Origin of the sequence: Myxococcus sp. CA051A (assembly GCF_013336705.1) — a bacterium.
Lineage (GTDB): Bacteria > Myxococcota > Myxococcia > Myxococcales > Myxococcaceae > Myxococcus > Myxococcus llanfairpwllgwyngyllgogerychwyrndrobwllllantysiliogogogochensis.
On the sequence record NZ_JABUMS010000004.1, the window covers coordinates 1 to 56380 of the forward strand.

A 56380-nucleotide genomic window follows, 5' to 3' on the forward strand; every position below is an offset into this window, starting at 1 on the left:
GGCTCGCGTTCGCCATGTCGCGAGACTTGCGTCGCACCCGCGTCACCGCGCTCGCCGTGACGCCCGGCTTCCTGCGCTCCGAGGAGATGCTGGAGGGCTTCGGCGTCACCGAGGCGAACTGGCGCGACGGCGCGAAAGTGGAGCCGGACTTCATCGCCTCCGAGTCACCGTCCTACGTCGGCCGCGCCGTCGCCGCGCTCGCCGCGGACCCGAACGTCGCCACCAAGGCCGGCACCGTCCATAGCTCCTGGGCCCTGGCCCGCGAGTACGGCTTCACCGACCTGGACGGCTCCCAGCCCCACTGGGACGAGTACTTCGAGCGCACCTATCGCACGCCCTACCGCGTCGCCGACGCCACCGCCTACGCGTCCTGGCACAACAGCCCCATCGAGATCGCCCGCCCCAACTGGCCCGTCGACTGAATCCGTCCTTTCGCCCGCACCCGGGCCGGGCCCACCCGGGCCTACATGGTCTGGGAGTCCTGGGCCGCTCGCACCGAGCGGGCGACCGACCAGGGGCCTCGGGCGACGGTTGGGCCACGCGCTCGTGGACGTGGCCCCTCTGCGCCGGTAGGGTGCGCGGCTCGAATGGAACGCCCCCTAGTGGTTTCCGCCCTCGAAAATCAGGTCAAGGCCCGGCCCGTGCCGCGCCACGTGGGCATCATCATGGATGGCAACGGTCGGTGGGCGGAGTCGCGGGGTCTGGACCGACTTGAGGGCCACCGCGAAGGGAGCTCCAGTGTGCGGGAGGTGACCCGCACCGCCCGCCGCGTGGGCATCCAGGCCCTGACCCTCTACGCCTTTTCCTCACAGAACTGGGCCCGCCCCGCGGAGGAGGTCGCCGGGCTGATGGACCTGCTGCGCGACTACCTGGAGCGCGAGCGGGCCGAAATCCTCGACAACGGCATCCGCCTGAACGCGGTGGGTGACGTGGGGCGCCTGCCCCGCTTCGTGCGGGAGCCGTTGGACCGGCTCATCGCCGACTCGGCGCACAACACCGGCATGGTGCTGTCGCTGGCGCTGTCCTACGGCGGCCGGGAGGAAATCCTCCACGCCGCCAGTCGGATGGCGGAGGCCATCTCCCGGGGCGAGCTGTTGGCGGGCCGGGTGGAAGAAGCCGACTTCGAGTCCTTCCTGTGGACGAACGGGCTGCCCCCGCTGGACCTGGTGGTGCGCACCAGCGGCGAGCAGCGCGTGTCCAACTTCCTGCTCTGGCAGATGGCGTACGCGGAACTGTGCTTCACCGACGCCCTCTGGCCGGACTTCCGCACCGATGAGTTTCTCCGCTGCGTGTCTCAGTACCAGCAGCGAGAGCGGCGCTTCGGTCTCACTTCCGCCCAAGTCAAGCGGGAGGACACCCCCCAGCGGGCCAAGGCGTGAACGACAAGAACAAGAACCTCGTCGTGCGCATCGTGACGGCGCTGACGCTCCTGCCGCTCGTGGTGTTGCTGCTCTTCCTCGGCGGCGTGTGGAGCGCGGGCCTGTTGGGCCTCGCCGCCGCCGCGTGCGTGGGTGAGTACTATCTCATCGTCCAGAAGCGGCTGAACGCGGCTGCCTGGGTGGGCATGGCCTTCGCCGCGGTGATGCCGTTCCTGCCGCTCAAGGACGCGGCGCGCACGGGAGAGACGGCCTTCTGGCTCACCGTCGTCTTCTCGTTCTTCGCGTGGATATTCCACCTGTTCAAGGGCCCGCTCGCGGAGGCCCCCACGCGCACGGCGCACCTGGTCAACGGCTTCCTGTACGGCGCCGTGGGCCTCACCGCCCTGTCCGCGCTGCGGCTGCTGCCGGACCATGGTCTGGCGTGGGTCATCTGCGCGCTGACGATTACGTGGGCCAACGACACCGCCGCGTACTTCTTCGGCCGCTTCCTGGGGCGCCACAAGCTGTACCCCGAGGTGAGCCCCAACAAGACGTGGGAGGGCTTCTTCGGCGGCATGCTCGGCTCGGTGGGCGGCATGTTCATCGCCCGGGGCTTCTTCTTCCCTGTGTTCACCGTGTGGGACTGCGTGCTGCTGGGCATCGCCGGCGGCCTGTTGGGTCCCGTGGGTGACTTGTGCGAGTCCATGCTGAAGCGCGCGTACGGGGTGAAGGACTCGGGTTTCCTCATCCCCGGGCACGGTGGGGTGCTGGACCGCATCGACGCTTTGCTCTTCAACGCCCCCCTGGTGTTCGTCTACGTGCAGTTCGTGCGCGGCCTGCTTCCGTAGAATCGTGAGATTTCGCTCGCCCGCCTGGCTGGCGGGCCCGGATGTGCGTTGTCCGTCCGGGGGCTCACGATTACTGTTGCCGCCATGCCCTCACTTCAGAACCTGGGGTTCTTCATCCTCCTGCTTGGCGTGCTCGTGACAGTGCACGAGCTTGGCCATTTCCTCGTGGCGAAAGCCTGCGGGGTGAAGGTCCTCAAGTTCTCCATCGGCTTCGGGCCCAAGCTCATCGGCTTCGTGAAGGGCGAGACGGAGTATCAAATCGCCATCCTGCCCCTGGGCGGCTTCGTGAAGATGGCGGGCGACCTGCCCCATGAAGAACTGAGCCCCGAGGAAGCCAAGCGCGGCTTCCTGGCGCAGCCCCCCTGGAAGCGCGGCCTCATCGTCCTGGCGGGGCCGGCCTTCAACCTCATCTTTCCCGTCATCGTCTATTTCTTCGTGTTCCTCGGCCCGCACCAGGCCACGTCCACCCTGGTGGGGTACGTGGAGCCCGGAATGCCCGCAGCCGCCGCTGGCATGCGCCCCGGAGACCGGGTGCTGTCCGTGGAGGGCGAGTCAGTGCGCACCTTCGACGACATGCGGGACACCTTCGTCGGGCGCTTCGAGCGGCCGATTCCCATCGTCGTGGAGCGCGATGGCCAGCCGGTGACGTTGACGGTGAAGCCCATCAAGAACACGGAGACGTCGCCCATCGACACGGTGGAGCGGGGCCTCATCGGCGTGCTGCCGCTGGCCAAGCCGCCCCTGGTGGGTGTGCCTCCGGGGTCCGTGGCGGAGGCCGCGGGGCTGCGGACGTTCGACCGGGTGCTGAGCGTCAACGGGACGAACGTTCCGGACGAGGCGCGGCTGTATCAGGAGCTGGGCCGGCACCCGGAAGGGGAGCCGCTCAAGGTCGTCGTGCGGCGCATGGACACCGTGGCGGCGGGCGTGGTGCAGGGGCAGGTGGCCCGCGTGGCGGAGGTGACGGTGCCCCGTCAGCCCGGTGCGGGCCTGGCGGCGCTGGGCGCGGAGCCGGCGGACCAATATGTCGCGACGGTGGTGCCCGGCAGCGCGGCGGAGAAGGCCGGGCTCAAGCAGGGTGACCGCATCGTCTCGCTGGACGGCGAGGTCCTCCCGTCCTTCCGGATGCTGGAGGTGAAGCTCAGCGGGGCGGAGGCGAAGCCCTTCACGCTGACGTGGCGGAGCACGGACGGCGAGCACACCGAGAATCTCTCGCAGGCCCCGCTGATGGCGGAGGACGGGATGGGGCAGCAGCTCACGAAGCTCTCCCTGGGCGCGCGCGGGTGGACGCTCGTGGACGCGGACGTGGCCCGGGCGGACGAGGTGACGGTGCACCTGGGCCCGGCCGCGGCGCTGAAGCAGGCGGCCATCGTGGTGCCGAAAATCGTGGGGCAGATGGTGAAGGTGCTCGGGGGGCTGGTCACCCGCGACGTGCCGCTGAGCACGGTGGGCGGCCCCATCATGATGTACCAGCTGGCGGCCCGGAGCGCCGAGCAGGGGCTCGACTCCTTCCTCAACCTGATGGCCATCATCTCCATCAACCTGGGCGTGATGAACCTGCTGCCCATCCCCGTGCTGGATGGCTTCGCGTTGCTGTCCGCCGCGTGGGAGGGCATCCGCCGTCGCCCCATCCCCGTGCGCGTGCGCGAGGCCGCCAACATGGTGGGTCTGGCGCTGCTCATCCTGCTGATGCTCCTGGTCTTCACCAACGACATCACCCGCTAGAGGTCCCATGCGCGCGAGCACCTTCGTCATCTTGCTGGCGCTGGGCATCTCCACCGGGTGCGCGTCGCGCGCCGCGAAGCCAGACTCGCGGGAGGACTCCAGCCCGGAGCCGTCCTCGCCCCGGGTAACGAAGCGCGAGCAGATGCCTCGCTCCTACGTGGGCGAGGGGCTGGCCTCGTTCTACGGCCCGGGGCTGCACGGCCGTCCCACCGCGAGCGGGGAGCGCTTCAACCAGAACGAGTTCACCGCCGCGCACCGCAAGGAGCGCTTTGGCGCGTGCCTGCGCGTGGTGAACATGGAGAACGGCCGCGCCGTGCAGGTGCGCGTGAATGACCGGGGGCCATACGTGGATGGACGCATCATCGACGTCTCGAAGGCCGCCGCCTCCAAGCTGGGCATGCTGGACAAGGGCGTGGTGCGCGTGCGGCTGTACCGCTGCAAGGACGCCGTGTCGGAGATTCCCCGCGCAATGTGGGCCGTGCCGGTGTAGGGAGCGCCCATGTTCCTCGCGCTGGACACCTCCACGCTGACGATGTCGCTCGCCCTGGTGGAGCGCGGGCCGGAGGGGGCCGTGCGCGCGGTGGAGCACTCCGTGGTGCGTCCTCCCGTGAAGCAGAGCGAGGCGCTGCCTGGTGTCGTCGGTGAGCTGCTGGACCGCCATGGCGTCAAGCTCGGGGATTTGGAGGGCCTCATCGTGGGCCTGGGCCCGGGCTCCTTCACGGGGTTGCGCATCGGCCTGGCCACGGTGAAGTCGTTGGCGTACGCGGCGAACCTCAAGGTCGCGGGCGCGTCCTCGTTGGCGGCCGTGGCGCTGGAGGGCCCGGAGGACGTGCCGCTCTACTGCCTGGCCGTGGCGCGCAAGGACGACCTGTACCTGGGCGCGTATGTTCGGCGCGGCGCGACGGTGGAGGCGCTGGAGCCGGAGACGGCCATGTCGCCCAAGGACGTGGCCGCGCGCATGGCCGCGGAGCCGCGCGCGGTGGCGCTGGGGCCTGCGCTGGTGGACTACCGCGCGGCGCTGGTGTCGCACGGTGTGGCGGCGGAGCGACTGTTGACGGGGCCGGACTTTCCCTCGGCGGTGGAGCTGACGCGGCTGGCACGCATGCCAGAGACGTTCTCGCTCGAGGCCCTCTTCGCCATGGAGCCGCACTACGTGCGGGCCTCCGAGCCGGAGCGAAACCCCAAGTTCCCTCCGCTGCCGGGGCCTGCGCCCACGGCGCGGTTGAAGGACGACTGAAGCGTCCAGCGCTCACGCGCTCGGGCGATGCAAAGGACGCGCGATGAACGAGAATCTCAAGATTGCCGTGGTGGGCGCCACGGGTGTGGTGGGCCGTGAGGTGTTGGCCGCGCTGTACGCGCGCGACGTGCCCGCGGAGCAGGTGCGCGCCTTCGGCTCCGAGCGCTCGAAGGGGCTGGAGGTGGAGTACGGCGAGGACTCGCTGGAGGTGGAGCGCGCCGTTCCGGAGGCCTTCAAGGGCATGGGGCTGGTGTTGCTGGCCACGCCGGCGGAGGCGTCGCGCACGCTGGCTCCGGCCGCTCAGGCCGCGGGCGCGTGGGTGGTGGATGTCAGCTCCGCCTTCCGGTCCGACGGCAACGTCCCGCTGGTGCTGCCGGGCTTCAACACGGAACTCTTGGGCGCGACGATGAAGGGGCGCCTGGTGTGCCTGCCGAGCGCGGTGACGACGGCGTCGGTGCATGTGATGGAGCCCCTGCGCCGGGCCTTCGGCGTGGTGCGCGCGCAGGTGACGGCGATGATGAGCGTGTCCAGCGCGGGCGTGCGTGGCGTGGCGGAGCTGGAGAAGCAGACCGCGGATTTGATGTCCGGGCGCGAGCCGGACCCGAGCGCCTTCCCGCACCGCGTGGGCTTCAACCTGGTGCCCCAGGTGGGCGGCTTCATGGTGGGCTCCCCGTGGACGGAGGAGGAGGGCGGCTGGACGCTGGAGGCCGCGCGGCTGTTCGCGACGCGAGGCGACGCGCCCGTGCTCGCTGGCACCGCGGTGCAGGTGCCCAGCTTCTACGGCCACGGCCTCACCCTCAACGTGCAGCTGAAGAAGGCGGGCCCGGTGGAGCAGGTGCGCGCGGCCCTGAAGACGTCACCCGCCCTCAAGGTGCTGGACACCCCCGGTGAGCGCATCTACCCCATGCCCATGCTCGTCACGTCGGACCCCACGGTGCACGTGGGCCGGGTGCGCGCCTTCCCCCAGGCCCCCGAGTGGGTGACGCTCTTCGCCGCCGTGGACAACGCCACCCGGGGCGCCGCCCTCAACCTGGTGGAGGCCGGCCTGAAGCTGGCTGAACGCCCCGTCTGACAAATTGGCACGCCGGCCGCGGTCGCCCTGCCTGTTTGGCTCGCCGGAGCGGCCCGCGAGGGCCAGAAGTAGGCCTGCGGGAACGATTTCAACGTGGCCTCCCGCTTGCTAGCTTCCGGCTACCCATGCGCCTCACATTCGCCGTGCTCCTGCTCTTCGCGTCGACCGCCCTGGGGCAGACCGTGACGTTCTCCGGCTCGGTCATCGTCGACAACGACATCGTCGTCTCCAAGGCCAACTGCGCCGATCGCAGGTCCGTCTCCTGGTCGCGGACGGGGACCCTCGCGTGCAGTCCGCTCGTCTTCTGGTTGTCGGACGGCAACTGTTCGGGGGAACCGGGCGAGGGGGACAAGGAAATCTTGGAAATCGCCGAGGGGAACACCGCCACTACGTCCGGCACACTCGAGCTGCGCATGAGTGATGCGCTCGCCGCGGGTGGCCTCACGTGTGAAACCCAGACGGCGGACAAGACCTACAGGCTCTGTGCGACGGTGGAGAAGCAGGACTCGCTTGGGGCCTGCGACAGTACGACCTCCAGCGTGGGCTCGCCGAGCGTCAACTTCATCCTGGACCCGACCTCTCCCCTGGCGCCGGCACTGCCGGGCGTGACGGGCCTGGACAGCGCGCTGAGTGTCAGCGTGACGGTGCCCAGCGACACGACGAGCATGCTGGTGGAGGTGGTGGAGCTGGTGCCAGGGGATGGGGATGGCGGGACGGCCACCGCGGGCGAGGTGGTGCGCTCGAAGACGCAGACGTCCGACAACACGGTGTTCCGGATGGATGAGCTGGAGAACGAGAAGGAGTACGGCGTGCGTGCCTTCGCCTTCGACAAGGCGGGCAATCAGAGCCCGGCGTCGCCTCTGGCGACTGGCTCGCCGATTCCGAGCGATGGTTTCTTCGCGGCGTATCACGCGGCGGGTGGTGCGGAGACGGGCGGGTGTGGGGCGGGCGGGGGTGGCCTCGCGCTGGGCGCCGTGGTGGCGGCCCTGGGGTTCTGGATGACGTCGAGGAGGAAGCTGTCATGAGTCGGGCATGGGCCGTGAGTGTGGCCATGATGGTTGCCGCGCTGCCGGCGTGGGCGCAGGACGTCGGAGTGGTTTCGACCGAGCAGATGGAGTCGTCGCGCAGCGGCGGCATCATCATCCGGGTGGGCGGCTACAAGCCGCTCTTGGATGACGAGAAGGCGCTCAACGGGAATACGCCCTACGAGGACACGTTCGGTGACGCATCGCTGCTGCTCGTCGAGCTGGAGCTGCAGCGCTACTTCTACCAGGGCATCGGCACCGCGGGCGTGGGTGTGTCGGCGGGCTACGGGGAGAAGTACGCGGCCGCGAAGCTCGCGGGCGGAGGCAACGCGGCGGAGCAGACGGCGCTGAAGGTGGTGCCGCTGGCGTTCAACCTCTTCTACAAGTTCGACTACGCGGCCTTCGAGTGGGGAGTCCCCCTGGTGCCGTACGGCAAGCTGGGGCTCATCTACACGCCGTGGTGGGTGACGAAGGGCAGCGACACCGAGACGGCGGACGGCATCACCGCCAGCGGTGGCAAGTGGGGTTGGGGCGCGACGGGCGGGGTGGCCTTCCTGCTGGACGTGCTGCAGCCGCGCTTCGCGCGCGACTTCGACTCGGGGCTGGGCATCAACCACAGCTACCTGTTCGCCGAGTACACCTACGCGGATGTGGACAATTTCGGCAAGCCGGGCTTCGTGCTCTCCAGCCGGCGCTGGATGTTCGGACTCGCGCTGGACTATTAGCGGCGGATGCCGCTTTTTCCGCGCTCCTCCCGCTCGTTCGTCGCGCACTTTCTCTTGATGGTCGCCGTGGGGCCCTGGGCCTCCGGCTGCCGGCGCGTCGTCCGGGCGGACCTGGGCGCGGACCGCACGGTGGAGGCGGGCGTTCCCGTGGAGCTGGGCTCGGGCGAGGCGGGGGCGCAGGCCCTCACCTGGGAGCCTGGCGACGGGACGCCTTCACGGACGGGCTCCCGGCTGTCGCATGCCTTCGCCCGCGCGGGCACGTTCACCGTTCGCGCGCTGCATGAGGGCCAGGAGGTCGGCAGCGTGCGACTCACGGTGGTGCCGCGCCCGTTGCCGCGCGCGGTGCCCTCGGATGCGCGGTCGCTGCTGTGGGTGCCCAGGCTTCAGGGCAACGTGGAGCCGCTGGTGGACTTCTACGAGCGGCTCGTCGGTCCCGATGAGGCCGAGCAGGTGCTGCGGGAGGCTCCGCTGGTGTCGCTCGTGCTGAACAGCCTGACGAGTGGCGCGAGTGTCGTGGACCCGGAAGAGGGCTTTGGACTGTTCCTGCTGCCCGGGTTCGACGGCGTGGTGGCGCTGCTGGGCGTGACGGAGCCCGACGCGGCGCTCGCGGCGGTGGCGAAGGAGTTGGAGGCGGTGGGCCACGAGGTGACCGCCACGGAGGATGGCACCATGCGCGTGACGCCCCTGGACTCCGGCGAGCCGATGCTGCTGTTCGTCGACCGGGGCTATCTGTACCTCGCGATTCCGGACGCGGCGGACGAGGACGTGGTGCCCGGGGAGGGCGAGCCCGTGGAGGTGCTGGCTCAGGAGGAGGCGCCGGCGGTGGTGGGCGACGTCGAGGTGGCGCGCCGCGCGGTGCTGGGGCTGTCCGGTGAGGGTCTCTCCGAGTCCGCGCTGCTGACGGAGCTGCGGCCGAAGGTGGCCGAAGGCAATGTCTACCTGTACTCGGGCGCGTTGCAGCGGGCCGAGGACGCGGAGGAGGCGGGGCCGGTTCGCGGGTTCTTCGCGTCGCTGACGGTGCAGCCGGAGCGGCTGGTGTTGGATGGCTTCCTGTCGTCCACTCGGCCGCTGCTGCAGGGGGCGGATGCTCCCGCGTCGGCGTTGCTGGCGGACAGCGCGCTGGGGCCGGTGGCGGCCGCGCAGCTCTCCGTGCCGCCCGAGGAGCTGGCGAAGCTGGCGTTCGGTGCTCCGGGCTCACCGCACCGGGAGCGCACCGTGGAGCGCTGGCGCGCGCGGGGGCTGGACGCGGAGGCGCTGCTGAAGGCGCTGCGCGGCGACGTGGCCATGCTGGTGTACTTCGATGCGCCCGGGTTCCTGCGGGGCTTCGTGCAGAAGCAGCGGCCGGAGCCCAAGGGCACGGTGCTGATCGACGCGGGGCTTACGTCCGCGGAGCCGGTGCTGAGGCTGCTCGATGCGCGGCTGCAGGGCACGTCGCTGCGCTTCAGCGCGGAGAAAGTCCCGGGAGGCAAGCTCTACCGGACCCTGATGTGGGGCTATCCGGTGCAGCTCAAGGTGGGGCCGGAGCGGGCCACGCTCGTCGCGGGAGAGTCGCTGGACGGCCGGCCGCGCGGCGACGTGGGGCGCGCGCTGCGCGAGCGCTTCGGGGGCGAGACGTTTGGTGCCGGGCACATGTCGGTGATGGCGGACCTGGGCCAGCTGCGCGCGGACCTGGAGGCGCAGGAGTCGGTGCCTGGGGTGTCGGCGGAGCGGCTCGCGTCGGCCCAGGCGCTCGTCAAGGCGGTGATGGAGGGTGTCACGCCGCTGGACTCGGCCTTCCTGGACTTCTCGCTCGCCGAAGGGGGCGCCCGACTCAAGGGGAGCCTGCGGCTTCGCGAGGACGCGCGGACGGGACGAGGTTGGCAGTGAGCGCGGGTGGCGCCGTCACCGTGCTGTACTTCGCCGCCGCTCGTGAGCGGACGGGACGGGCGCGCGAGTCGCTCGACGTGCCCGAGGGCGCGACGGTGCGAGACGTGCTCCGGTTGCTCGCGACGGCGCATCCGGGGCTGGAGCCGTTGCTGCCGCACCTGCGGGTGGCGGTGGACCAGGAGTTCGTGAGCGCCGAGGCACCGGTGCGACAGGGCGCGGAGGTCGCGTTGATTCCTCCGGTGGCGGGTGGCTCGCCTGGGTTGTTCCAGGTGGTGGACCGTCCGCTGCGGTTGGAGGACGTGGTGGAGGCGGTGGGCGGCGAGGCGTACGGCGGGCTGGTGACGTTCAGCGGCTCGGTGCGCAACCAGACGAAGGGACGTCGCGTGCTGCGGCTGGAGTACGAGGCCTACGCGCCCATGGCGGAGAAGAAGCTGGCGGAGATTGGGGCCGAGGCCACGGCGCTGTGGCCGGGCGTGCGGCTGGCAATTGTCCACCGCGTGGGCACGCTGGTGCCCGGAGAGCTGGCGGTGGTCATCGCCGCCGCGGCCCCGCATCGCAAGGAGGCGTTCCGGGGTTGCGAGCACGCCATCGAACGACTCAAGCAGGACGTGCCCATCTGGAAGAAGGAGTTCTTCGAGGACGGCGAGGTCTGGGTCGGGCTGGGGCCGTGACGCCGCACAGGTCCCAGATGAGTCCCAGCTGCTCGAGCCCGCGCAGCACGAGGTACACCAGGTCCACTTCCCACCACGCGACGCCCTGACGGACCCGGCCCGCGCGGTGGTGATGGTTGTTGTGGAACTCTCCCAGCGAGAGCACCGCGTAGAGCAGGTTGTTGCGGCTGTTGTCTCGGGTGTCGAAGCGGCGGGGTCCTCGACTCAGGCTCGGGCCGCGCGGGGGCCCGGGCCCGTCCGCGCGCATGGAGGCCTCAGCGCGAGCGGAAGGTCGCGGGGATGTGGACCTCCTCCGGGCCTCCATCGGTCTGCTGCTGCGAGCGCTCCGCATCGGTGATGGGCCGCATGGGCGTGTCCAGGCCCATCTGCTTGCGACGCGCGGCTTCCTTGTCGGCCGCCAGTTGCAGCGCGCGTGCGTTGGATTCGGCCGCGCGTTGTGGCGTGGGGCCCGCGAGCAGGAAGCCCACCGGAAGGCTCAAGAAGAGCAGGCCGACGATGAGCAGCCAGCCCATGTCCTTCCACTGGAGGGGGCCGACGCGCTCCTTCACGACGGAGCCCTGGACGAGCAGCGAGAGCTGACCTTCCGTCAGCCGCAGCGTCATTCCATCCGCGAGGGCCACGGAGGTCCGGCCCTGGTCCTTCACGAGCTGATTGGCTGGGACGGAGGTGAAGGCGTCGCCGCGTGCCTTGTGCTCCACGTGGACGTTGGGCGGCAGGTGGATGCGCCAGCCGCGTCCGGTGCGTTCTGCCATGAGGAAGGGCTCCTCTGGCAGCGTGAAGCCGTAGAGGGGCAGGGGCGCCTTTTCATCGGGCGCGGCATGCACCTTCGCCTGCTCGGGCCCGTAGCTCCAGGCATCCGCGAGGTTCTCGCCCCAGTACAGCTCGAAATACAGCCCGCCGTCCGCCTTGGTGCTCATCTCGCGTACAAGCATATGCGTCCTGCTGCCTCTCGGCCGCGTCATCGGGCGCGGAAGCCCACCGGTGGACACGAAACGTCCGCCCGCCTACCCGACAACCAAGGGAGGTCAGGGGTTCCCCGGGCGAATCACCTCGAGGGCGTACTCGGCCCACCTGGCGAGGTGGGGCTCGGTGTGTTCGGCCCGTTCTTCGCGGGTTCGGTGGGTCCGCCGGGGACAGCAGGTGGCACGGGCCCACCGGTTCCCGCGACAGCAGGCGGTGCTGAACCACTCGCTCCTGTGGCGGCAGGCGGAACCGTTCCACTCGCTCCGGTGCCAACAGGCGCTGCGGTTCCGTTGCTTCCATTGGCAGCAGGCGGTGCTGAACCACTCGCTCCTGTGGCGGCAGGCGGAACCGTTCCACTCGCTCCGGTGCCAACAGGCGCCACGGGCCCACCGTTTCCATTGACAGCAGGCGGTGCTGAACCACTCTTTCCCGCTGCGGCAGGCGGAATCGTTCCACTCGCTCCGGTGCCAACAGGCGCCACGGGCCCACCGTTTCCAGTGACAGCAGGAGCACCTGCTCCACCCGCACCAGTACCAGCGGGCGTCACAGTGCCACCGGCTCCCGAGATAGCAGGTGCAGTTGTTCCGGCTGTCCCGGTACCCGCAGGCGCCGCAGTCACACCGGTTCCAGCGACAGCAGGCGCAATCGCTCCACCTGTCCCGGTACCAGCAGGCGCCACAGTCCCACCGTTGCCAGTGACAGCGGGAGCAATCGCTCCACCCGCACCGGTACCAGCAGGCGCCACGGTTCCACTGGCTCCCGCGATAGCAGGTGTAATCGCTCCACCTGTTCCAGTACCCGCAGGCGCCGCAGTCACACCGGCTCCCGCGACAGCAGGAGCAATCGCTCCACCTTCCCCGGTACCAGTGGGCGCCACAATCCCACCGGCTCCCGCGACAGCAGGAGCAATCGCCCCACCTGCACCAGCGACAGCCGGAGGCACGGGACCCGTCGCAGGCGCCACGGGCCCACTGGCTCCAGCAACAGGAGGAGCAGTCGGTCCACCTGGACCCGACGGAGGCGTCGAGCCGGCGACCGTGGGCATTCCCGTTCCAGGTGTCGCGGGAGTCCCCGTTGCCGTCTGCGTCCCCCACCTGAATCGCTCGGGAAGCGCGCCCCGAATCTCGGCCGCCGCCACCGCGACGATGACCACCGAAATCGCGAGGAAGCCCACCGTCTGCGCCACGGTCTCCACGCGCGGTGGCAGCTTGCGCCCGCTCGCCACTTCAATCATCAGCAACAACACCCGCCCACCATCCAACCCGGGAACCGGCAACAGCGTCAGCAACGCCAACGCCATCGACGCAGCCACCAAGGCCCGCAGCACCGAGTCCACACCCGAGGACGCCGCGTCCGACGACTCCTGCCGCACCAGCGCGCCGGGCCCCGTCGGTCCTCCATGGGGCTGGCCACCTCGCACCAGCCGCAGGAGCATCGTCCCACCCTCCGACGCGAGGTTCATCGTGTGGACGAACGCATGGCCCAGCGCCTCGCCCGGCGCATGCGAGCGGTAGACGTACTGCTGGCTCACGCCGATGCGGCCCTCGCCCCGCTCATCCGCGCGGGGACGCACGCTCACCACGCGCGTCTCGCCGTGTCGGTTCACCCGCAGCTCCAGCGTGCGGCCCACCCCCACCGCCACCTTCTCCACGAACTCCGTCCAGGTGCGCAGTGGCTGCCCATCCACCGTGTCGATGCGGTCTCCCGGAAGCAGTTGTGCCCGCGCCGCCTCCGAACCGGGCCGCACCGTGCCCACCGTCAGCGGCACCACCACGTGCGTGCCCGACGTGTACAGCGCGAAGAGGACGCCCAATGCGAAGAGGTAGTTGGCCAGCGGCCCCGCCAGGATGATGAGCGCGCGCCGCACCGGCCCCATGGCCCGGAAACTGACGGCCTCCGCCGCGTCCGCGCGGTGCGGATTCATCCCCTGGATATGCACCGTGGCGCCCAGGGGCACCGCGCCCACGACGAACTGCGTCCCTCCCAACCGGAAGGACGCCATCGGAGGGCCGAACCCGAAGACGAAGCGAGGCACCCGCACGCCGAGCAGCCGCGCGGCGACGAGGTGCCCCAACTCGTGCAGGGCCAACAGCGCCCCAAGGGCGAGCAGGACGAGCGCGTAGTGCATCCCGGAAGGCCGCGCCCTACAGCTTCCGCCGCTGCCCGGTCCGCTTGTAGGCCAGGTAGTCGGAGAGGATGGTTCCGTGGTCGAAGCACAAGTCGGACGGCAGCGCGTCCAGCGCGAAGGTGCGCGCTTCCGCCGCGTCGTCCGAGCCCTGGGGAGCGCCCTCCGAGGTGCCGATGTACACCGTGGACAGCGTGTGTTGGCGAGGGTCCCTCTTCGGGTCCGAGTACGTGAAGAACTGCTCCACCAGCTTCACGTCGAGCCCCGTCTCCTCCTTCACCTCGCGAATGGCCGCCGCGTCCAGCGGCTCTCCCTCGTCCACGAACCCGCCCGGCAGCGCCCACCCGATGGGCGGATTCGCGCGGCGGATGAGGACGATGCGTCCGCCGGGAAGCTCGATGATGCAGTCCACGGTGGGCTTGGGGTTGCGGTATTCGGGCATGGCCCCCAGTCTACCCCGACCGTCACGTCCGCACTGCACTCGATGCGTCCGTGGAGTATGGTGCGCACCGTGTCCACCGTGAGACGCTTCCGCCTGCTTGTCCCCGCCCTCCTCGTGAGCGCCATGTCGGGCTGTCTGCCCTTCAACCAGGACCCGGGTGACTACCAGTTCACTCCCGTGGAGGTCTTCCGCGACGAGTGCGGTCTCTACCCCGCCAACCAGGACCAGTTCCACGGCACCCTCCAGGTCACCGGGCGCGTCGTCCGCCTGGACTTCGGGCTGCTCGACACGCAGCTCATCGGCTACTTCCTCGCCGAGGGAGACGACTTCTCCATCGACGGCACCATCGTGAACGCCTCGGCCACGGTGCGAGGGCAGGAGTGTCTGCTCGACGAGGCCAACATCCACATCGACGCCACGACGCAGTGCGGGACGCGCTTCGATGGGGTGATGCGGGTGCGCTACCAGACCGATCAGCGTCCGACGGACTGCGCCTGCGAGCTGTGGATGCGTTTTGAAGCCGTCAAGGAAGCGAAGCGCTGCGAATAGCGCGCTTGAGCCTGGCCTCGCGGGTTCCTAGAACAGAGGGGTTGTCGCCCACTCCGTGGAGGAGCCCATGGCTGAAACGCACCAAGAGATTGTCTCGGTCCTGACCGAGGCCCGCGTCTTCCCACCGCCCCAGGCGTTCTCCCAACGCGCTCTCTTGAAGAGCATGGAGGACTACCAGCGCCTGTGGGACGAGGCCGCCAGGAACCCGGACAAGTACTGGGGAGACCGCGCCCGCGAGGAGCTGTACTGGAAGGAGCCCTTCCAGACGGTGCTCGAATGGAAGCCGCCGCACGCGCGGTGGTTCGTCGAGGGACGCACCAATCTGGCCTACAACTGCCTGGACCGGCACCTCGCCACGCGCCGCGACAAGCCGGCCATCCTCTTCGAGGGCGAGCCCGGAGACCGCCGCAGCATCACCTACGGTGAGCTGTCCACGCAGGTGAACCGGCTGGCGAACGGCCTCAAGTCGCTGGGCATCAAGAAGGGCGATCGCGTGGGCATCTATCTGCCCATGGTGCCCGAGGCCGCGGTGGCGATGCTGGCGTGCGCGCGCATCGGCGCGGTGCACTCGGTGGTGTTCGGCGGCTTCTCCACGGAAGCACTCCAGGAGCGCATGAACGACGCGGGCGCCAAGGTGGTGCTCACCGCGGACGGCGGCTGGCGCAAGGGCGCGGTGGTGCCGCTGCTCAAGAACGTGGAAGCCGCGCTGAAGACCATGACCACCGTGGAGAAGGTGGTGGTGCTGCGGCGCACGGGCGACTCGCTGGCGCTGAACGACTCGAAGCTCCTGGCGTGGGACGCGCTGGTGAAGGACCAGTCCGACACGTGCGAGCCGGAGTGGGTGGAGAGCGAGCACCCGCTGTTCATCCTCTACACCTCCGGCTCCACCGGAAAGCCCAAGGGCGTGCTGCACACCACCGCGGGCTACTCGGTGATGGCGTCGCTCACCACGCGCTGGGTGTTCGACTTGCGCGAGGACGACGTCTACTGGTGCACCGCCGACGTGGGCTGGGTGACGGGGCACAGCTACGTCGTCTACGGGCCGCTGATGAACGGCGCGACGACGGTCATCTACGAGGGCGCGCCCACACACCCGGCGCCGGACCGGTTCTGGGACATCATCGAGCGCTACAAGGCCACCATCCTCTACACCGCGCCCACCGCCATCCGCGCCTTCATGCGCCTGGGCGAGGAGCACCCGCGCAAGAAGGACCTGTCCTCGCTGCGCCTGCTGGGCAGCGTGGGGGAGCCCATCAATCCCGAGGCGTGGATGTGGTACCGCGAGGTCATTGGCGGCGGGCGCTGCCCCGTCGTGGACACCTGGTGGCAGACGGAGACGGGCTCCATCATGATTTCGCCGTTGCCCGGGGCCACGCCGACCAAGCCGGGCTCCGCCACGCTGCCCCTGCCCGGCATCCACGCGGAGATTTTGGACCGTCAGGGCAACGCGGTGCCGAAGGGGCAGGGCGGTCTGCTCTTCGTCACCCAGCCGTGGCCCTCCATGCTGCGCACCGTGTACGGCGACCCGGAGCGCTACGTGCGCACGTACTTCAGCGAGCTGCCCGGCAAGTACTTCACCGGCGACGGCGCGCGCACCGATGCGGACGGCTACTTCTGGTTGATGGGCCGCGTGGATGACGTCGTCAACGTGGCGGGCCACCGCCTGGGCACCGCCGAGGTGGAGAGCGCCCTCGTCTCGCACCCCCGTGTGTCCGAGGCCGCCGTGGTGGGTCGCCCCGACGACTTGAAGGGCACCGCGCTGGTGGCCTTCGTCACGCTCAAGCAGGGCCACGCCCCGTCCCCCGAGCTCAAGAAGGAGCTGGCCCAGCACGTCTCCAAGGAGATTGGCGCGATTGCCCGGCCGGATGAGATTCGCTTCGCGGAGGCCCTGCCCAAGACGCGCTCCGGAAAAATCATGCGCCGCCTGCTGCGCGACGTCGCCGCCGGAAAGCAGTCCTCGCAGGACACCACCACGCTGGAGGACCTCAACGTCCTCGCGGCGCTCCAGCAGAACGACGAATAGCCATACCCCGAGGCAGGGCAGGGGAGCGTCGAATCAGGCCCCCTGCCTTCGCCCCTGTGGGACGTGGTGGCTCGGGTGCCCTACGTGAAACCACTCAGGTCGGAACTGCAACTGGGTTTCACCCTACGTGTGACGGTCGGTCTGCGCTAACAATCCGAAATATTCAGGTGTTGAGGAGTTGTTGACACTGGAAGATTACAGGGGCATTAGAGGCCGCGCTCACCCCCCCGAGCGCGACGCCCCAGGTCTTGTTTCCAGCGTCGTTTACCCTCCCCCTCGGATGTGTTCATGAATCTCCGCGATCAGCTCGACTCGCCGCTGTTCACCCATTTCATCGCCAACTACACGAACCCCACGGGGCCTGACTTGCTGGGCCGCACGGAGGCGTTCTTCGAGTGGCAGGAGTCGCGGCGGCAGACCGGGTTGTGGCCGTATTCGCGGAGCCTGGACGGAGCGCCCATGGCCGAGTGCGCCGTGCGCAGCGAGACGGGAGTGGCGCGGCAGGGTTTGAACTTCGGTTCGCAGGACTACCTGGCGCTGTCCACGCATCCGTCCGTGGTGGAGGCGGCGCACCGGGCCATTCGTGACTTCGGCGTGCACAGCGCGGGCTCCGGGATGTTCGGGGGGAACACGGCGCCGTCGCTCAAGTTGGAGCAGGCGCTCGCCGAGCACCTGGAGATGCCGTACGTGGCGCTGTTCGCGACGGGGTGGGGCGCGGGCTTCGGTGCCATTGCCGGGCTGGTACGTCCCGAGGACCACGTGGTGCTGGACGCGCTGTCCCACGCGAGCCTTCAGCAAGGCGCGAACGCGGCGACTCAGAAGGTGAGCCGCGTGCCGCACCTGAACAACCGCGCGATGCGCCGCAAGCTCCAGGAGCTGCGCGCGAGCGACGCGGCCAACGGCATCCTCGTCGTCACCGAGGGCCTGTTCTCCATGGACTCGGACATTCCTCGCATCGAGGAGCTACAGACCATCTGTCACGAGTTCGGCGCGACGCTGCTGGTCGACGTGGCGCACGACCTGGGCGCGCTGGGGCCCAAGGGCACGGGCAGCCTGGGGGCGCAGAACCTGCTGGGGAAGGTGGACCTGGTGGTGGGTTCCTTCTCGAAGACGTTCTCGTCCAATGGCGGCTTCGTGGCGACGCGCTCGGCGGCGGTGCGCCAGTTCGTCCGCGTCATGGGCGGGCCGCACATCTTCTCCAATGCGCTGGTGCCCGTGCAGGCCGCGGTGGCGCTGGAGTCGCTGCGCATCGTCCGCTCGGAGGAGGGTGACGTGCTGCGCGCTCGGGCGATGGAGAACATCCTCGCGTTGCGCGCCGCGTTCGCCGAGCGCGGAGTGAAGTGTCTGGGGGAGCCGTCCAACGTGGTGCCGGTGCCGCTGGGGGACCCGAAGGTGGCGCGCGTGGCATCGAAGCTGGTGTTCGAGCGCGGCGTGTTCCCCAACCTGGTGGAGTACCCGGCGGTGCGCATCCGCGAGTCGCGCTTCCGCATGCAGGTGATGTCGTCGCACACGGTGGCGCAGATGAAGCAGGGCGCCGAGGTGGTGCTCAACGCCGTCGAAGAGGCCCGGACCATGCTCGAGTCCCCTCAGCCGAGCCCGTTACGGGTCGCTCGCGCCGAGTCAGGCAAGCGCGCCGAGGTCTGAGCCGCGCGCGTCGAGTCGGGCAAGCGCGCCGAGGTCTGAGCCGCGCGCGTCGAGTCGGGCAAGCGCGCCGAGGTCTGAGCCGCGCGCGTCGAGTCGGGCGCGCGCCGAAGTCTGATGCTCGCGCCGAGCCGGGCAAGTGCCAGGTCAGGTGCTCGCGCCGAGGCCTGAGCCTCGCGCTGTCGCCGCGGTTACTCCAATCGGCTTCGCGAATCCCGGCGAAGCCGGCTGTGCCGCTCAGGTGTCGTCGAGGCTGTCGTCGCGCAGGTGCGTGATGTCGCCCCACGTCACCAGCCGGAACGCGCCCTGGTGATAGTCGAACTGGTTCCAGCACGCGTTGAGCACCGAGAAGGCGCGCGGCGTGCTCGGCGGAATCCCCAGGCTGTGTCGGAAGAAGCTGCTCAGCACGCCCCCGTGGGTGACGACGACGACGCGCTCGCCGGGGTGGCGGCTGCCCACTTCACCCAGGCACTCCACCGCGTGCCCCAGTCGCTGGGACGTGCTCTCGCCTCCCGGGACGACGAAGTCCGGCGCGTTGGTGGCGTACTCGCCGAAAATCTCTGGATGCTGGCGACTCGCCTCCTCGCGGGTGAGTCCTTCGAGGATGCCCAGCCCGCGCTCCCTCAGCCGCGCGTCCGAGTGGACCGGGTGGCCCGTCCTCGCGGCGATGCGCTGGGCGGTCTGCATCGCCCGACCCAGGTCGCTGCTGTACAGCGCGCTGAAGGAGAGGGTGGACAGCCGCGCCGCGAGCGCGTCCGCCTGACGCAGCCCCTCGGCGCTCAAGGGGCTGTCCCGGTGGCCCTGGAGCAGCCCCAGGGCGTTCCACTCCGTCTCGCCGTGCCGCAGCAGGATGAGCTCGGTCTTCATGCCCGAAGCCTGACGACAGGCCTCGGGCGGGGCAAGGACTCCGTGCGTGACGTGTCAGCGGCTCAGCGTGCCCGCTCCATGTGCGTCATGCCTTCCTCCAGCAGCGCCGCCACGCCCCGGCGCACCACGTGGACGACCTTGCGGCTGTAGGCCGGGCCTCCATGGGTGTAGTGCCCGCTCACCTTGTGGTGCAGCTCCGTGGCGCCCCACACCAGCACCAGGTCCGCCCACTCCAAATCACTCCGGGCCCGGTCCGACGTGCGTCGCTCGGTGCCGTCCACCATGCGCAGGTCGATGTGGTGGCCCAGCTTCGACTCCAGCTCCTCGCGCACCGCTGGAGAGCCGCCCACCACCACGACCTTGCGCACGCCCAGGCGGTTGCACGTCTCCACGAAGGCGACCTCCGCCCGGTGGTTGGCCGAACCTCCGCAGCGCGCGCAGTGGCTGCGCGGCTCCACCCGCAGCGGCTCGCGGCCACTGGCCTGCGCCACCTTGAGGCACGCGCCATCCGCGCACACGGGGAAGAAGCGCCCCTCGAGCACCTCCGCCGCCTTGTGCAGCTTGGGCTCACTCATCCGCAGCTTGCCGGGACGCGTGAGGCCCGCATCCTCCAGCACCGCGCGAGCGCGCACCCGCGCGTCCGTCAGCGTGATTCCGCGGTCCGACAGCCAGCCGTCGATGTCTCGGTCCGTGCTCATGACTCTCTCCTCGTCGGAGACGGCACGGCGGAGAACAGCTCCGCCTGCACGGGGGAAGTTTCAGGAGAAGCCACCAGTCCCAACACCTCTCTCACCGGACCGAAGCTGCGCCGGTGGATGGGCAGGACCCCCTTCTCCTTGAGCGCCTGGACATGGCGCGCCGTCGGGTAACCCTTGTGGTCCGCCAGCCCATAGCCCGGGTAGCGCGCGTCCAGCTCCGCCATCAGCTTGTCGCGCGTCGTCTTGGCCAGGATGGAGGCCGCGGCGATGCTCATGGAGAGCGTGTCGCCCTTGATGATTCCGCGCTGGGGCGAGGGGCACTGCGGAATCGTCCGCGCGTCCACCAGCACGTAGTCCGGCTTGAGCCCCAGGCCCTCCACCGCGCGGCGCATCGCGAGCAACCCCGCGTGGTAGATGTTGAGGCGGTCGATTTCCTCCACCTCCGCGTGGCCCACCGCCCAGGCCACCGCGTCGCGCTTGATGGCGACCGCCAGCGCCTCGCGCTTCTGCGCGTCGAGCACCTTCTTCGAGTCGTCCAGTCCCTTGAGCCGGTAGCTCCTGGGCAGCACGGCCGCGGCCGCGACGACGGGGCCGGCCAGCGGTGCCATGCCCGCCTCGTCCACGCCCGCCACATGCGTGTGCCCCTGCTCCCACAGCTCCGTCTCGAAGCGCAGCAGGTGGCGCAGCCGCTGGCCCTCGGAGCGGTTCTTCTCCTGACGGGAGCGGATGCGCCGGGCGAGCGCCTGGGCGCCTCGTCGCGGATCCGCGTCGAGCGCTTCCAACAGACCGTTCGGGACGGGGTTCGCCTGGGTGACGAAGCGCTCGGTCAGCTCACCGAGGGCGCACTGAAGCCACTGTTCCCGGCTATCGATGGACATGCTTGCGGACCCGAGCGACTACCGGAACGGTAGGACTCCCCGATGAGGGAACGCGGTGCCCACCACAACACGTCCCCACCGCCGTACACACGGGAGCGCCCGACTGGTGGGTGGCTCCGAGGACGGGGATGTGACGCGAGGAGGCGGGCATGCGGGTCTGACGCATGCTGACAGCCGTACCGCAGGCGGCCGGCTCAATTCAACCTCCCTGGTGCATTCTCGCGAGGAAATCCTCGCGAACCCCGGAGAAGTTGGAGGCCAGATGAGTTCCTACGGACTCAACTCCAGCGTCAATTCGGCCGGCTCGGGTACGCAGTTGCAGGTGTCACACACCCATTCGACGCGGGAGGCAGGGGACACCTTGGCGCCGGCGGTGGCCACCACTCGCACCGGGCTGGGGGCGAGCCGCTCGTTGACGGCGGTGGTGACGCCGTCGCTGTCGGTGACGCCGGAGATGCTCTCGTTGGAGGTGAGGTTTGTGGCGGTGACGGTGGCACCGCGCACCCGGGCTCCCTCCGCCGAGACGACCTCCACGCGCAACGCCATCAGCGTCGCCTCACAGTCGTCGATGCCGCGCTCCATGCGAGGTGCGTCATCACATCCCGAAAGCAAGCCGAGGCCGATGAGCCAGCAGAGTCCGCGCACGCGAAGCATGTGCTCAAGGTGATGCTTGTCCCTCCGCGCGGCAATGCCTGACTCAGTCGGAAGTGAGTCTCGTGCGCTCGCCCGCGTAGCGCGCCGCGCTGGTGTCCGGGTAGCGGTGCAGCACGTACTGGTAGACTTCCTCCGCGCGGGCCATCTCGTTCATCCGTTCGCCCAGCACGCGCGCCAACAGCACCAGGGCCCGGGGCGCGGTGGGCGCATCCGGTGCCACATCCGCCGCGCGCTCCAGCGCCGCTACCGCCAGTGGGAAGTTTCCTTCCACGGCCGCTGCCTGCCCGATGAACAGGTGGTGCTCGGCGGGCACACGCGAGGCGGGGAGTTGCTCCAGCGCGGCATACAGCTCCAGGGCCCGGGGTACATCGCGCCCCCCCACGGCCGTCGCCAGGGCGGAGAGCTGCTCGGTGGCGCTCGCCTGGCTCGCCCCGGCTTCCCCTCCAGGAGACGCCGCTTCCGTGACGTGCTCCGTCAAGAGCCCTGTCGAGTGGAGCGACGGTGCATCCTTCAGCGGCCGGGTGTTTCCCAGCACCGGCTCCAGGTAGTCCCGTGCCTCGCCGTAGCCCACCTGGTCTCCCCGGACGTACAGGAGCAGGCCCAGCACGTGCGCCGCGAGGAAGGGCACCACCAGCGTGACGCACTCCGCCAGGACACGGGAGATGATGACCAGGTCCAGCGCGCGCAGCCCCGCGGCCACCCCGTGGGCCACGACCTGGAGGAGCACCAATAGCGCGAGCACGAAGGTGGTCAGCAGGTAGTCGGAGCCCAGGCCCCGGGCCAGCCGGAGCACGAGGCGCGGGTCGAGCATGCGCCACGGCGGCTGGCCCGTCGCGGCGAGCAGGAGCCCCATGGGCAGCCACAGGCCCCCCAGGAGCAGCAGGGCCCAGAGCACCGGGTCCTCGAGCAGGTCGGGCGGCAGCTCCCACTGGATGAACCAGGCGAAGGCGTCCAGCTTCGCGTGGGCGCCGGTATGGGTCAGATACCCGTAGGCGAGCGCCGGCAGGGCCGCGAGCACGAAGACCATCAGCCCGCGCAGGCCCGGGACGATGGCGTCGCGGAAGATGTCGCTAAAGTCCGGGATGTCCAGCGACGTGTCGCCGCGCGCGGACTCCTGGACGAGGCCGAAGAACGTCGCCCAGAACAGGCCGCCGTAGAGGGCGATGAGCGGGGCCCGCATCAACAGGAACGACATCTCCGCGAACCAGGCCACCGTCGCGAGGAACAGGCTCAGCGCCACCAGCAGTTGGAGTCCCTCGGCGGAGAAGGGGTAGCGCCAGGCCTTCTTCAGCCGGTGGGACAGCGGCACCGCGCCGCGGTGGATGCCGAGGACCTGGGCGTCGCCGCCGCACGGTCCGCAGGCGACCAGCTCCACCGTCTGGACCCGGCGCCCCAGGGCGCACTCGGGGCACAGCGCCGCGCCGCACGACTGGCAGCGCCAGCCGGCGAGGGCCTTGGGATGACGCTGACAGGCGGCCGCGGTGGTGGGAGGCATCTTCCCGGCAGCCTACGTCGTGCCAGGGGCCTCGTCCCAGGGGGCGCCGAGCCAGGCCTGATAGGCGGACTTCTGCGCCTCGCTGGGCTTGTCCACGCGCGAAAGCCACACGGCCTCCGTGGGCTTGGCGCCGAGCACCACGGGAACTTCCACCAGCCTGTCGCGGCGGAAGACCGTCACCCGCACCGTCTCCCCGGGCTTGCGGTCCTCACAGCGGCTCATCAGCGCGGCGCCGTCCGCCTTCCAGCCGTCGAGCGCCACCACGTCGTCCTCGGCGTACAGCCCCGCGTCCTGAGCCGGCGAGCCGTCCAGCACCGTGGCCACCGTGGCACTCCCCTTGAGGGTGACGCCCAGCCAGCCCTTCGGCTTGGACTCCTTGCCCTTGGGCGGCGTGCCTCCGCGGTCGCTCGCGGACTCCCGGATGCGGAAGTTCATCTCCAGGCCGACGTGCGCGAGGACCGAGAAGTCCAGCTCCTCGGTGGTGCGCAGCGCCCGGTCGAAGAAGGGCGTCAGGTCCACGCCCGCCACCTCGTTCGCCGCGGCCTCCACGCCGTCCTCATTCACGCCGGAGCCGTCCCCGTGGCGGCGCCACAACAGCCGCAGCACGTCATCCAGGCCGCGCGTGTCGCTGGTGGCCCGGCGGATCTCCAAATCCAGGAGCGCCGACACCACCTCGCCCTTCAGGTAGTAGGAGATGGCGCTGTTGGGCGAGTTCTCGTCCGGCCGGTAGTGCTTCACCCAGCTCACCAGCGACGCCTCCAGCAGCGTCTGCGTCCGCCGGCCCGGCGTCGAGTGCAGCGCGGTGAGCGTCTCGCCCATCCGCGTGAGGTAGCGCTGCGCGGACATCAGCCCCGCGCGCCGGACGATGAGGTTGTCGTAGTACGCGGTGGTTCCCTCGAAGGCCCACAAGAGGGAGGTGTAGTTCTCCTTCGAGTAGTCGAAGGGCACCAGCGCCCGGGGCTTCACCCGCTTGACGACCCACAGGTGGAAGTACTCGTGCGCGGCCAGCGTCAGCAAGTCCTCCCACCCCCGGCCCGTGGACAGCGCCGTGCGGGGGAAGAGCAGGGCGGTGCTGGCCTGGTGCTCCAGCCCGCCGCGTCCCTTGTCCGTCAGGTACAGGAGGAAGAGGTAGCGTTGAAGGGGAAGTCCGCCGAAGAGGCGGGCCTGCACCTCGCACAGGCGCTGGAAGTCCGCGCACAGCCGCTCGGGGTCCGCCGGTGTGTCACCCCAGACGATGATGTCGTGCGGCACGCCCGCCGCGGTGAAGCTCAGCGGCGTGTGGGGGCCCACCTCGAAGGGACTGTCCACCAGCGTGTCGTAGTCCGAGGCGATGAACGCCCCCGCTCGCTGCCCGAGCGCGCAGAAGGTGCTCCAGCTCGGCGGCGCGTCCACCGTGACCTGGTGCTCCAGGCCCCGCGTCGCCTCCGTGTAGAGGAACACGGTGGCGCCGTTGAGGTACGCGTGGGTGCCGTCCACGTGGCTGGTGCGCACCGTCAGCTCGTTGGCGTACACGCGGTAGCGCAGCGTGACGGCCTGGCCTCCGGCGCTCACGCGCCAGGTCTGCTTGTCCACGCGCCTCACCGTCAGCGGCGAGCCGTCCTGCGTCGTCGCGGTGAGGTCCTGGACGTGCCGGGCGAACTCGCGCACCAGGTAGCTGCCCGGCGTCCACACCGGCATCAGCGCGTCGAGCACGGTGGGGCCCGCCGGGAAGGTGACCTCCACTTCCACCAGATGCGAATGGGGCCGAGGCAGTGAGACGCGGTAGCGGACGGACGGGGACATGGCCGGGCCTTTCTTCCAGGCAGGCTACTTCGCTCGGACGAGGACGGCTCCGAAGAAGCCATCCGTGCCGTGGGTGTGCGGCGCAAGGCGCAGGAACGGGCCAGGGCCCACCTTCGCGCCCAGCTCCGGCCCCAGCAGCTCCGCCACCGGGCGCACCGTGTACTCGGGGTGGCGCGAGAGGAAGTCCTCGATGACGGCCTCGTTCTCCTCACGCAGCACGCTGCACGTGCCGTAGATGAGCCGGCCTCCGGGCTTCACCATCCGCGAGAAGCGCTCCAGGAGCGCCTTCTGCCGGGCCACGTGCTCGGCCAGGTGCTCGGGCGTCAGGCGGTAGCGCGCGTCAGGCTTGCGGCGGAACGTGCCGGTGCCGCTGCACGGCGCGTCCACCAGCACCCGGTCCGCCTTGCCCGCGAGCGAGTCCAGCGAGGAGTCCGCCTCCGGCCCCTCCGCGGCGATGAGCTGGGCGCGCACGTTGTGCACCCCGGCGCGGCGGGCCCGCTTCTTGAGGTCCTCCATGCGCCGCGTGTCGATGTCCAACGCGTGCAGGTCTCCCCGGTTCTTCATCTGCGCCGCCAACTGGAGCGTCTTGCCACCCGCGCCCGCGCACGCATCGACGACGCGCGTGGGGGGCGCATCCACCAGCATGCCGAGCAGCTGGCTGCCCTCGTCCTGGATTTCGAGGAAGCCCTCGCGGAAGGTCTCCAGCGAGAAGACGTTCATGCGCGTCTCCAGGTGCAGGCCCATGGGCGACAGCAGGGAGGGCTTGGACTCCACCTCCTCGGTGGACAGGCGCTTCGCCAGCGCGTCGCGGTCCTCCTTGAGGAGGTTGGCGCGGACGGTGAGGGGAGCGCGCTCGTTCATCGCCTCGGCGGCGCGCGCGGCGTCCTTGCCGTACTGCGCGAGGAAGCGCTCGGCGAGGAAGTCCGGCAGCGAGGCGGCGATGGGGAAGCGCTTCTTCTCCGGCAGGGCCTCCAGCGCGGCGGCGGCCTGGGGCAGCGCGCTCAGGGCGGAGGCATCCGCGGGCGTCAGCGACGAGGTGCGCGCCACCTCACCCAGCGCATCTCCGTGCAGGACGCGCGAGGTGGCCAGACGCAGGACGTCCTGACGGGTGGAGTCCAGCGAGTCGAACTGCGGATGGGCGCGCGACAGCAGGAAGTCCACCGTGCGCTGGCGGCGCAGCAGGGCGTAGACGCGCTCGGCGACGGCGCGGCGCTCCGACGAATAGAGGTTCGTCTTGCGGCGCAGCGTGAAGTCCAGCGCCCGGTCCGACAGTCGCCCTTCATGGCGCACCAGCGCGTACGCCTCCAGGCAGGCCTGGAGCACCAGGTCCTCTCTCACGGGCCGAGGGGAGCGCGCCTGCTCCTTGAGCGTGGGCTTCTTGCTGTGCGTACGCTCGTTGGAGGACTTCTTCGCGGACGGTCGCGAGGTGGGGCGGAATTTGGATTTCTGGGCCATGGCTGCAGGGGCCTTTGCATCCCCCGGGCGGGTTGACAAGCGGGGAAAGCAAACCCGGGTGGTCAGGGGACGCTCGGTCCACCGACACACCCGGGCGGGGGGCTCGCTCACCGACGGGGAGCGAGCCGGGTTTTCAAGGACGTCGGCTGGCGCGGCGACGGCGGAGCAGTCCGGCCACCATCAGCCCGGCGGCGGGGAGCAGCGCGGCCGTGGGACCCGCGGCGCAACCCCCACCGGACCCGCCGCCCTCATCGTCGGTGCCCGGCGTGCCCGTCGTCGGCGGGGAAGGGCGGTCGTCCGGGTTGCCCGTGGAAGGGGTCCCCGCGTCGGTGCCGCCACCACTGCCGCCGTCTTCGCCTCCACCACCGCCACCCGGGGCCGCGGAGACTGTCACGACGGACGTCGCGGTCCGCGTCACCGCTCCGAAAGTCGCCGTCGCCGTCACGGTGTACTGGCCGGCCTTGGCGTACGTGTGCTCGGCCGTCGTGCCCTCGGCCGCGCCGCCGTCGCCGAAGTCCCAGCTCACGGGGACGACCGAGGACGTCGTCGCGCGGAAGAGGGCGCGGTGGGGCGCCACGCCGCGCTCGCCCTCCACGGTGACGGACAGGGCATCCGCCGGGGGCGGCTGCTCCACCGGGGGCAGGTCCTTGTGCAGCGTGAAGCTGTCGAGCACCGTGTCGTCCGTGGTGATGAGCTTCGCGGTGAGCACGCCCTCCACCACCTCCACGTCGAGGAAGCCGTGCGCCTTGTTGTCGCGCACCTGGCTCCAGCTCGGCTGGCCCTCGGAGAACGCGCGCAGGGCCGCGCCGCCGCCGCCCACCACCAGGTAGGGGATGCCGCCCGAGGACGCGACGCCGTCACCCTGCATCGGCTTGCTGCGCTCGTAGTTGTGGTCATGCCCCGTCAGCACCAGGTCCACGCCGTACTTCTCGAAGATGGGGCCGAACTGGCGGCGCATGGTGAGCTGCGAGCCGTGCTCGCCGCTGGACCAGGGCGGGTGGTGGAAGAAGACGACCTTCCACGGCTGCGTGGTGCCGGCCAGGTCCGTCTGCAGCCACGCCTTCTGGTCCGCCAGCGAGCAGCGCTCCGCCGCCGACAGGCCAATGGCGCAGTTGGAGTCGAGCGACACGAAGTGCACGTGCCCCCAGTCGAACGAGAAGTAGCGCTCCGAGCCCGCCGGGTTGTTGGTGGGCATGTAGAGGTTGTCCAGGTACGGCTGTCCCTGGTTCGTCACGTACTCGTGATTGCCGGGCGAGGCGAAGAGGGGGACCTCCGCCAGCAGCGCGGCCATGGGCGCGAAGAGGTGGTCCTGGAAGTCGGCCTCGGTGCCGTCGGGGTAGGCGTTGTCGCCCAGGGCCACGAACAGCTCCGGCTTGCGCGCGAGCATGTCGGCGGCCACCGCCTTCTGGTCCGAGCCGCCCGTGCCGAAGTCGCCCACGGCGGCGAAGTGCACGCTGCGCGTTCCGGGCTCGGGCGCGGTGGTGAAGCGCTTGGTGGGCGTCTTGAGGCCGCAGGCGCTGACCTCGTAGGAATATTCGGTGCTGGGCTTCAGGCCGGTGAGCACCACGGCATGGACGCGGCCCGAGGCCTCCGAGCGGGCGACCTCACTGACGGCTCCCACGCCATACCGCACCTCGGGCGAGCAGTTGGCCGCCAGACGGAACGCCACCAGGGCGGTGTCCGGGCCGACTTTCTGGAGGTAGGGGTCGCGGGCGAGGACGCCCGCGGAAGCCACGGCCGACACCAGGGTCAGGGCCACGGCCAGGGGAAGCGGGTTGAAGCGGGTCTTCCGATGCATGCAGCCTCCTCCCGAACCATTTCGGGACGGAGGCCCAACCGTTCACTCCGCGACCTTCATCCGGACGGGAAGTGGGCGCCGGGCGGCGAGGCAAGCCCTCGCGCACCCGACGCCTGTCCCGCCGGGCGCTACTTCTTCACGTCATAGGTCGCGAGGTCCTCGGTGCGCTCACCCTCTTCGCGCACCTTGCCGACACCGGGCACCAGCCAGTACGTGCGCTCCTTGCCCTCCTTCACCTCGCCGGCGTCGTTGAGCTTGTCGCGGCGGACCTTCACGGCGTTGGTGAAGGTGCCGGCCCGGGTCTGCACCGTCGCGTTCACCTCCAGCACGCGCCACGTATAGGTCGGGTCGCTGTCCTCCTGGCTCCCGTCACCCAGCACCGTCAGCTCCTGCACGGCGCTGGTGAAGGACCAGGGCAGAGAGCCCGGCGCGCGCGACAGGGACTTCACCGTGGAGGGAGACCAGGTGGTGGTGCGCACCTGCACCCCGTCCCGGTGGTCCTCCTCGCGAAGGCGCACCACCAGGCCATTGCTCTGCTCGAGCTGCCACGAGTACTCCTCGTAGAGGATGCCGGTGGCCACCCGGTCCTGCCGGCTGTGCACCAGCACGCCCGTCGTTCCCGCCGGTGCCCCCGGCACCTCGCGCGGCCCCTGCACCGTCACGCGTTTCTGGAAGTTGCCGTGCACCGGGTCCTGGATGTCGTAGACCCAGACGGAGCCCGTCGTCAGCGGCCACAGCGTCTTGGAGGCCGTGTCGTCCGGGTTGTTGTCGTTCGGGTCCTTGTCGCCCGGCAGGCCCACGTCTCCGCCCGGCGAGGGACCCGGTCCATCTCCATTGGGCAGGCTCCCTCCACCACCACACCCCACCAGCAACCATCCGGCCGCGAGCGCGACCACCCACCTGCGTGTCATGTCAGCTCCTCTCGTGTCCCCTTGGGGCCTACCGCCGTCCACCGCAGCCCCCGCAGGGGCGTGCCCTCCGTCCGTCCCAGCGCCGCCGTCAGCGAGCCGGGCACGGGCTCCTCCACTTCCAGCTCCAGCCGCCGCCCGTCGAAGTCGAGCGCGCAGCTCTTCACCAGCACGTTGCGCTCACGCAGCGCGCTCCTCAGCGACGCCTCCGCGCCCACCAGGTCGTCGGCCTGCGCGGACACCAGCAGGCGCTGCCGGGTCGCCACGGGCGTCTCGCGGTTGAACAGGTCCAGCACGAACAGCAGCGCCGCCACGAACACCGTGCCGACACCGGCGAGCCCCAGGCTTCCGTGGCCGCACGCCATGCCCAGGCCAATCATCAGGAAGAGGATGGCCGCGTCGCGCGGGTCCTTGAGGCCCGAGCGGAAGCGCACGAAGCCTCCCAGTCCCACCAGCCCGAAGGCCTTGGCCACGCTGTCGCCGATGACGGCGGTGATGACCGCCGCCGCCGCGCACAGCAGCACCTGCGCTTGAATCATGTCCGCCTTCGGCAGCGCCCGGCGCATGGGCAGCCGCCAGGGACGCAGTGACAACACCGTGCCGATGAACGCCGCCGCGAGCATCCGCGGCAGCATCACGGTGATGGACAACGAACTCATCTCCGCCTTGGCGCTCTCGAAGAGCGCTGGAATCGAAACCTCCATGTCGGGGCTCCCCTAGAGCTCGACCAGCTGTGTGGCCGCATCCGCGACGACGCGGCTTGGGCGGACCGTGGTGCCCCGAGCGTCGAGCGTCGACGCCGTGGCGATGACCGCATAGGCATTGCGCAACACCGGCAGGCTCGCGGGGCGTGCCTCCAGGACACGTGAGATGAGCGTGCGTGCCTCGGGCCCCAAGGGCAGCCCCTTGAGCGAGGACAGCACGGTGGCGGGCCAGCGCTTCGCGTGGGCCACCCGCAGCTTCCACGCGCGCGGGTCGTTCATGCCGTCGACGGAGTCCAGCGCCTCCTTCGTCTGCGAGGAGCCCCGCTCGCGCAGCGCCCACGCCTCCTGCGAGTCGAGTCCGGTCAGCGAGCGCAGCACCAGCTTCAGCGCCTTGCCCGCCAGGGCCTCGCGCAGTCCGCGCGCCACCGGGGTGTCCAGTCCCTGGGTGCCGCGCAGCACCGCCAGCCGGTCATGGGGCAGGAGCGCCTCTCTCAGCGCGTCCGCCCGCGCGTCCGACAGGCCTCCGAGGCTGCGCGCGGTCTCCACGAACAACGAGCGCTGCACGCCGGCCTCGCGCACCAGCCAGGACTCCTCGCCGTCCACGCCGGAGAGGCCCAGCAGCACGTCGGTGAGGCGGCCGTCCTTTATGCCACGCTCGCGCAGCGCCCACGCCTGGGGAGAGCTGTCGCCCTTCAGGCCCTGCAGCACCTCCGACGGAGCCTGGGCATACAGCCGCTCGCGCATCATCGACGCGCGCGCGCCGGTGAGTCCGCCCAGGCCGAGCGCCACCTGCGCGGGGGCCAGCGGCGCCAGCACCTCTCGCAGCGTCCACGCCGCCTCATCTCCCAGGCCCAGGAGGCCCCGCGCCGTGAGGGCGGGGAAGCGCTCCACGAAGGCCAGTCTGCGCTGGTGCGCCATGAGGCCGGGCAGGCCACCCAGCATCCACACCGCCAGCGACGGCTCGCGCAGCTCCACGGTGTCCAGTGCCTGGAAGAAGCGCGCCTCCACGTCCTCCACGTCCACGGGGCCCGAGTGCACCGGCGTCGTCGACATGGGGACGATGCGCTGCACGGGTGTGTCGCGCCCCTCCAGTCGCGCCACCACCGCGTCCACGAGCCGCTGCTCCAGCACGTGCAGCGGCGCGTCGTTGTTCTCCAGGATGAGCCAGCGTCGAGGGTCCTCCTTCGCCAGGGCGAGGAAGGACTCGCGCACGCGCACCGCCAGGCCCGCGCCCGCGAGCCCCTTGCGGCTGTCCCCGTCCGAGCCGCGTCCCGCCTGGGCCTTGCCCAGCCGCTTGCGCCACCTCGCGAGGTCCGGGTCCACGTCCACCAGGATGACCAGGTCCGGCCACAGTCCCTGCGAGGCCAGCTCGCACGCGGGCCGCAGCTCCGACATGGGCAGTCCCCGGCCCCCTCCGCTCAGCGCGAGCTGCGAGTACAGGTAACGGTCGGTGATGCACACCTCGCCCCGCGAAAGCGCGGGCGCCACCACTTCCTCCAGTTGCTGCGCGTCTCGCGCCAGATTGAGAAAGAACTCCGCGCGCGGTGACATCTCCAGCAGCCGCGCATCGCGCGTCAGCTCCCGCACGCGCCGGGCCGTGGACGAGCGCAGCTCGCCTCCTTCCCGTGCGTGCGCCACCCGGTAGCCGAGCTTCTTCAGCCTCCCGGCCAGCAGGTTGGAGAGCGTCGTCTTGCCGCTGCCGTCAATCCCCTCGAAGTCGATGAACACGGTGCCTTATCCCCTCGCGACCCCATCCACGGCGAAGGCATGAACCCTCGCCATCCCCTCTGCGAACTTGCTGTACGTTGGCGCGCCGCCCGGATTGAGCGACGACAGCCAGTCGGGCAGCTCCTGCCCCAGGTGCTTCACCTCCACCACCACGCGTCCTTCGCTCCACAGCGGCGGTCCCAGCCGCTCCGTCGTCAGGGCAAGCTGGGACATGGCCAGCTCCGGAGCAATCTGGTGGTAGCCAATGTCCCGGTCCACCGTCACCCGCCACGCCTGCGACGCCTGATACACGTGCCGCTGGTACGTCACCGCCAGCACCGGCAGCAGGCTGCCTCCGGTGATGAGCGGCAACAGGCGCGCGCCCCCTCGCAACACGCGCCCCAGGTCCGAGCGCGGCACCCAGACCCGACGCTTCTGCGTGAGTCCATGACGCTCGCGCTTCACCTCCAGCACCACGCGCTCCACGCCGCCGGCCCCCACGTCCGGCGAGTACTCCTTCGTGCGGACCTTGAGGCAGTCCTCCGGCGTGCGCAGCGCGCGCGACGCCAGGGGACAGCCCGGTCGGTCGAAATAGACGGACACGATGCGCGTGGGTCGCGGCATCTGCCCCTCCAGCTCCATCGACAACCGCGCGCACAGCGTGAGCGCGGCCTGCTCTCCCAGAACCAGCTTGAACTCACGCCGGAGTCTGGTCACTTCTCCCTCGGCGAACGAGAGCATGGCGTGTCTCCGTGATTAGAAGCGGGTGGCGAGCTGCAGCGAGTACTCGAGGCCCGGCGCCTCGTCCCCCGGTCGCAACGCGCGCTCCACCTGGAACTGCCCCCGGAACCGACTCCCCAGCAGCAGGTTGAGACCCCCGACCAGCGAGTGGCCCCGGCCTTCCACATCCCCTCTCAACTGCAACCCCTCCGCCCCCACCACCGGCTGGAGCGCCCACTCCGTCGTCACCGGCACCGTCCAACTCGCCAGCAAGAGCTGCGCGGTGAACGGACCCATGGGCAGCCGTCCCGTGACGACCTCACCCGTCACGTTCAGCCCGCCCAGCTTCAGCTCCGCGTCCGCCGCCACCGCGTGGCGCCGTGCGCGGTCCAACGCCTCCGCCACGTACGTGCTGACCCCCAGGGTGAGCATCTTCTTGAACGGACGCACGCTCACGCGTCCGGCCAGGTCCTCCTTGGTGCGCACGCCCAGGTCATCCTTGGAGCCCTGGAACACGCCCGCCGACACGCGGACATCCCAGAGGCTCTTGAGCCGCACCTCGCCCATCAGTCCCATCCGACGGCCGCCCAACTCGTGCACGTCCCCCAGGTAGTCCTCCACCAGACCGCGTCCCTGGATGGGCAGGCTCCACGAGCCCTCCAACCGGCGCTGGAGGAAGGGGGCCTTGAACTGGCCGCCGTAGAGTCGGAAGCGCTTGCTGTCGTCCGCGAGGCGGACGAAGGCGTCCTTGAGGATCGACGAGTCCGCGAGGTCCGCGCTCACCTCGGCCTCCAGGTTGGACAGCGACGTGCCCACGCCCACGCGCGCGGAAGGGATGCTCAGCGCGCGCTGGTACTTCGCGCGCTCGTCCGCGCTGGCGCGGGCGTAGACCCGGCCGAAGACGCGCACCGTCTGCACCTCCTCCTGAGGGGTGTCGTCGAGCGCCGTGGAGTCCTCTCCCAGCGAGTCCTCCTGCTGCGCGCCGGGCTTGGACTTCTTTTTCTTCTTCGGGTCCGCCTGCTGCGCGGGCTCCGGCGTGGGCTGTGCGCTCGTCGGCGGCACCGGGCTCACCGCGTCGCCGGTGTCCCTGGGCTGGATGCGCGGGGGCAGGGCCTGCGCCAGCGCGCCCTCCGTCAGGCTGCTCTGGGAAGGTTCCAGGGGCTCGGAGCCTTCTGGGGGTCCGCTCTCGGGCGCTTCCACTCCATCCACGACTCCGCCCGAGAGCGGATCCTCCGCGGCCTCCAACCCCGCGTTGCTTGCGGAAGCCGGAGCACCCGCCAACGCCGGCCCACTCAGGAGGACCGCGACGAGGAGGCCCCGCCTCCCCAGATCATCCAACCGCCACCCGCCCATGTCCCCGCCTCCCCATCGCAGCCGCCAGAGGGCTTGTGCAACTGCGGTGCCCGAATCGACAACGTCGGGTGGAGGACGGCGTGGGCGGCGCGCGGGTGTGCCAGGGCGCGAAAACGTCGTGACCAGGGCGTTACAAGGCCCTCGGTGGGAACGGAAGTTCCACCGCGAGGGCAGCCGGGCCTGTACGAATGTCGATCAGCCGGTAGAAGGAGTTACCGGTTGGACGCCGCATCCGGCGGCGGGACGGTGGAATCGCGTTCCTCCGTGGACGCGGAAGACTCCAGCGTCGTCGTGGAAGCGGTGGCCGTGCCAGCTTCTGGCGTGCCCGCGGGCGAGGCCGGGGCCTTCATCCTCCGCATCGCGCCCCGCACACCCCAGACGAGCGCCGCGCCCGAAGCCAGGACGAGCAGGCCCCAGCTCAACTCCGGAGGCAGGGGCTGGGCGGCCACGGTGACGTAGCCCGTCAGGACCTTGAGGTGCGTGTTCTGGTAGCGGATCTCCAGCTCGTAGAGGCCCGGCTCGTCGAAGGTCAGCTCGGTGTGCCAGTTGACGCCGTCGCGCGTCAGCGTCTTCGTCACCTGGGCGGGCGAATCCTTCAAATGGACGGTCAGCGTCAGGGGGCCGGTGAACTCGGTGCCCTCGAACGCGCCCACGTGGAGCGACAGCATCGCGGGCTGGCCCTCCCGGGGAAGGGCGGGGTGAAGCGTACCCTGCAGGCGCTCCTCGGCATCCGCCCAGCGCAGCTCCATGACGTCGCCGCGTCGCTCCAAGCGGAGTTGATCCGCACCCGGAGTCGCTGCGAACGCACCCGTCGCCAGCAGGCAGGCAATCAGCACCCCGAGCGAATTCCGTGCGCGCCACCTTTGCCTCGGCGGCGGCTGTCCCATAAGATGGCGACCCCTGACGCATTCCATCTGAGCCAACTCCCCCGGCCAGAGTACCGGGATGAACCCTCAATCATTCGGGAAATATCAGCTCCTGAAGAAGCTGGCCACCGGCGGCATGGCCGAGGTGTGGCTGGCGCGTCAGTCGGGCATCGAGGGGTTCCACAAGAACCTCGTCGTGAAGCGCATCCTTCCGCATCTGGCGGAGGACCGTGAATTCGTGGAGATGTTCCGGAACGAGGCGCTCATCGCGGCGCGCTTCAACCATCCGAACATCGCGCAGGTCTACGAGTTCGGCGAGGCCAACGGCACCTACTACATCGCCATGGAGTTCATCCACGGCGAGGACCTGGGCCGGGTCATGCGCAAGGCGGCCAGCGCGGGGCAGTGGATAGCGCGCCCCCTGGCCATCCGCATCGTCGCGGCGGCGTGCGAGGGCCTGCACTACGCCCACAGCCGCACGGACGACGCGGGCCGGCCGCTGCGCGTGGTGCACCGCGATATCTCGCCGCAGAACATCCTCATCAGCTTCGACGGCTCGGTGAAGCTGGTGGACTTCGGCATCGCCAAGGCCGCGGACCAGGCGTCGCTGACCAAGTCGGGCGCCATCAAGGGCAAGTTCGCGTACATGGCGCCGGAGCAGGCGGCCGGCAAGCCGCTGGATGGGCGCGCGGACATCTTCGCCATCGGTCTGGTGCTCTACGAGCTGCTCACGGGCGTGCGTCCGCTCAAGCGGGACTCGGAGCTGGCCACGCTCCAGGCGGCCATGGAGTGCGCCATCCAGCCGCCGTCGCAGGTGGCCGACGTCCCGGAGGAGATGGACCCGGTGGTGATGCGGGCCGTCACCAAGAACGCGGACGACCGTTACCGGGACGCGCGCACGTTCCAGACGGCGCTGGAGGAAATCCTCGTCGGCCAGCGCTGGGTGGCGGGCTCGGTGCAGATCTCCGAGCTGATGGAGACGCTCTTCGCGGACCGACTGGCCGATGAGAAGGTCCAGGGCCAGGTCGTCCCGGTGGACGACGACGCGTCGGGCAACTCGGGCTCGCCCGTGCCTCCCACGCCGCCCCCTCAGGAGCGCGGCCGGGGACGTCCGTCGTCCGCGGACATGAGCTGGGATGCGCCTCCAGGTGAAGCCTCCGCGCCCCGCGAGCGAGGAGGCCGCGCCGCCCCCTCGCGCTCCGCCCCGCCCCCGCCGCCGCGTCGCACGGGTGCCTCCGCGCATCCGGTAGTGGAAGAGGACCCGGGCGAGTGGGACGCGCCCTCGGGCGACCTGGACGTGCCGCCGCGTCGCCGGGGTGGAACGTCGGACTCGATGCGCCGGCCCAGCAACGCGAACGTCACCCAGGTGGCGCGCACCAGCTCCCGCTCGGACCTGCGCAGTGCCGTCACCAATCCCGGAGAGCCGCCTCCGTCGCCGCCGCGCCGCTCCATGACGCGCGCCCAGCCGGTGGTGGACGTGGACGCGCCCCCGCCGCCGCGCTCCCGCACGTCCGCGTCGTTGGACCTGGACGAGCGCACGCGCATGGAGGACGAGGACGACGAGCGGACCATGCTCCCGCCTCCGGAGCCTCCGCCGCGCCGTCGCACGGGCATGCAGTCGCAGGTGTCCGCGCCCGAGCAGCCTCCTCGCCGCCGCACCTCCAGCCGCGCGGAGATGTCCGTGCCCCCGCCGTCGCGCTCGCGCGTCTCGCTCTCCTCGGCGCCCGCCGTGAGGCCGGACGACGACGTGGACCGGGCGCTGTCGGACGACTCGCGCCGCACGCGCCGCACCATGGCGACGCGCAACGTGGCCACGCTGGGCTTCATCGTGGGGTTGCTGGCGGTGGTGGCCATCTTCCACAAGCCCATCCTCGCGGTGCTCAGCGCCACGGCGTCGGACGGGCAGGGCGTGCGCCTCACCATCAACACCAATGAGCGGGTGAAGGTCTCCGTGCGCCATGCAAATGGCTGCGGCGGCTCGCAGCCCATCACCGAGCTGGGCATGACGCCGCTGACGCTGGTGTCGGGCGCCCACCTGCAGGACACTCTCATCCTGGAGAACGAGCAGCAGGGCATCTACAAGGAGGACACGGACACGCTGGCGTTCGGCGAGCCGGGTCAGGCCAAGGTGCTCACCCAGGAGTTCCGCCGGGGGAGTCTGCTGCTGCTGCTCAAGCCGGACAGCGTGCGCAACATCACCGTGCGCCGCAGGGACCAGGACGTCGGCATCTACCAGGGGGGCAATGGCAAGGGCCTCAAGATTGAGCTGATGGAGGGCAAGCACAAGCTCGAGCTCAATGGCGGCCCCTTGAAGGAGCCGTTCCACTTCGAGGTCGACATCAAGCCCAACAGCATCAACCGCGAGACGCAGGACCTGTCCGCGTTCCTCGGCTGAGGGCCCCCTCAGTAGCGGGGCAGCGAGGGGTCCACCTGAATCGAGTACAGGTCGATGCCGCCTCGCAGCGACACGGCCTCCAGTCCGCGTGACATCAGGTAGGCCGTACCGTCCAGGCTGCGCACGCCGTGGTGGCAGTAGACGACGACGGGCCGGCCCCGCAGGGCCTCCAGCTCGTCGGCGCGCTCGTCCAGCTCCGGCAGGGGGATGAGCACCGAGTCCGGCAGCGCGACGTACTCGTGCTCATGCGGGAAGCGCACGTCCAGCAGGGCGGGGCGGGACTCGGCGGGGCCGGCGAGCAGCTCGGCGAGTCGGGCGGGCATGATTTCGGGGATGGGCATGCGGGGAGGTTCCTGGCTCGAGTCGCGGGGCGCTCAGGCGGTGGTGGAGCAGAAGCGCTCGTAGTCGATGAGCTCCACCTTCGCGCCCGGCGCGCACACCGGGCATTGCGCGTCCCGGCGCAGCTTCAGCTCCTGGAAGCGGGTGCTCAGCGCGTCGAAGGTGAGCAGCCGGCCGACGAGCAACTCGCCCTGGCCGAGAATCAGCTTGAGGGCCTCGTTGGCCTGGAGCAGGCCGATGAGCCCGGGCAGCACGCCCAGCACTCCGGCCTCCGCGCATGAGGGCGCGAGCTCCGGCGGCGGCGGGGCGGGGTAGAGGCAGCGGTAGCAGGGCCCCTGGCCGGGGACGAAGGTCGTCACCTGTCCCTCGAAGCGGAAGACGGAGCCGTGGATGTTGGGCAGGCCCTTCATCACGCACGCGTCGTTGAGCAGGTAGCGGGTGGGGAAGTTGTCTCCGCCGTCGAGGACCAGGTCGAACCCCTCCAGCACGCGCAGGACATTGTGCGAGGTGAGCCGCTCCTGGAAGGGGATGACGCGGACGTCTGGGTTGAGGGCTTCAATCGCGGCCCTCGCGCTGACGACCTTGGGCTGGCCCCGGCGCTCCTGGGTGTGGAGCACCTGCCGCTGCAGGTTGCTCAGGTCCACCACGTCCGAGTCGACGATGCCCAGCGTCCCCACGCCCGCGGCCGCCAGGTACAGCGCCGCCGGAGAGCCCAGCCCGCCCGCGCCCATCAACAGCACGCGCGACTTCAAGAGCTTCGCCTGCCCCTCCTCGCCGACCTCCGGGAGGATGAGGTGTCGGCGGTAGCGCTCCTTCTGTTCGGCCGTGAGCACGAAGGGCTTCTCCACCGGCAGCGCCGCGTCGCTCCAGCGGTTGTAGCCGCCCGCCAGCGAGGCCACGCGTGTGTAGCCCAGCTCCTTGAGGCTCTTCACCGCCAGCGCCGAGCGCGTCCCGCCCGCGCAGTAGACGACGAGCTCCTCGTCCCGCCCGGCCCGCTCCTCGATTCGCAGCTCCAGATAGCCCCGGGGGATGTGCACGGCGCCAGGCAGCCGTCCGCCCGCGTACTCGTCCGCCTCCCGTACGTCGATGAGCTTCACCTGGGCCCGGTCGTCCAGGAGCCGCTTCACCTCGTCCACGGTGACTTCGCGAATCTCCTGTTTCACACCGGCCAGAAGCTCACGGAAGGATGGGGCCATGGGGCGGGGTATAACCCGAGGGCGGGGCGTGTTCCGCTCGGGATGAAGCGTCCGGGGCGGACAGGCGGCCGGTCCCATGGATTTTCCGGCCCCGGGCGTTATAAAGGGCCGTTCGAGAGGAGATTTTCCCGACATGGATACGACGACCACGACCCCCGCCCCGGCCACCACGACGGCCCCCCAGTCCGCCCCGCCCGAGGCCGTGCGTTTGACGGAAGGCGCAATCCAGCAGGTGAAGAAGGTCATCAAGGACCAGGGCTTCGAGGGCTACTTCTTCTCCATCCGCGTCGTGCCGGCCGGCTGCAGCGGCCTCGGCTATGACCTGAACCTGGTCAAGGAGTCGAAGGCCGGCGACAGCGTCTGGGAGCAGGACGGCGTGAAGCTCGCCACCGACGGCATGAGCGCCCAGTACCTGGCCGGCACGGAGATCGACTACGTCTCCGCCATCACTGGCGCGGGCTTCAAGTTCAACAACCCGAACGCGAAGTCCTCCTGCGGCTGCGGCACCTCGTTCACGACCTGAGTTCCCGTCGTGGCGTGACGTGGCTCGCGACGGTCCACGCTTCCTGAGGCGTGGGCGGGTGCTCGCGAGCCGACACGAGGGTGGGTGTGCTGCCCGCCCTCGTGCTTTCCCGTTCCGAGCGGGCCTGCTCAGGCCCCGGCGATGGGCTGCATCACCTTCAACCAGGACTGGTTTTCCTTCTGCCGCGCCAGGCGCTGGGCGCGTCGCGCCTCGGCCTCCCGGAACGACTCGCGCTCGGTGTCCGTCTCCATCAGCAGCGGCGGCACCGGGACGCGGCTGCCGTCCTTGTCGATGGCCACGAAAGTCAGGAGCGCGCTGGTGGTGAGCGTGCGCTCGCCGGTGAGGGGATTCTCCGCGTGCACCGTCACGCCCACTTCCATGGAGGTGCGGAAGGCGGCCAGCACGCGCGAGTGCAAGAGCGCAATCCAGCCGACCTTGATGGGCGCGTGGAAGTGCAGGTCATCCATGGACGCCGTCACCACGACTTGCCGGCAGTGACGCTGGGCGGCCACCGCGCCGCAGATGTCGATCCACTCCATCACCTTCCCGCCGAACGCCGCGTTCAGGTTGTTGGCGTCCGGAGGCAGGATGAGTTGGGTCATCACCACCTCCGTGTCCTTGGCTCGCTTGGGCGTCATGTCCGACATCTCACACCTTCCATGCAGGGACTGGGGGGCGCATGCGTGGCCCCCCGTGCCTCATGCCAGGAAGGTGGAGACGCGGTCCAGGAACTCCTCACGGCCCCGGCCCCGGCGGATGTCCTGGCGGGACACATCCATCACCAGGCACTCCACGCCGTACTTCTCCTGGAGCACCTGGGGGAAGGACGCGTAGTAGCCGTTGAGGCCTCGGAGGAACTGCGGGCGGATGCCCTTCTCTTCCTCGCGGCCGCGGGTGCGGATGCGCTCCAACAACACGTCCACGCTGCCGACCTCGAAGCAGATGACCTTGTCCGGGCGGATGATGTGGCGCGACAGGCGCTGGAAGTACTCGTAGTAGAGGTCCAGCTCCGCGTTCGTCAGGTGCCCCAGGCCGTGCAGGTACTTGGCGAAAATCTCCGGGTCCTCGTACAGCGTGCGGTCCTGCACGCAGCTGCGGCGGTACGAGTGGATGAGCTCGTGGTGCTCCACGCGACGGATGAGGAACTCGAGTTGGAGCGTGAAGGACCAGCGCGACATGTCCGAGTAGTAGTCGCGCAGGAAGCGGTTATCGATGACGGGCTCGTCGAACAGCTCGTAGCCGAAGCTCTGGCTGAGCATCTTCGCCGCCGTCGTCTTGCCCGCGCCGATGTTGCCGGAGAGCGCCACGAAGCGCCGCCCCTTGGGGGCCTTCACCTTCGGCTTCTCCTTCACCGCGTTCTTCGCACGGGGGGCAGCGGCCTCGCTCCGACGGGCTTCGGTGGGAGGCTTCGGGGCGGCGGCCGGAGAGGGGGACGGGCGCGAGCGCGAGGTGGTACGAGGCATGGAACCGGGGCTTAACCCGGCTTGGTAAGGTCGTCCATTCGCTGCCTCAGCAGGTCCGGTCGGTCGGTCATGATTCCGCCGACCCCTTCTTCCAGCAGCCGCTGCATCTCGTCCGGGTCATCCACCGTCCAGACGTTGACCCACTTGCCGCGCGCCGCGCAGTCGCGCAGGAAGTCCGCGTCCACCAGCCGCACCTCGCCGAAGTACAGCGGCATGTCGAGCACGGTGAAGCGCGGGTCCTCCGGCGGCGGCTCTCCGCCGCGCAGCGCGATGACGAGCGCGGCCAGCGCGTCGCGGGGGTAGAAGTGACACGCGTGGGGCAACCGGGCGACCAGCCGCTCGCCCACCGCGTCCTGCTCGCTGCCCATGCACACGCGCTCCACCGCGCCTTCGTCCTCCAGCAGCCGCGCGAAGACCTCCTCGTGTCCGGGCACGTCTGGCTTCAACTCCACGTTGAGGCGCAGCGCCGGAAAGGCGCGCAGCACCTCTCTCAGTGTGGGGATGCGCACGCCCTGGCCCCGGAAGGGAAATGTCCGGCCCTCATCCGGGGTGAATCCATACCCCGCATCCAGCTTCTTCAGCTCCGACAGTGTCTGCCCCGCAAGGGGCCCGAAGCCATCCGTGCAACGCTCCAGTGTGTCGTCGTGCGCCACGATGACTTCGCCGTCCCGCGTCACGTGGACGTCGAGCTCCAGCATGTCCGTGTGGAAGCGCTCCACCGCCTGACGGAAGGCTTCCATCGTGTTCTCTGGGGCGAGTGACGCGCCGCCGCGGTGCGAGATGTGCAGCGTGGGCCGCAGTCCTCGGAGGAAGGCGGGGAGGGCGTTCATGGCTTCCTCGATTTCACGAAGGTGTCACCGGCCTGGCGGGAGTGGCTTCCTTGCCGGCCCCCGCGGGCCGCCGGTATAAGGCCGACATCCTCGGACCGACTGGCGTCGACTTCAACCCTTGGGACGCCGCGACAAGAAATGGAGATACGAGACATGCAACTGCGCAAGACTCTTGGCGCGGCAGCGCTGATCACCGCGGCGGTATTGGCTTCGGTGGCGGGCTGTTCCGGTCGTGACGATGGCGACGACAATCCTGACTCCGGCCCGGGCTGTTCAGGCACGTGCGGCGATGCTGGCACGGACGCTGGCACGGACGGCGGCCCCACGCAGAACTGTCCCGCGCCCGTCAACGGCATGGGCCCCATCGGCAACCTGCGCACCGCTGGTGAGCGTGGCGAGTCGGTCACCCTGGACAACGTGGTGGTGACGGCGGTGAGCAATGTCTCCCGCGGCACCTCGGGTGACTTCATCGCCCGCTTCTGGGTGGTGAACCCCTGCTTCCCGACGGAAGGCATCTACATCGACAAGTTCTACACCGACCTCGTCATGAACTACGAGCCCGTGGTGGGCGACGTGTTGACCATCACCGGCTTCTTCCGCCGCTTCTACCCGAATGGCGACGACAACGTACCCGCCGGGCGTGACGCGTACCGCCCGGTCATCAAGAGCGACTTCCAGCTCAACGTCGCGGGCGTCAGGGGCAAGCTCTCCATCACCAAGCGCGGCTCCGGCCAGATCCTGCCGGACAACGCGGCCCCGGCTAACTTCGGCAACTCCGAGGGCGGCAGCACGAAGCCCAACCCCGAGTTCGCCGGTTCCCGCGTCCACATCCCGGGCCCCCTCACCCTCACCAACGCCAAGCCCACGGCCCTGCGGCAGTACCCGAATGATCCGGAGAACCACAACTACGTGGGCTTCGAGGTGACCGGCGGCGTGCTGGTGGCCAGCTACAAGACGTACCAGGCCTGCGACCTGCGCGCGACGGCCGACGACGGTGGCACGGTGACCTTCCCCAACGGCATCCACGGCGTCTGGGAGACCTTCACCAACACGCCCTGCACGGACGGCGGCACGACGTCCACCGACGGTGGCCCCCCCCGCTTCACCTGCAACACCTACGGCGACGGCGTCATCCCTGGCACGCAGAACGACTACACCTACGTGCTGTACCCCATGACGTGCGACCCGGACATGGTCGGCACGGTCGCGGCGCCGTAGTTCCAGGCCCATCATCCCTTCCGGGATGATCCGCTGATTTCGCCGCCCCTCGCCCGTGTCGGGAGGGGCGGTTTCTTTTTGGACGCGACCCCCAGGTCGGTGTCCGCTACCTGTCGATGTGGGCCCCCGGCTCCCCCAACCGTTTGATTGTGGGTAAGCTCGGGAAAAGTCCAACCTGTCCCACCCTGTCAGACGCCTTGTTCCCTCCGTGAACTCCCCCCAGACGGCCATCCCGTTCGGACAGTACCTGCTGATCAAGCGGCTCGCCGTGGGTGGGATGGCGGAGCTGTTCCTGGCGCACCGTCCGCCGGATCCGGAGCTGGTCGTCCTCAAGCGCATCCTCCCGTACCTGTCGGAGGAGCCCGAGTTCGTTCAGATGTTCCTGGACGAGGCGCGCATCGCCGCGCAGCTCAGCCACCCCAACATCGTGCAGGTGCACGAGCTGGGGAAGGAGGGCGACAACATCTTCATCGCCATGGAGTACGTGGAGGGCGTGGACCTTCGCCGGGTGATGGCGGAGGAGCTGAAGTTCGGCGCCACGGTCCCCTGCGGCGTGGCGGCGCGCATCTGCTCGCTGGTGGCGGCGGGGCTGGACTACGCGCACCAGAGCCGGGGCGTGGATGGCCGTCCGCTGGAGCTCATCCACCGGGACGTCAGTCCGCAGAACGTGATGATTGGCTATGACGGGCGCGTCAAGCTGGTCGACTTCGGCATCGCCAAGGCCGGCGCGTTCATGGAGCGCAGCAAGCCGGGCGTCATCAAGGGCAAGTTCCTCTACCTGGCGCCGGAGCAGGTGTCGCAGGAGCGGTTGGACCACCGCGCGGACATCTTCGCGCTGGGGACCATGCTGTACGAAATCACCACCGGCAAGCAGCCCTTCGCCAAGCCGACGACGGAGGGGATTCTCTACGCCATCCGCTTCGACGACCCGACGGCGCCGCACCTGTTGCGTCCCGACTATCCGCTGGAGCTGTCGCGCATCGTCATGCGGTGCCTGACGAAGGACCGCAACCTGCGCTACCCGCGCGCCGCGGTGGTGCACGAGGAGCTGGAGGCGTTCCTCGACTCGGGCGAGCTGCAGCAGAGCCTGGACGTGTCCGAATACATCGCCCGGCTGATGGGGGAGGAGGAGGAGCGCACCATCCTCCACATCCCCATGGCGAGGCCGGTGGGACGCACCCAGGCCACCGTTCCCCTGGCGGGGAACCGGCTGATGCAGGCGCCGTCCAGGCTGGCCCCGCTGGAGGTCACCGCGCCGACGTTGTCGTCCACCACGCCCATGGCGGAGCCGTCGCCCGGGGCCGTGACGGCGGTGCCCGGGCTCACCGCGCGTCCCACTCCCCGTCGAGTCTCCGCCGAGGCCGTTCCGGCCGCGCGCTACGCGGACGAGCCGGAGCCGGCGACGCAGATGGCGCGCCCACGCGAGCTGCCCACCGGGCATCGTGGTGCCCATGAGGACGCGGACGAGGACATGTCCACCGCAATCCGGACCGCGCCCACCGGATACGTGGTGCCGTCGGAGCTGCAGGACCCGGATGAAGAGGACATGGGGGACGGAGAGTCCACCATTCCGCAGCGGGGGCGGGGCCGCGCGCCTGTCACGCCGCCTCCGGGCCCGCCGGTGCGCCGCTCCAGCACCCAATCGGAGTTCCCTCCCACGCCTCGGTCGCTGTCGGCGGTGGAGCCCCTCACCGCGCCGCCGACCCCGCCGCGCCGCTCGGGCATGTCCCCCTCCGAGCCGCCGCGCGCCGTCGCTCCGCTGGAGCCGCTGCCGTCGCCCCGCGCGGCCGGCTTCGCGGAAGCGCCCGTCGCCAAGACGCCCTCGCCGGTGGAGACCCGCTCCCGTCGCGTGTCGACTCCACCGACGCCCGCCGCCGCGCCGCCCCGCCGGGCCCCGACGCCCGTGCCGCAGGACCCCCGAGACTTCGACATGGGCGAGGCCTCCGGCGACATGACGATGCCCATCCGGCGTCAGTCCATCCTGGACGTGGAGGCGTCGGTGTCGCTCACCACGCCCATGCGACGCATGTCGCCGCTGGACGAGGAGTCCTCGCAGTCGGTGTCGCTCACCACGCCCATGCGGCGCATGTCGTCCGTGGACGTGGAGGCGTCGCTCACCACGCCCATGCGGCGCATGTCGTCGGTGGACGTGGAGGCGTCCCAGTCCGTCTCCATCACCCCGGCGACGGTGAGCCACCGCCATGCCTCCCGGCCGCAGATGCCCGCGTCCCGGGGTGGCAAGGCCGTGGGCGACGAGGACGAGAACTTCCACACCGACTCCAGCATGTCGGCGGCGCACACGAATCCCACGGCTTCGCTCCGCGACGACGGCGAGGACGACGAGTCCACCGCCGGGTACGCCGGCTACGACTACCCCGACACGCGCGCGACCACCGGACGCACGAATCCGCGAGGGCTCCTGCTGGCCATCGTCGGCGGACTCCTGCTGCTGGCGCTGGGGGCCATGTTGCTCTGGGTGCTCTACGGCCGGCTCCGGAGCCCCGTGCCGATGTCGTCTCAGGACCTCTCCCGGAGGGCGCTGGAGGAACAGCAGGTACGGCCGTCGGCTCCGGTGCGGGCCAATACGCCGCCTCCCGCCGTGAATGCCGCGCCCCCAACCGTGGCCCCTCCACCCGCGCCGACGCCGACCGCCCCCGAGGCGGCCGCCCCTCCGTCGCCCGTGCCCTCGACTCCGGACCCGGCAGTGGTGGCGGCTCCCGGCGGCTCGGCGAACGGCGGTTCCGGCCTTCCTCCGCCAGCTCTCTCCCTGGTCGAGGTGCGGTTCGAGGCCCCGGCGAAGACCATCCTTCGCCAGGAGGGGGGCGAGCGGCTGCCCGTCAACCGGCTCCTGGCCCTGCCGCCCGGCCCCATCAAGGTGGCCTACGACTGCCCCGGACGACGCGCACCTCGGGGGGCAATACCCTACCTCATCGAGCAGGCGACCCCGGGGCCGCTCGTGCTCCAGGTCCCCTGCAAGGTCCGGCGCTAGTCCGGACGGGCACTTGCCCGTATGGGCCGTGCTCCCCCCGAATCGGACAAGTGGGACTGGGTGGGCTTGAGTGCCCTTAAGTCGTTGGATTTCCTAGCTTTTCCGAGGCGCGCGCGCATTGCGCATGTCAGACGGGGCCGTAGAATCCGGCGCTCCATGGCGCGCCTCAAGAAGCAGAAAAACATCGTGACGAAGAGGAGTTACACGGCCGGACGGGTAGTGCGACAGCAGCCTGTCGCACCAGAACCGAACCGGCTCGTGAAGGTTTGGAGACGCGTGCTCGAACGCCGCCTCCGCACGCGCTTACGCGCGAAGGTGGCGGTGGAGGTCCACGACAACACGCACACGATGCTGACCTTCCAACGTCACCGGGCGATGTGGCGGCTGCGGCTGCACCACATGTTCCTGGCGGCGCCGGATGACGTCGTGCAGGCCCTGGCCAGCTTCGTGCGCAAAGGGGACCCGGAGGCGAGCACGCTGTTGGACCGCTACATCGAGCGCAACAAGATGTACATCCGGCGGCTGTCTCCGGCGCAGATGCGCAAGCGCATCCGGCTGGAGCCCCTGGGTCAGCACCACGACCTGGAGCGCATCTTCGAACGGCTCAACGAGCGGTACTTCAGCACCCGTCGCATCGATGCGGCCATCACCTACGGCCCGGCGCCTCGGGTGAAGGGGCCCCGCAAGAGCATCAAGATGGGCTCCTACTCGGCGGACTCCAAGGTCATCCGCATCCATCCGGCGTTGGACCAGCCGGTGGTGCCCCGCTACTTCGTGGAGTGGATTGTCTTCCACGAGATGCTCCACCACATCTACCGGACGAGGAAGGGCGACGACGGGCGGCGGTGCATCCACCCGCCGGAGCTCATCGAGCACGAGAAGCGCTTCCACGACTACACGCGGGCCCAGGCCTGGGAGCAGGAGAACCTGGACCTGCTGCTGCGCGCCCGCGTCTCGCCGGACTGAAGGACTCGGCAGGGCCCATCCTCCCCAGGGCTCAGGGGAGGATGAGGCCGCCGGGGCTGCGCCGCTCCTGGGTGGGGGCGGCCTCCGCGGGCGAGGGCGCACTGGCGCCAGGGGCCCCCCCAGCTCGCCGGGCGGCGGCCTCTTCGCGGGCTCCGGCGGCGGCGACCAGACCAACCACCTTCTCGAAGAGATGCTCGGCGAAGCGGGAGAAGGGCTGCGTGGCGCCGTGGAAGAGGCGCCGTGCCTCGCCCCGGGCGACTTCGGCCTCGCGCTTCCTCCCGGTCCGCTCGAAGAAGTCCGCCATTCTCCACAGCCGCAGGGCGTAGCGACGGGACATGTCGGGGGTGAAGTACTCCTGCGTCACCGTGCGCACCGCGCCCTGGAGCTGGTCCTGGCGCTGTACGTCGCTGAGCGCCAGGGGGCTGACCACCACCTCGTCCAACTTCGCGAGCAGGCGCCTGGTGATGGACTCCGGTGGGAGCCACGCTGCCAGCTCCGGTGTCTCGTGCAGCAGGTCTCCGTCGAGCGCGTGGCGGACGTCCTCCGGCTCGGGCGGGGGGAGGGTGGTGGGCTCGAGCTGGGGCTGCACGCCGAAGTGGCGCAGCGCGACATCGAGCCCCTCGGGAAAGGGCGTGTGGGCGCGCAGATTGAGGCCGGCGGCCTCGGCCAGCAGGGCCGCCGCCTCGTGCTGGGGCAGCTCCACCGTGCCGCCCTGCTCCAGTCCGTCCTTGAGGATGCGGCGCCAGATGCTCCGGCTCGCCTCCTGGAGCTGCAACTGGAGGACGCCCTCCTCGTCGGAGATGAGGGCCTGGACCATCTCGATGCCACCCGCGCGCAGCACGCGGCCCATGACGAGGGCCCGCTCACCTCGGCCCGTCACCGTGCTGGCCAGGGCCGGGAGCGCCTCGGGGGAGGGGGAGGGCCGAGGGGCCTCCGGGGGCGCCGTGCGAGGGGGCTCGGCGATGGCGACGCCGCGTGAGCGCAACCGGTACAGCGCCTTCTTGGCGAGCTTGGCCAGGGGCTTCACCGCCGAGGCGGACAGGGCCTCGGGCAGCGCGACCTGGCCGTTGAGCACGGCGGCCTCGAGGAGCGCGGCGGCGAGGGGCTCCGGGAGGGCTTCCACGGAGGCCGGCGTCGCGGTGCCCAGGTCCTTCGCGAGCGCCCGCGCGGACTCCACCGCCTGGACGGGGAGGTCAGGCAGCGAGGTGCCGGCGCGCAGCGCGTCCAGCAGGGAGCGAGGGTCCAGGGCGGAGGATTTCATGCGGGCCTTGTAACGCGCGAAGCGGGTCCCGGGCATCGCTCGGGCCGGCACGCCGCCCACTGGCCCACATTCGTGCGCGGCGCGGCTTCAGCGGCGGCGCACCAGCCAGCTTCGGCCCGACTGGCCCACCACCGTCAGCTCCGTCTGGAGTCGCGCGCCGAACACCTGCGAGGGGTGGACGCCGCGCACCACGAAGGTGTCGTACCAGGCCCCCTGCGTGTCCAGGTCCACGTCCTGCGGGCGCCACTCGGACGGGAAGGTGGGCGGCACCTCGTCGCGATAGCGCAGCGGAGAGTGCGGCGTGGAGGCAAACGTGAAGTTCGGCACGCCTCCGCGCTCGCGGGCCAGCACCGCCGCGGAGTGGATGAACACGGGGAAGCGCACCACGCGCGAGCCCGGGTCGTAGATGAGGCCCATGACGCGAGGCCTCTGGGCGGTGGCCGCCACCAGTCCCTCCCACTCCGTCGCCTCGCGGGAGAAGGCTCGGAAGCCCCGGCCCAGCGTGAAGGCCAGCACCAGCGTGCAGGCCGCGGCGGCCCACTTGAGGGGCAGCCGCCACTCCGGAATCGTCGCGGGCGCGGTGGCCACCAGCAGCGCGGCGGCCAGGTGCGCGTAGCGCGTGTTGAGGTAGTAGACGTAGCCGCGGATATCGAACGGCAGCAGGAAGTAGAGCGCGAGCGCCAGCACCCCCAGCCCCAGCAGCCGCGCGCGTGCCACCGGACCTTGTGTGCCCGTGGGCCCCGGACGCACGAGCGCCGCCACCCAGCCCGCGAGCGCCACCGCGCCCACCGCGTACATCGCCCACCGGTCCGAGCCGTCGCGCAGCGTGTTGGCGAGCACGTCGAACAGCTCCGCGCGGTTCTGCGCGAAGCTCTTCCAGCCCAGGTTCTGCGGGGAGAACGTCGGGCCCCACGCCTTCCAGGGCGCGCCGGGCTGGATGTCCGGCGGCTCGCCGAAGCGCAGCACCACCCAGCCCAGGAACAACGCCACGCCCGGCACCACGCCCAGCAAGGCCGGCACGCGGGGCCGCAGCCGCTGCGCGAGTCCACGAGCGGTGGCGTCCTCAGGCACGGCGGTGGTGAGCAGCAGCCAGGGCAGCCCGAGCGCGAGGAACCCGAAGGCCTGGACATGGAACAGCAGCACCGTGACGAGGCAGACCGCCAGCGCCGCCGTCCAGCCTCGTCGCCGGGGCACGTCCTCCAGCGCCCGCACGAAGAAGCCGCAGCACAACAGCGTCAGCGGCAGGGCCGCGCAGTAGTTGATGAAGCCCCAACCGAAGCTGTCGCCGTACGCGAAGGGCAGGGCGAGCAGCGCGGGCCACGTGGGCCGGCCCAGCGAGCGCAGCAGGAAGCCCAGGCTCAGCGGCAGGCCCACCACGTACGCGGTGAGGAAGACGCGGTTGGCCAGGTCCAGCGGCAACACCCAGTTCAGCGCGCTGACCAGGTAGTAGTAGCCCAGATAGGGCGTCAGCGCGTGTCGTGCCTCGAACAGCTGGGGGTACAACGTGCTCGGGTCATCCAGCCGGTGCAGCACGGAGATGAGGTACAGGTGCTGCGGCAGGTCCACCATGGGCAGGTGGCGCGAAACCCAGAGGGGCAGTGCGCCCAGCACCAGGGCGGCGATGTGAATAAAGCGAGCGTTGGGGTTCGTCACGAGAGGTGCCGGACTGTATGCGCCGCTTTCCTGCCCGGCGAGCAACCGACGCGGGGCGTCTGGAGCAGCGCGTCGGGGTAGACAAAGGTATGGCCGTCGACCTTGGCAGTCGACGGGGGCTGCGCTATAGGCGCCGATGGACGGGAGCCGAGGCCGAGAGTCTCCCGAAGGAGAGCATGCACATGACACGCAACGCGACGATGGTGGCCGCGGGGCTGCTGGCCAGCGGTCTGCTGCTGCTCGCTCCCCGCGCGGCGAGCGCCTGTGAGGCCCACGCCCAGGCGGCACGGGAGAAGTCGGCGGAGGCCCAGAAGCCGTCGCCCGACAGCGCCTCTTCGGAGGCGGCTCCCGCCCCCGAGAAGGCGCGGCCCACGGGCGGTGAGGTGGACCGTCCACTGGACGCGCTCGACTCGCTGATGGCCGCCAAGTGCCAGTGTGGCAGCAAGGCGGACTGCACCTGCAAGAAGGGCTCGTGCGAGTGCTCCAAGTGCCAGAAGCCCAAGCGGCAGGTGATGGACGCGCTGCGCGGCCGTCCCGCCGAGCTGAAGCTGGACGAGGCCCGTCGCTACGACGCCTCCGCCGGCATCTTCATCTGAGCGACTCGGCGGAGCCCTTCTCCGCCTTGAGCACCAGCAGCGGCGGCAGGGCCACGCGCTCGAAGCGCACCAGTCCCGCCGCGCTGGTCGCCGCGCGCAATGTCGCCTCCGCCCGAGGGTGAAGGCCCACGCGGCGGTGCAGGAATCCGGACGCGGAGCCCGGCGGCGCATAGGTGCTCGCCACCCAGCGGCCCCCCGGACGCAGCACCCGCGCCACTTCCAGCATCAGTCGGCCCAGGTCTTCCAGGTAATGCAGCGAGTCGGCCATCAACACCGCGCCGAGCGTGCCGTCGAGGAAGGGGAGCGCGGGGGCCTGTGCCCGGAGGAAGTCCACCGTGGCGCCCGCCTCGCGTGCCTGGGCCACGCCTTCTTCCAGCATGGCGGGGGACAGGTCCTGGCCCGCGACGAGGGGAAAGGCCGGCTCTCGCGCGAGCCGCCTCGCCACCAGGCCCGTGCCGCAGCCCAGGTCCAGCACCGGTCCGTCGGGCGTGCCCAGCAGGCTGCGGTAGAGGAGGTACTCGCTGTCCGTGTCGAGCGGCTGGCGCAAGAGGGCGCGCTGGAGCGCGGGGCGCACATGACGCTCGTAGGAGCGCGCCACCCAGCGACTCTCCAGGCCCCGCTGCAGTCCTCCGGCGGAGCCATGCTCCAGCACGAGGTCAGCGACGCCCTCGGCCACCGGATAGCTGGCGCGGCACTCCGGGCAGCGCAGGGGGCCGAACATCAACACCGGCGTGGGCGCCTCGGGACGGAGGGCGCCTCTGCGGCAGCGAGGGCAACGAAGGAGCTGGACGAGCGCGTGCCGCATGAGCGGCGGAGGCTACCGTCCCCCGTCCGGCGCGAGAACCGCTTTGTATGCCGCGGACCGCTTCAGGCGGACGGGCCGCTCGGGGCCGCCGCCACCCGCTTGTCCTCGGCCACCAGGACGGGCCAGCCCCGGGCCATGGCTTCGCGGAAGAACACCGCCAGCTCCTTGCGGCTGTGGTTCACCGCGCCCTGGAACGGGTCGATGAGGGCTTCCTCGCCCAGGCTGCGGGTGGCGTTGAGCTCCACCGGCGTCCCACACCGCTCGCAGCGGATGGACACCTGCCGCACCAGCGCCACGGGCACCGCGTACCGGGCACCACAGTCGCCGCACTTCCACACCAGCGCGCGCTCGCCGGCCTCGCGACGGGCCAGGCTCTCCAGCTCGTCCGCGAGCCTGAGCAGCGCGGGCAGGTCCTGGGGCGGCTGGGCGAAGACGGCCGACGGACCGAACCCCGCCTCGGGGGAACCCAGCGTGGGAGGTCGGTCCCCCTGGAGCAGGGCGCGCATGCGGTCCTTGGCGCGGACATCGCGGAACTCGGCGCCCGCCAGGGCACGCTCCACCGCCTCATGGACCGGGGGGAGGTCCGGCTCGAGGCGCTCATCAACCGGCAGCGACTGGGGGTGATTCACCAGCCGGTGCGACGGGACTGCGAGAAATCGGAAGGCCACGGATGGCTCCATTGCACCCCGGCCTTTCCGGCGCAAGACGCGAGTTGGCAAATGTCCGCTGTGACGACAGATTCCGCTCTATCTGGACCACTCCAGCATGAGCTGCAACGGCGCCCGGGCCGCCTCGCGCAGGTCCTCCCGCATGGTCAGCTCCGGGGTCCGCTCCTTCATGCACTTCCAGAGCTTCTCCAGCGTGTTGAGCCGCATGTACGGGCACTCGTTGCACGCGCAGCCGTTGTCGGGGGGCGCGGGGATGAAGGTCTTCTGGGGCGCGCCCTTCTTCATCTGATGGAGGATGCCCGCCTCCGTCACGACGATGAACTTCTGCTTCGGGCTCTTGAGCACGTAATCCAACAGCCCCTTCGTGGAGCCGATGAAGTCCGCGTGCCGCAGCACCGCCTGCTCACACTCCGGATGGGCGACGACCTCCGCGTCCGGATGCTCGACCTTGAGCCCCACCAGCTTCTTCTCGCTGAAGATTTCGTGGACGATGCAGCTGCCCGGCCACAGCACCATGTCCCGGCCGGTCTGTTTCATGACGTGGCGTCCCAGGTGCTGGTCCGGGGCGAAGAGGATCTGCCGGTCCCTGGGCACCTGGTTCACGATCTTCACCGCGTTCGAGGACGTGCAGATGACGTCGCTCATCGCCTTCACCGCCGCGGAGCTGTTGACGTAGCTCACCACGAAGGCGCCCGGGTGCTTCTCCTTGAAAACCTTGAAGGCCGCGGGCGGGCACCGGTCCGACAGCGAACACCCCGCCTTCAGGTCCGGCAGCAGGACCTGCCGCGTCGGATTCAGGATCTTGGCCGTCTCCGCCATGAAGTGCACACCGCAGAAGACGATGACGTCCGCTTCCGTGCGCTCCGCCGCCTGCGCCAAAGCGAGGCTGTCTCCAACGAAGTCCGCGACATCCTGGACTTCGCTCTCCTGGTAGTAGTGCGCAAGAATCACAGCGTTCATGGAACGCTTGAGCTCCTGGATTTCCTGCGCGTAATCCACCTCGGTGCTCATGGGCCCTCCTGGCCTGGTCGACATTTAACTCGCCCGCCGGTGCCAGGCCACCTCGTCGGAAGTTGGCTGCCGGGCGGACGGACGCCTGTCGCTGGCGCGCCCTGGGTCGACTCTGCCACCGTCCCCCTTCGTGCAAGAGCGGTGGATGGTCGCATCACCTGACGGCGCGGAGAGGGTAGACTGCGCGCAATCCTCCGGGTCGGCCCGGAGGGAGGCAGTCGCCTTGCTGTCAAGCTTGGACAAGCCACACATTCGGGGTCGAGAACACGCGATCGGCTGGTGGAGAGGGGGCGGCACCGGACCTGTGGCCCGTGGGCAGACGATGGCTCTGCCCCTTCTCCATCTGAACGCCTTTCCCGTCGAGGAGAGAGCATGAGTGTCCCCACTCAGGACGTCCTGATTGTGCATCCGAACGAGGGCCGGCGCGCCGCGCTGGCCGAGGTCCTGGGAATTCACCGCGTGGTGGCGGTGGAGTCCCAGGTCGAAGCCACACGGAGGATGGAGTCCTCCGCGCCCACCCTCATCATCGCGCCCCCGGAGAACGCGCGGCGTTTCCTGAGACATGTCGACAGGGCCGCCCCGGAGGCCGTGCGCGTCTTCGTGTGCGCGCAGTCGGACCGCCAGGGACTGGAGGAGCTCGTGGAGACGGCCGCGGAGGGGCACGTCTTCAATACGCTGGACGACAGTCTCACCATCCCCGAGCTGGGCCGGCGCATCACCAACATCCTCCAGCTTCGCGCCTCCGCGCGCGTCACGCCCAACTCGCGGATGGAAGCGGGCTTCCGGCTCCTGGGCCGGGGCTACACCGCGCGCTGTCTGGACGTGGGCAACTTCGGCGCCGCGCTCCAGGTCCCCATGGATGCGTCGGTAGGCGCCTTCCTTCCCGGCGCCGTGCTGGATGACCTGCACATCGAACGTGAGGGCCGCTGGGTCCTGAAGTCCCGCCGGGCCCTGGTGCGTCACGTCAGTCCGGTGCGCAATGGCGCGGAGCACGCGCTGCGGCTGGGGCTCTCCTGGAGCGGCTCGCTGGAGGAGACGTCGGCGGCGCCCCTCGCCGTGGTGCGCGACCCGGTGAGTGTGCTGGCCGCCCTGCGCAAGGCGGTCCGCCGGGGCTCCGCCCTGTGGGTGCACTACCCGGACACCCCCTCGGTGCAGTTCATCCTCGAGGCGCCCCTGGTGGACCTGGTCGATGGCCGCTCGGTGCTGAGGGGTGTCAACGTCGGCGGCTGTCCCATCTCCGCCGGCGACGTGCTGAACCTCTCCTTCGAGGTGAGCGGGCAGAGCTACCTGGGCGTCACCAGCGTCCTGCAGCGAGGGGAGGGGGCCGTCACCCTGAGCGTGCCGCGCACCCTGGGGGTGCAGAACCGGCGGGGCCTGCAGCGCTTCCGCCCGGGACCGGACCACCGCTTCCTCGTCTCCTTCAGCGCGCCGTTCAGCGGCAAGCGCATGACGCGCTCCGTGCTGGACATGAGCAGCCGCGGCCTGTCCTTCGCCATCGACGCCTCCTGCGAAGTCCTCCCCGCCGGCTCCCAGCTGGACATGTCGCTCCTGCTGCCCGACGGCAGCGAGGTGGCGTGTCGCGCGGAGGTCCGCTCGGTGGATGGGGTGTCCTCCGGTGAGGGCGCGGACAACCCGCTGCGGCCGTACCGCTGCGGCGTGCGGTTCCTGGAGGTTCCTCCCTCGGTCCGCAACGCGGTCCTCTCCGCCTTCATCTCCTCGCGCAACCAGACGGTGGCGGACGGCGGACGGTTCCCGTTCCAGGACATCTGGCGGATGATGGAGGCGGCCCACTACGGCTTCCATCCGGACTACCCCTTCGGCGGCGAGGCCAGATACCTCGACGACCTGGAGCGGACGCACCATCAGCTGTGCGCGTCCGGGGAGCTGGGCAGCTCGCTTGTCTACAACGACGCGGATGGCGTGCAGGGGCACGTCGCGGGCCTGCGCATCCACTCCCGCACGTGGCTGGTGCAGCACCTGGCGGTGCGGCCGGGCTTCCACCGGCAGGACCAGATTGCCCACGAGCTGTCCGCGCTGGCCATCGAGCTGGGCGAGGCCCACGAGGATATCGACTTCATCCGCTTCTCCTGGCGCGAGGACAACCGGTGGCCGAGCCGGCTCGGCACGTGGTTGCTGCGCGTCATGGACAGCCACGGGCTGAGCTGGCTGCGGCACTTCCAGTACATGCGCCTGGAGCTGGACGGCACGGAGCCTTCGCCCCAGGGCTCGCTGCCCGCGGTGCGCGAGGCGTCCGACGCCGACTGCGCGCGCCTGGAGTTCTTCCTGCGGGAGCGGGGCGAGGTGGTGCGCGTGCTCGCCGAGGACCTGCAGGCGGACCAGATGCGGCTGGAGGCCCTGTCGTCGCGCTACGCGGCCCACGGGCTCCACCGGGCCCGGCGTGTCTTCGTCGTGGATGGCGAGACGGGCCCGCTGGCCATCGCGCTCCAGGAAGAGGGCAGCCCGGGCATCAACCTCATCGAGAAGACCAATGCCTTCTGGTTCGTGGTGCTGGAGCCGGGGCACCCGGACGAGGCCGCCGCGGTGCGCGCGCTCATCCAGCGTTGCGAGGAGCACGCCCGGGAGCACGGACGCTCCGCCGTGGTGGCGCTCGCGGCCGACGAGGACTTCAAGGCACTGGAGGCCGCGGGCTTCACGTCCCACGGCCGCTTCTCCGAGTGGTTCTTCCACCGCTCCATGGTGCGCCGGTGGGTGGAGCTGTTCCGTTCCATCTTCGAGCGTGTCCAGCGCACGGGAGGAGAGGCGCGGGCGCGCGGCCGCGCGGCGCGGGGGAAGGCTTGAGCTACATCATGGAGTCCGAGGCGGAGACGCGCCGGCTGCTCCTTCAGGAGCAGGCGGACGACGCCCGCGCGCTGCTACTGGCCACCGGGCTGACGCCGGGGGCCCGGGCGCTGGATGCGGGCTGTGGCCCGGGTGGAATCTCTCGGACCATGGCGCGCATCGTCGGCGGTGAGGGCAGCGTCCTGGGCATGGACCTGAGCGACGTGCGGCTGGCCGAGGCCATCCAGCGCTGCGCGGGGCTGCCCCAGGCGCGCTTCATCCGGGGAGACATCCGCCGCACGGGCCTGCCCGACGCCGCGTTCGACTACACCTGGAGCCAGTACGTGCTGGAGTACCTGTCGGACCGGGACGCCGCGCTCGCGGAGCTCATCCGCGTCACCCGGCCGGGTGGCCGCGTCGTGGTGTCCGAAATCGACGGTCAGGGCCTCAACAACTGGCCGCTCCCGGCGGGGCTGGAGGAGGGCGCGCGGTGCTTCGAGCGGGGGCTCGCCTCCCAGGGGTTCGATTTGTTCGTCGGGCGCAAGCTGTTCCAGTCCTTCCGTCGGGCGGGTCTGCGCGACATCCGGGTGCACGTGACGCCCCAGTATGTCGTCGCCGGCACGGCGGATGACCGTTTCCTGGCGGACTGGGAGACGCGCTTCGCGGCGCTGGCTCCCGTGGTGACGCCCGCCTTCGGCTCCGAGGTCGCCTATGGTGAGTTCTGCCAGGCCTACCTGCGGATGCTGCGAGATCCGGATACGCTCAAGTATTCGGTGCTGGTCGTCACCGAGGGAGTGCGTGCTTGAGCGAAGGGATAGGGGAAGTCATGTCAGGCGGGGGGCCGGAGACGCCCGACAATGCCCCCGAAGTCAGCGTGCGCACGACGTCCACGTTGCTGCTGTACTTCGAGCGCACGTACGGCGTGGAGCGGCTGCAGGCGCTGTGGGCCCGGCACGACATCCCGCTGTCGCTGGAGTACCTGCGCACGCACGCCAACTACATCTCGCTGCCCTTCCTGGAGCGGCTGTCCGCGCTCTTGATGAAGGAGTCCGGCGATGTGCACTTCATGCGCAACGCGGGCCTCTTCCTGGCCACGCCGGAGGCGATGGGCTTCGCGTTCTACCTGCTGCGGGCCTTTGGCTCGCCGCGCATGTGCTACCTGAAGACCATCGAGCTGGCGCCCAGCTACAACCGCGTGGGCAGCTTCCACGTGGAGTTCCTGGAGCAGAAGCAGCTGGTGCTCACGTACTCCAGCAAGACGCCGGAGAAGAGCCGCAACATCTGTGAGCTGCGCATGGGGCAGTTCGCCTCCATCCCCACCATCTGGGGCCTGCTGCCCGCGGAGGTGCGCGAGTCGGAGTGTCAGGTGCTGGGCGCGCCGGTCTGCCGCTATCACCTGTCTTGGGCGGACCCGATGTCGCAGTGGGGCCACCACCTGGGCCTCTTGCTGGGCACGGTGAGCGGGCTCGTCGTTGGCGCGCTGGGCTGGGCGCACCCCGTCTTCGGCGTGGCGTCGCTGGCCACCGCCGGCTTCTCC

General features: G+C 70.2%; 49 protein-coding genes and 1 pseudogene (1 of these 50 cut by a window edge). 23 read left to right on the forward strand and 27 right to left on the reverse strand.

Annotated elements, in window-relative coordinates; translation table 11 throughout:
- The 11 genes and pseudogenes from HUA74_RS13550 to moaD form a co-directional block, all read left to right on the forward strand.
- A pseudogene (locus tag HUA74_RS13550) lies at positions 1–422 on the forward strand (short-chain dehydrogenase); the annotation flags it as partial.
- Between the two features lie 165 nt (positions 423–587).
- Positions 588–1379 (forward strand): polyprenyl diphosphate synthase, encoded by a 792-nt coding sequence (gene uppS / locus HUA74_RS13555; RefSeq protein WP_141644889.1) that lies wholly within the window; start codon positions 588–590, stop codon positions 1377–1379.
- A complete protein-coding gene (locus tag HUA74_RS13560; protein ID WP_174454882.1) occupies positions 1376–2206 on the forward strand; it encodes a phosphatidate cytidylyltransferase in 831 nt (276 codons plus the stop codon). Before uppS ends, HUA74_RS13560 begins: the two co-directional genes overlap by 4 nt.
- A gap of 84 nt (positions 2207–2290) precedes the next feature.
- The gene (rseP, locus tag HUA74_RS13565; protein WP_174454883.1) at positions 2291–3928 is read left to right on the forward strand and encodes an RIP metalloprotease RseP; all 1638 of its coding nucleotides are present in this window, start codon (positions 2291–2293) and stop codon (positions 3926–3928) included.
- A 7-nt stretch (positions 3929–3935) separates the two neighbouring features.
- The gene (locus tag HUA74_RS13570; RefSeq protein ID WP_174454884.1) at positions 3936–4418 is read left to right on the forward strand and encodes a septal ring lytic transglycosylase RlpA family protein; all 483 of its coding nucleotides are present in this window, start codon (positions 3936–3938) and stop codon (positions 4416–4418) included.
- Between the two features lie 9 nt (positions 4419–4427).
- The gene (tsaB, locus tag HUA74_RS13575; protein ID WP_174454885.1) at positions 4428–5165 is read left to right on the forward strand and encodes a tRNA (adenosine(37)-N6)-threonylcarbamoyltransferase complex dimerization subunit type 1 TsaB; all 738 of its coding nucleotides are present in this window, start codon (positions 4428–4430) and stop codon (positions 5163–5165) included.
- Positions 5166–5208: 43 nt separating this feature from the next.
- On the forward strand, positions 5209–6237 hold the full coding sequence (locus HUA74_RS13580) for an aspartate-semialdehyde dehydrogenase (RefSeq protein ID WP_174454886.1): 1029 nt from the start codon (positions 5209–5211) through the stop codon (positions 6235–6237).
- 125 nt (positions 6238–6362) lie between these two features.
- The gene (locus HUA74_RS13585; RefSeq protein ID WP_174454887.1) at positions 6363–7262 is read left to right on the forward strand and encodes an MXAN_2561 family MXYO-CTERM-anchored protein; all 900 of its coding nucleotides are present in this window, start codon (positions 6363–6365) and stop codon (positions 7260–7262) included.
- Positions 7259–7987: an MXAN_2562 family outer membrane beta-barrel protein gene (locus tag HUA74_RS13590; RefSeq protein ID WP_174454888.1), complete on the forward strand. Its 729-nt coding sequence runs from the start codon at positions 7259–7261 to the stop codon at positions 7985–7987. Before HUA74_RS13585 ends, HUA74_RS13590 begins: the two co-directional genes overlap by 4 nt.
- 6 nt (positions 7988–7993) lie before the next feature.
- Positions 7994–9853 carry a PKD domain-containing protein gene (locus tag HUA74_RS13595; protein WP_174454889.1) on the forward strand — a complete coding sequence of 620 codons (1860 nt, stop codon included), beginning with the start codon at positions 7994–7996 and terminating at the stop codon, positions 9851–9853.
- Positions 9850–10524 (forward strand): molybdopterin converting factor subunit 1, encoded by a 675-nt coding sequence (gene moaD, locus HUA74_RS46625; RefSeq protein ID WP_174454890.1) that lies wholly within the window; start codon positions 9850–9852, stop codon positions 10522–10524. Before HUA74_RS13595 ends, moaD begins: the two co-directional genes overlap by 4 nt.
- 254 nt (positions 10525–10778) lie before the next feature.
- Here moaD and HUA74_RS13605 read toward each other — a convergent pair whose 3' ends face one another.
- The 3 genes from HUA74_RS13605 to HUA74_RS13615 form a co-directional block, all read right to left on the reverse strand.
- Complete coding sequence (locus tag HUA74_RS13605; protein WP_141645837.1) at positions 10779–11456, reverse strand: hypothetical protein; 678 nt, start codon at positions 11454–11456, stop codon at positions 10779–10781.
- A 113-nt stretch (positions 11457–11569) separates the two neighbouring features.
- Positions 11570–13615 (reverse strand): site-2 protease family protein, encoded by a 2046-nt coding sequence (locus HUA74_RS13610; protein WP_174454891.1) that lies wholly within the window; start codon positions 13613–13615, stop codon positions 11570–11572.
- Between the two features lie 16 nt (positions 13616–13631).
- The gene (locus HUA74_RS13615) at positions 13632–14054 is read right to left on the reverse strand and encodes an NUDIX hydrolase (protein WP_141645835.1); all 423 of its coding nucleotides are present in this window, start codon (positions 14052–14054) and stop codon (positions 13632–13634) included.
- A 69-nt stretch (positions 14055–14123) separates the two neighbouring features.
- Here HUA74_RS13615 and HUA74_RS13620 point away from each other — a divergent pair, with 69 nt between their 5' ends.
- The 3 genes from HUA74_RS13620 to HUA74_RS13630 all read left to right on the forward strand — a co-directional run bounded on the left by HUA74_RS13620 (position 14124) and on the right by HUA74_RS13630 (position 18270).
- Positions 14124–14603: a hypothetical protein gene (locus tag HUA74_RS13620; protein ID WP_371817236.1), complete on the forward strand. Its 480-nt coding sequence runs from the start codon at positions 14124–14126 to the stop codon at positions 14601–14603.
- Between the two features lie 67 nt (positions 14604–14670).
- Positions 14671–16626, forward strand: a complete 1956-nt coding sequence (gene acs / locus HUA74_RS13625; protein WP_141645834.1) for an acetate--CoA ligase — start codon at positions 14671–14673, stop codon at positions 16624–16626.
- A 288-nt stretch (positions 16627–16914) separates the two neighbouring features.
- Positions 16915–18270 carry an aminotransferase class I/II-fold pyridoxal phosphate-dependent enzyme gene (locus HUA74_RS13630; protein WP_174454892.1) on the forward strand — a complete coding sequence of 452 codons (1356 nt, stop codon included), beginning with the start codon at positions 16915–16917 and terminating at the stop codon, positions 18268–18270.
- A gap of 234 nt (positions 18271–18504) precedes the next feature.
- Here HUA74_RS13630 and HUA74_RS13635 read toward each other — a convergent pair whose 3' ends face one another.
- The 14 genes from HUA74_RS13635 to HUA74_RS13700 all read right to left on the reverse strand — a co-directional run bounded on the left by HUA74_RS13635 (position 18505) and on the right by HUA74_RS13700 (position 34035).
- Complete coding sequence (locus HUA74_RS13635; RefSeq protein ID WP_141645832.1) at positions 18505–19134, reverse strand: histidine phosphatase family protein; 630 nt, start codon at positions 19132–19134, stop codon at positions 18505–18507.
- 62 nt (positions 19135–19196) lie between these two features.
- Positions 19197–19832, reverse strand: a complete 636-nt coding sequence (locus tag HUA74_RS13640) for a hypothetical protein (RefSeq protein WP_141645831.1) — start codon at positions 19830–19832, stop codon at positions 19197–19199.
- Positions 19829–20710 carry a ribonuclease HII gene (locus tag HUA74_RS13645; RefSeq protein ID WP_174454893.1) on the reverse strand — a complete coding sequence of 294 codons (882 nt, stop codon included), beginning with the start codon at positions 20708–20710 and terminating at the stop codon, positions 19829–19831. The genes HUA74_RS13640 and HUA74_RS13645 overlap by 4 nt, the downstream gene beginning before the upstream one ends.
- Positions 20711–20980: 270 nt before the next feature.
- Positions 20981–21364, reverse strand: coding sequence for a carboxypeptidase-like regulatory domain-containing protein (locus HUA74_RS13650; RefSeq protein WP_174454894.1), 384 nt, complete (start codon positions 21362–21364; stop codon positions 20981–20983).
- 43 nt (positions 21365–21407) lie between these two features.
- On the reverse strand, positions 21408–22859 hold the full coding sequence (locus tag HUA74_RS13655; protein ID WP_174454895.1) for a tetratricopeptide repeat protein: 1452 nt from the start codon (positions 22857–22859) through the stop codon (positions 21408–21410).
- A gap of 12 nt (positions 22860–22871) precedes the next feature.
- Positions 22872–24641, reverse strand: a complete 1770-nt coding sequence (locus tag HUA74_RS13660; RefSeq protein WP_174454896.1) for a M61 family metallopeptidase — start codon at positions 24639–24641, stop codon at positions 22872–22874.
- A gap of 24 nt (positions 24642–24665) precedes the next feature.
- On the reverse strand, positions 24666–26096 hold the full coding sequence (locus HUA74_RS13665; RefSeq protein WP_141645826.1) for an RsmB/NOP family class I SAM-dependent RNA methyltransferase: 1431 nt from the start codon (positions 26094–26096) through the stop codon (positions 24666–24668).
- 133 nt (positions 26097–26229) lie between these two features.
- The gene (locus HUA74_RS13670; protein WP_174454897.1) at positions 26230–27894 is read right to left on the reverse strand and encodes a metallophosphoesterase; all 1665 of its coding nucleotides are present in this window, start codon (positions 27892–27894) and stop codon (positions 26230–26232) included.
- A gap of 128 nt (positions 27895–28022) precedes the next feature.
- The gene (locus tag HUA74_RS13675) at positions 28023–28805 is read right to left on the reverse strand and encodes a hypothetical protein (protein ID WP_174454898.1); all 783 of its coding nucleotides are present in this window, start codon (positions 28803–28805) and stop codon (positions 28023–28025) included.
- Positions 28802–29506, reverse strand: coding sequence for a DUF4956 domain-containing protein (locus tag HUA74_RS13680; RefSeq protein WP_141645823.1), 705 nt, complete (start codon positions 29504–29506; stop codon positions 28802–28804). The genes HUA74_RS13675 and HUA74_RS13680 overlap by 4 nt, the downstream gene beginning before the upstream one ends.
- 12 nt (positions 29507–29518) lie before the next feature.
- Positions 29519–31234, reverse strand: a complete 1716-nt coding sequence (gene tmk, locus HUA74_RS13685) for a dTMP kinase (protein ID WP_174454899.1) — start codon at positions 31232–31234, stop codon at positions 29519–29521.
- A gap of 6 nt (positions 31235–31240) precedes the next feature.
- Positions 31241–31954, reverse strand: coding sequence for a VTC domain-containing protein (locus tag HUA74_RS13690; protein WP_141645821.1), 714 nt, complete (start codon positions 31952–31954; stop codon positions 31241–31243).
- A 15-nt stretch (positions 31955–31969) separates the two neighbouring features.
- Positions 31970–33286, reverse strand: a complete 1317-nt coding sequence (locus HUA74_RS13695; protein WP_174454900.1) for a hypothetical protein — start codon at positions 33284–33286, stop codon at positions 31970–31972.
- 212 nt (positions 33287–33498) lie between these two features.
- A complete protein-coding gene (locus HUA74_RS13700; protein WP_254625058.1) occupies positions 33499–34035 on the reverse strand; it encodes a hypothetical protein in 537 nt (178 codons plus the stop codon).
- A gap of 196 nt (positions 34036–34231) precedes the next feature.
- On the opposite strand from HUA74_RS13700, the gene HUA74_RS13705 reads away from it, so the two are divergent.
- The gene (locus tag HUA74_RS13705; protein WP_174454902.1) at positions 34232–36547 is read left to right on the forward strand and encodes a serine/threonine-protein kinase; all 2316 of its coding nucleotides are present in this window, start codon (positions 34232–34234) and stop codon (positions 36545–36547) included.
- Positions 36548–36555: 8 nt separating this feature from the next.
- Here the strand turns inward: HUA74_RS13705 and HUA74_RS13710 are convergent, their stop codons facing one another.
- Together HUA74_RS13710 and moeB are read right to left on the reverse strand one after the other, a co-directional pair.
- Positions 36556–36888 carry a rhodanese-like domain-containing protein gene (locus tag HUA74_RS13710; RefSeq protein ID WP_174454903.1) on the reverse strand — a complete coding sequence of 111 codons (333 nt, stop codon included), beginning with the start codon at positions 36886–36888 and terminating at the stop codon, positions 36556–36558.
- Positions 36889–36921: 33 nt separating this feature from the next.
- Positions 36922–38082 (reverse strand): molybdopterin-synthase adenylyltransferase MoeB, encoded by a 1161-nt coding sequence (moeB, locus tag HUA74_RS13715; RefSeq protein ID WP_174454904.1) that lies wholly within the window; start codon positions 38080–38082, stop codon positions 36922–36924.
- A gap of 133 nt (positions 38083–38215) precedes the next feature.
- Here moeB and HUA74_RS13720 point away from each other — a divergent pair, with 133 nt between their 5' ends.
- The gene (locus HUA74_RS13720; RefSeq protein WP_174454905.1) at positions 38216–38605 is read left to right on the forward strand and encodes an iron-sulfur cluster assembly accessory protein; all 390 of its coding nucleotides are present in this window, start codon (positions 38216–38218) and stop codon (positions 38603–38605) included.
- A gap of 128 nt (positions 38606–38733) precedes the next feature.
- On the opposite strand, the gene HUA74_RS13725 is transcribed toward HUA74_RS13720, so the two are convergent.
- The 3 genes from HUA74_RS13725 to HUA74_RS13735 are packed head-to-tail and all read right to left on the reverse strand — an operon-like array spanning position 38734 to position 40898.
- Positions 38734–39252 carry an acyl-CoA thioesterase gene (locus HUA74_RS13725; protein WP_141649209.1) on the reverse strand — a complete coding sequence of 173 codons (519 nt, stop codon included), beginning with the start codon at positions 39250–39252 and terminating at the stop codon, positions 38734–38736.
- A 51-nt stretch (positions 39253–39303) separates the two neighbouring features.
- Entirely contained in the window at positions 39304–40068 is a 765-nt protein-coding gene (locus tag HUA74_RS13730; protein WP_174454906.1) for a deoxynucleoside kinase, read from the reverse strand.
- Between the two features lie 11 nt (positions 40069–40079).
- On the reverse strand, positions 40080–40898 hold the full coding sequence (locus HUA74_RS13735; RefSeq protein WP_174454907.1) for a glycerophosphodiester phosphodiesterase: 819 nt from the start codon (positions 40896–40898) through the stop codon (positions 40080–40082).
- Between the two features lie 153 nt (positions 40899–41051).
- Between HUA74_RS13735 and HUA74_RS13740 the strand changes: the two genes are divergently transcribed.
- The 3 genes from HUA74_RS13740 (at position 41052) to HUA74_RS13750 (ending at position 46071) form a co-directional block, all read left to right on the forward strand.
- Positions 41052–42116, forward strand: a complete 1065-nt coding sequence (locus tag HUA74_RS13740) for a hypothetical protein (protein WP_174454908.1) — start codon at positions 41052–41054, stop codon at positions 42114–42116.
- A 208-nt stretch (positions 42117–42324) separates the two neighbouring features.
- Positions 42325–45105 (forward strand): protein kinase, encoded by a 2781-nt coding sequence (locus tag HUA74_RS45585; protein ID WP_371745604.1) that lies wholly within the window; start codon positions 42325–42327, stop codon positions 45103–45105.
- Positions 45106–45261: 156 nt separating this feature from the next.
- The gene (locus tag HUA74_RS13750) at positions 45262–46071 is read left to right on the forward strand and encodes a hypothetical protein (RefSeq protein WP_141649457.1); all 810 of its coding nucleotides are present in this window, start codon (positions 45262–45264) and stop codon (positions 46069–46071) included.
- A 31-nt stretch (positions 46072–46102) separates the two neighbouring features.
- On the opposite strand, the gene HUA74_RS13755 is transcribed toward HUA74_RS13750, so the two are convergent.
- Together HUA74_RS13755 and HUA74_RS13760 are read right to left on the reverse strand one after the other, a co-directional pair.
- On the reverse strand, positions 46103–47332 hold the full coding sequence (locus HUA74_RS13755) for a hypothetical protein (protein ID WP_174454909.1): 1230 nt from the start codon (positions 47330–47332) through the stop codon (positions 46103–46105).
- Positions 47333–47419: 87 nt separating this feature from the next.
- The gene (locus HUA74_RS13760) at positions 47420–48985 is read right to left on the reverse strand and encodes a hypothetical protein (protein ID WP_174454910.1); all 1566 of its coding nucleotides are present in this window, start codon (positions 48983–48985) and stop codon (positions 47420–47422) included.
- Positions 48986–49167: 182 nt separating this feature from the next.
- Here HUA74_RS13760 and HUA74_RS13765 point away from each other — a divergent pair, with 182 nt between their 5' ends.
- Entirely contained in the window at positions 49168–49581 is a 414-nt protein-coding gene (locus tag HUA74_RS13765; RefSeq protein WP_174454911.1) for a metallothionein, read from the forward strand.
- Here HUA74_RS13765 and HUA74_RS13770 read toward each other — a convergent pair.
- The 3 genes from HUA74_RS13770 to nadA form a co-directional block, all read right to left on the reverse strand.
- Positions 49574–50386, reverse strand: a complete 813-nt coding sequence (locus HUA74_RS13770) for a class I SAM-dependent methyltransferase (protein ID WP_174454912.1) — start codon at positions 50384–50386, stop codon at positions 49574–49576. The two genes, HUA74_RS13765 and HUA74_RS13770, sit on opposite strands and share 8 nt — an antisense overlap.
- 62 nt (positions 50387–50448) lie before the next feature.
- Positions 50449–51054 (reverse strand): hypothetical protein, encoded by a 606-nt coding sequence (locus HUA74_RS13775; protein WP_141647074.1) that lies wholly within the window; start codon positions 51052–51054, stop codon positions 50449–50451.
- 78 nt (positions 51055–51132) lie between these two features.
- Positions 51133–52065: a quinolinate synthase NadA gene (gene nadA / locus HUA74_RS13780; protein WP_141647075.1), complete on the reverse strand. Its 933-nt coding sequence runs from the start codon at positions 52063–52065 to the stop codon at positions 51133–51135.
- A 372-nt stretch (positions 52066–52437) separates the two neighbouring features.
- Between nadA and HUA74_RS13785 the strand changes: the two genes are divergently transcribed.
- The 3 genes in view from HUA74_RS13785 to HUA74_RS13795 are tightly spaced (at most 20 nt apart) and all read left to right on the forward strand, a layout consistent with a single transcriptional unit that may run on beyond the window.
- Entirely contained in the window at positions 52438–54864 is a 2427-nt protein-coding gene (locus HUA74_RS13785) for a PilZ domain-containing protein (RefSeq protein WP_174454913.1), read from the forward strand.
- Positions 54861–55649: a methyltransferase domain-containing protein gene (locus HUA74_RS13790; RefSeq protein ID WP_174454914.1), complete on the forward strand. Its 789-nt coding sequence runs from the start codon at positions 54861–54863 to the stop codon at positions 55647–55649. Before HUA74_RS13785 ends, HUA74_RS13790 begins: the two co-directional genes overlap by 4 nt.
- A 20-nt stretch (positions 55650–55669) precedes the next feature.
- A protein-coding gene (locus tag HUA74_RS13795) for an ATP-binding protein (protein WP_141647077.1) crosses the window boundary here: on the forward strand, positions 55670–56380 show its 5' end (the start). It continues 2196 nt past the right edge of the window; only the first 711 of its 2907 coding nucleotides appear in the window; its start codon is at positions 55670–55672; its stop codon lies beyond the right edge, outside the window.

What these genes read in the sequence shown, in the direction of transcription:
- HUA74_RS13720 (WP_174454905.1), top strand. Translation starts at nt 38,216, where the DNA reads ATGGATACGACGACCACGACCCCCGCCCCGGCCACCACGACGGCCCCC.
- HUA74_RS13785 (WP_174454913.1), top strand. Translation starts at nt 52,438, where the DNA reads ATGAGTGTCCCCACTCAGGACGTCCTGATTGTGCATCCGAACGAGGGC.
- HUA74_RS13630 (WP_174454892.1), top strand. Translation starts at nt 16,915, where the DNA reads ATGAATCTCCGCGATCAGCTCGACTCGCCGCTGTTCACCCATTTCATC.
- uppS (WP_141644889.1), top strand. Translation starts at nt 588, where the DNA reads ATGGAACGCCCCCTAGTGGTTTCCGCCCTCGAAAATCAGGTCAAGGCC.
- HUA74_RS13705 (WP_174454902.1), top strand. Translation starts at nt 34,232, where the DNA reads ATGAACCCTCAATCATTCGGGAAATATCAGCTCCTGAAGAAGCTGGCC.
- HUA74_RS13725 (WP_141649209.1), bottom strand. Translation starts at nt 39,252, where the DNA reads ATGTCGGACATGACGCCCAAGCGAGCCAAGGACACGGAGGTGGTGATG.
- HUA74_RS13605 (WP_141645837.1), bottom strand. Translation starts at nt 11,456, where the DNA reads ATGCTTGTACGCGAGATGAGCACCAAGGCGGACGGCGGGCTGTATTTC.
- HUA74_RS13610 (WP_174454891.1), bottom strand. Translation starts at nt 13,615, where the DNA reads ATGCACTACGCGCTCGTCCTGCTCGCCCTTGGGGCGCTGTTGGCCCTG.
- acs (WP_141645834.1), top strand. Translation starts at nt 14,671, where the DNA reads ATGGCTGAAACGCACCAAGAGATTGTCTCGGTCCTGACCGAGGCCCGC.
- HUA74_RS13640 (WP_141645831.1), bottom strand. Translation starts at nt 19,832, where the DNA reads ATGAGCACGGACCGAGACATCGACGGCTGGCTGTCGGACCGCGGAATC.
- HUA74_RS13770 (WP_174454912.1), bottom strand. Translation starts at nt 50,386, where the DNA reads ATGCGGCACGCGCTCGTCCAGCTCCTTCGTTGCCCTCGCTGCCGCAGA.
- HUA74_RS13740 (WP_174454908.1), top strand. Translation starts at nt 41,052, where the DNA reads ATGCAACTGCGCAAGACTCTTGGCGCGGCAGCGCTGATCACCGCGGCG.
- HUA74_RS13590 (WP_174454888.1), top strand. Translation starts at nt 7,259, where the DNA reads ATGAGTCGGGCATGGGCCGTGAGTGTGGCCATGATGGTTGCCGCGCTG.
- HUA74_RS13635 (WP_141645832.1), bottom strand. Translation starts at nt 19,134, where the DNA reads ATGAAGACCGAGCTCATCCTGCTGCGGCACGGCGAGACGGAGTGGAAC.
- nadA (WP_141647075.1), bottom strand. Translation starts at nt 52,065, where the DNA reads ATGAGCACCGAGGTGGATTACGCGCAGGAAATCCAGGAGCTCAAGCGT.
- moeB (WP_174454904.1), bottom strand. Translation starts at nt 38,082, where the DNA reads ATGGCCCCATCCTTCCGTGAGCTTCTGGCCGGTGTGAAACAGGAGATT.
- HUA74_RS13700 (WP_254625058.1), bottom strand. Translation starts at nt 34,035, where the DNA reads ATGGAGCTGCGCTGGGCGGATGCCGAGGAGCGCCTGCAGGGTACGCTT.
- HUA74_RS13750 (WP_141649457.1), top strand. Translation starts at nt 45,262, where the DNA reads ATGGCGCGCCTCAAGAAGCAGAAAAACATCGTGACGAAGAGGAGTTAC.
- HUA74_RS13570 (WP_174454884.1), top strand. Translation starts at nt 3,936, where the DNA reads ATGCGCGCGAGCACCTTCGTCATCTTGCTGGCGCTGGGCATCTCCACC.
- HUA74_RS13730 (WP_174454906.1), bottom strand. Translation starts at nt 40,068, where the DNA reads ATGCCTCGTACCACCTCGCGCTCGCGCCCGTCCCCCTCTCCGGCCGCC.
- HUA74_RS13655 (WP_174454895.1), bottom strand. Translation starts at nt 22,859, where the DNA reads ATGCCTCCCACCACCGCGGCCGCCTGTCAGCGTCATCCCAAGGCCCTC.
- HUA74_RS13615 (WP_141645835.1), bottom strand. Translation starts at nt 14,054, where the DNA reads ATGCCCGAATACCGCAACCCCAAGCCCACCGTGGACTGCATCATCGAG.
- HUA74_RS13650 (WP_174454894.1), bottom strand. Translation starts at nt 21,364, where the DNA reads ATGCTTCGCGTGCGCGGACTCTGCTGGCTCATCGGCCTCGGCTTGCTT.
- HUA74_RS13670 (WP_174454897.1), bottom strand. Translation starts at nt 27,894, where the DNA reads ATGCATCGGAAGACCCGCTTCAACCCGCTTCCCCTGGCCGTGGCCCTG.
- HUA74_RS13710 (WP_174454903.1), bottom strand. Translation starts at nt 36,888, where the DNA reads ATGCCCATCCCCGAAATCATGCCCGCCCGACTCGCCGAGCTGCTCGCC.
- HUA74_RS13765 (WP_174454911.1), top strand. Translation starts at nt 49,168, where the DNA reads ATGACACGCAACGCGACGATGGTGGCCGCGGGGCTGCTGGCCAGCGGT.
- HUA74_RS13675 (WP_174454898.1), bottom strand. Translation starts at nt 28,805, where the DNA reads ATGACACGCAGGTGGGTGGTCGCGCTCGCGGCCGGATGGTTGCTGGTG.
- HUA74_RS13755 (WP_174454909.1), bottom strand. Translation starts at nt 47,332, where the DNA reads ATGAAATCCTCCGCCCTGGACCCTCGCTCCCTGCTGGACGCGCTGCGC.
- HUA74_RS13665 (WP_141645826.1), bottom strand. Translation starts at nt 26,096, where the DNA reads ATGGCCCAGAAATCCAAATTCCGCCCCACCTCGCGACCGTCCGCGAAG.
- HUA74_RS13695 (WP_174454900.1), bottom strand. Translation starts at nt 33,286, where the DNA reads ATGGGCGGGTGGCGGTTGGATGATCTGGGGAGGCGGGGCCTCCTCGTC.
- HUA74_RS13645 (WP_174454893.1), bottom strand. Translation starts at nt 20,710, where the DNA reads ATGTCCATCGATAGCCGGGAACAGTGGCTTCAGTGCGCCCTCGGTGAG.
- rseP (WP_174454883.1), top strand. Translation starts at nt 2,291, where the DNA reads ATGCCCTCACTTCAGAACCTGGGGTTCTTCATCCTCCTGCTTGGCGTG.
- HUA74_RS13595 (WP_174454889.1), top strand. Translation starts at nt 7,994, where the DNA reads ATGCCGCTTTTTCCGCGCTCCTCCCGCTCGTTCGTCGCGCACTTTCTC.
- tsaB (WP_174454885.1), top strand. Translation starts at nt 4,428, where the DNA reads ATGTTCCTCGCGCTGGACACCTCCACGCTGACGATGTCGCTCGCCCTG.
- HUA74_RS13735 (WP_174454907.1), bottom strand. Translation starts at nt 40,898, where the DNA reads ATGAACGCCCTCCCCGCCTTCCTCCGAGGACTGCGGCCCACGCTGCAC.
- HUA74_RS13680 (WP_141645823.1), bottom strand. Translation starts at nt 29,506, where the DNA reads ATGGAGGTTTCGATTCCAGCGCTCTTCGAGAGCGCCAAGGCGGAGATG.
- HUA74_RS13585 (WP_174454887.1), top strand. Translation starts at nt 6,363, where the DNA reads ATGCGCCTCACATTCGCCGTGCTCCTGCTCTTCGCGTCGACCGCCCTG.
- HUA74_RS13660 (WP_174454896.1), bottom strand. Translation starts at nt 24,641, where the DNA reads ATGTCCCCGTCCGTCCGCTACCGCGTCTCACTGCCTCGGCCCCATTCG.
- HUA74_RS13690 (WP_141645821.1), bottom strand. Translation starts at nt 31,954, where the DNA reads ATGCTCTCGTTCGCCGAGGGAGAAGTGACCAGACTCCGGCGTGAGTTC.
- HUA74_RS13580 (WP_174454886.1), top strand. Translation starts at nt 5,209, where the DNA reads ATGAACGAGAATCTCAAGATTGCCGTGGTGGGCGCCACGGGTGTGGTG.